Raw genomic sequence first — 55645 nt, 5'->3', positions numbered from 1 at the left:
AGCCACGGTATCGCCGTGGGTAACGGCAAAGCCATCGGTTGAGCTAACAGCCAGGCCGATCAGGACGTGCGTTGAGCGTGAGCGCATGGTGAGCAGATTGAGGGGAAAGTTACAGGCATCTGTGTAGTTGAGTCTGATGCGCGTCGCCGTCCCGCTGCCCTAGGCCGAGCGGGCGGTGCGACATACATCGGGTCCCCTGGGTTGTGCGATTGCAGCAGCAAGAACTAGCGGGCCGAGTACCTGCTTCAACGTTATTGCGTACAGTCGCAATGCACTTGGCACCAACCCAATGTGATGGCGCGGTTACACGGTCAGATCCACCCGCAGCGCCAGGTGCTCATCGAGTATCCGGCGCAGGGCGGCGTCCATCGGGTGTGCGGATGCGAGGTCGCGGCCCAACCGGCTGTCCACTGCGACTACCGCGCCCTCATGCAATTCGGCGGTGTCGACCTGATCGACGAACGGATCGAATAATGCGGGCGGGGTGGCCAGGTAATACAGCGCCCGGCGCGACTCGTTCAACCCCGCGGCATATATCAGCCCGTGTTGGGTGATCACGAAGAGTTCCGAGGTGATCAGGGCGTTCGGGATTTCGGCTTTGGCCCATGCCGTTGCGACGCACCGGGTCTGTGCCAATCTGTCGGGAACGTCGTCCGACAGAGTGAATAACCTTTCGACGAGTGCTCCACCCGTTCGCGGATATGCGTCGATGGCGAGTCTGAAGAACCGCTGGAAGATCTCGCCGAAGAAGTCGTGCAGTTGCTCGGTCATCGCAGCTCCCAGGTTTTAGACCGACACCTCAATTGTGCGCCCGTACCGTCAGGTGAGCACCGTGAATTATGCGGCCGCAGCGCCGCTTCGATCGCCCACCCGCCTCCGAATGTCGTCTCGATCATGTCGTTCTTCTCCTCCGAATCGGCCACTCTCAGCACGTGGTGGTATTCGCCCAGCATGGCCAGCATCGGGCGCACCCACGGCGTTTCGTCGACCACCACCCAGTCGCGCACGCCCCGCGGGAGCACGACCTCCTCGAAGAATCCGCGGCCGCCGCACGAGAACAGCGCGACCGCACCGGGAGGCCACCGTTGCTGGCCCGCGATGTCCATCATCCGATCGGTGTCCCCGCGAATCGACATCATCGCGTCGCGGCCGAGCTTGCGGTCCTCGGCCATCGGCCGGAACTCGTGCAGCTGACTATCCACCTCGCCATCGCGTATGCGTCAGCCACGCACCTGGCCAGAAAGTCCCGCTCCCGGTCCTCATCCGGTGTCGTCATGTCGAGCTCCTCGCACGTCCGTCATATCGGTGGGCACACGGACTACCTTGCCCCGCAGAACCGGCGCGAACCTCCGCACAGCAGAACGAGGTTGTGGCGTTCGAATAGACTTCGGAGACCCAACGTCACCCGGCCGCCCGGCGCTCCAGCTGAACGAGTCGCCCGGTCCGGACGCCGAACGTGGTGTTGACGCGGTGAATATGACAGATTCGGCGGACTCGCGCTTGAGCGCTGCCGGAGCGTCGTCAGGTGCAGGTGACATTGACGCGGCGGGATTGCTTGCCGATTTCGCGTCGTGGAATGTGGAATGCAGCGTTCCTCAGCTCACCTGCATATTTGCGGTTCTATTACCGGCAGCTCCACTCGACACCGGGGGCGTGCGACCCGACGTGTCACAGGCCCCTGATGACAAAATGGCGCGGCGCATCTCGCGCCGCGGGGCCGAAGTCTATTAACACGTGCGCGACGCAGCATCTTCTACATGACCAATGTGAATCCTCAAACCGCGCCACAGACACCGGTGCCGAGTGGTGTAACGCCCGACCTCGACGGCATCGTCGTGGGCGACGGACCGGCGAATGTCGAGGCGTACATCGACTTTCAATGTCCGTTCTGCAGGCAGTTCGAGTTGTCGGCCAAGTCCACTTTGGACACGCTGTTGGCGCAGGGGCTGATCAGCCTGGTCCGCCATCCGATGAACTTCCTCGACGAGATATCGCCCACCCGCTACTCGTCGCGTGCTGCAGCGGCTTCCGCGGCGGCGTCCGACGCCGGGATGTTTCATCAGTACGCCCACGTACTGTTCGAAAATCAGCCGCCCGAGGGCGGCCCGGGTCTTAGCGACGGACAGCTGATCGAACTCGGCGAGGGAGTCGGCATCAGCGACCCCCAGTTCGCGGCGACCATCCGCCAGGGCACCTACCTGCCGTGGCCGTCGTTTGTCACACAGCGCGCGATTGCGCGGGGTGTCGCAGGGACACCTAGCGTGTTCGTCGACGGTATTCCCGTCCCGGCCAGGCCCGGCCCCATCGTTGCGGCCGTCGAGCGCGTTCTCCCCTAACCTGGCAGCTTTGCGGCCAGCGCGTCGGCCGTTTCGAGCAGTGGCGTTGTCTCGAACAGGTAATCAGCACCCCGAAACGGGTTCGATTCCCGGCAGCTCCACAGAGAAAGGACTAGTCAGGGCTGGCCGTTTCCCTGGCATCGATTCGTGCCAGTCAGCATCACAACGCGGGACCTCACGAATGCTTGGCGGCGAAGTGGTAGTCGGCGGCCGCACCGCCGGCTTCGATCCTCACGGAGTATCGGCCTGGTGCGAGGCTGAGCGGCCCCATCGGGCTGCACCCGTCGTAGATGCCGCGGTCGTTGAGTGCCCCGTCGGCATCGACCACGGACCATTGGAACCCGTTGACTTGACGACAGGTTCCCTCGGGGGTGAACGTCCACGTTTGCCCGGGCGTGACGGTGAAGGCGAGGTAATGCCGCGTGGCCGCGTTCACGTGTCCGGCGTTCGACGCCGCCTGGTTCAGATTTTGGTGGACGTCGCCCGGCGTGGTCCGCCAAGTGATGCCGTACTGTCCGTCGCCGGTGATCACCAGCTGGTAGCTGCCGGCGCCGGCGAATGCGACACGGCCGAGGTCTGTGCATCCGTCGACGCCGCCGATCGGGTCGGCGAACGAACCGGTGGACGACGAGATCGTGTACCTCACGTTCTTTCCCGTCGGTGTGCACAGACTTCGGATGTCGGCCACCTGCCCGGGTTTCGCGGTGAACTCGTAGGTCACCGGCTGGTCATTGCGGACGGCGCCGCTGACCGAAAGACCAGGGCCAAAGCCCTTGGCGTTCAACGGTTCACCGGCTACCGCGGTGACCGTCTGCTCGCGGGACACCTGCGCCGCCGTATCGGCCAGCGCCGGGTTGCCGGTGACGGACACGTCGAACACGCACGCCGCCAGGATCGCGTCGCCTATCACACCGGCGGAGGTGCACACGTGCCGCGCTTGATCTGTCACCGCGGGAGAGAACGGCGGCCGCGGGACCGGGAAGGCGCGGTTGGTGAAGGTGTCGGTCGATTGGTCTGGTCCGTACGGAAACAGACTGTCGCTCTGGCTGATTCGCCATGCGTCGCCGAACTGCGACCGGATGACGTCATCGGGCGAATTGACCGGAACCACCCTGCCGTCCGGTCGCGTCAGGTCATCGGCGGGGTCGCCGTTGAACGTGCCGAACAGGCCGCGCGGTTTGTCCCCGTTGGCTTTGTCGGACGGAGAGAACGACACCCGCAGACCCCAGTAGCCTGACTCGTCGACGTACAGTTCCGATCCGTCGGGCCAGTGCACGGTGTAAGAGCTGCCGACGAAGATCGCTTCGGCTGCCGTGGCCGAAACCGTGACGCCGCCGAGAAGAGTCGAGGTGGAGCCCCGGCCCACGGCGACGGCTTCGTGCTTGGCGCCGTGGCTGATGGTCAGTCGCCCGTTGTCGAGGACGAACGCCACCCTCTCGGCGTTGTTTCCCGCCGCCGCGGCGGTCACCATCGATGCGGATTGCGAGTCCGGCACCGGTGCGGTGCGCAGCTGCACCTTCGGCGCGTCGGCGTTGTCCGAGGTGTACGCCGTGAACTCGCCGACCTGCTGCACGTCATAGATCAAGCCGTCGGTGGTGGTGATGTGCGGGTCGCCGAACGCGTTGTTGCCTGCCTTTTTCTTGTTGTTCTGCTGTTCCTGTTTCTTGCAGTCCTGAAATGATCCCGGCCCGACGTTGCCGCCGTTGTACGTCTTGCGATCGCCCAATCCCGTTGCGCGCCGGAACATGTTCTCGGCTGCTACCGCGCGCCACTCCGCATACTTGACGCCGTTGCATGTGTTGTCCAGCTCGCTGCGTGGAAGTCCGTTGGGCCCATCGTCGGCCGCATGTTGCAGCTCGTGGTAGAGCACCTCACACGGGCTCGCCGTGATGCCGTCCTTGGTGATGACCTGGTCGGGGTCCCAGTAGATGATGACCTGCCCCTCGATCACGCTGGTTCCCGTGCCGGCGCCGTCCGGGCCGACGTCGGTCGTCTCTACCTGCACCGGCGGGGTACCGGGGCCATTGGACTGGCGCCACAGGCCCGTCGGGTCGGTGGTAGCGAACACTTTTTCGCATGCGGCCAGCCCCGGCTCGGCGCCCGAGTCGGCCGTGACATCGGCCAGCGCTGTGGGTTTCGCGTTTCCGGCGATGACGGTCAACGCGCAGACGGCCACGACGGCGCACGAACGGCGCTTCACGGCGCGACCTCGAATTCGACAGCGGCCAACGCGGACGGGGTTACGCACGTCTCGGCGGAGCCGACAACCGGCGCTAGACGCGCGGTCACCTTGTACTTGCCGGGCGGATCCAGTTTCCAACTGGTCAGGATCGCGTCGCCGGCGCCTGTTGGTCGCGAAACAACAAGTACCGCTGGGCTATTCGCCAACGCCTTGATGTCCAGTGGCACGGTCGTCTCCGCGTCGGGCGGGACGTCTTTCAGGCTGCGATTGACCACATCGCCGATTCCGCCGTAATAGGTTGCATTACCCGCGTTACCGACCACGACCTCGGCGTCGCGCGTGACCGACACGACATCGACCGAGCCCACGGGCGAGGTGGGCAGCTTGCACGTCGTGGTGCCGTTGTTGTGCAGCACCATGTTGAGTTTCGGTGCGGTCCCTCGCGGATACTGCGGCTGAGCGGTTCGTAGCACGACGCCGACGACAGCCTGCTGCTGAGCATTCGGTGAAGAAGTCTTTTCGCGGTCCACGCCGTGGCACGCGGTTACCAGCAGTCCTGCAACGAGGAACGCGAACATCGGTCTCCGCATATCGCACCTCCTGCCAGTGACGGTACGAGAGCGGTGCGTGCAATTCGCGCGTATTGGGCTACGTGTTTTTCGGATGATGGAAGTCCTGGCGGGCGCTCGTCGCGCTGCAAGCCCAGATGGAACGTCACCCGCACGCGGTATGGCGAAGCTACTCAAGGGGTTTGAGGGCCATATCAACGCCGGACGGGACCGATTGTCGCGACCTATGGCTGCGTAGCAGTGATGGTGGCGGCCGATCCGCCGTCACACGGATGGTCGGGGTCAGGCCTTTCAGCTCGGATTGCTTGTTCGGTCTGCCACGGGGTCGTTCCATTCGATTAGAGTTAATTCATGGGTGGCGAACTTATCGAGATCCGGATAACCCACCCGCGGGAATTCATTCAGCGGACGCCCGAGGCCGTCCACCCGCGGCTGCTGGACTGGCAGGTTGACGCCCAGGGCAGGCACGTCGCCTGGCGGTACCGGATAACCCGCTACGAGCAGGACGGCCAACCGAGGTGGTGGTTGGACGGGACCGGCCAGCACCCGTGGACCAGCGACGACGTTGAGTACCTGAAGGACGTGGCCGAGCACCACGCCGGTCGGCTTTTGCGCAGGCAGCGGTGGCGGCCCAACAGCATGTACAACGGCCAGGAGCCGCCGCTGTGGCTAGGTGGTCGAGGGTGGTCTTCGTAGGTGACCCTCTTGACGCCGTGAAGACGCTAGGACGTAACCGCAGGTAACGAACGGGTAGTCAGACGACATGCTGGCCGCTAGAGCGTCGGGCTCGATTCCCGGCAGCTCCACAGAAGATATGCGAATTACAACAGGCCGAGTTCTCGCGCGCGGCTGACCGCCGCGCTGAGGTGCTCAACGCGGGCTTGAAAGCCTCACGCCACCAAGCAGTCTCGAGATGACCACCGTTACCCCGATCTATACCGGAGTTGCCGCACAGATCGGACACTACGCCGACGAGTTGACCGTATAGGTTTGGGGCACAAAAATTTTCGTCTCCGGAACGCCCGGGGTTCAAGAAGACGACACCCTGCCCGAGCACTTCACCGAAGAAGCCCGCCAGTGCTGGGCCAACGTCGAAAACGCACTCCGCAAGGCCGGCGCGAGCTCATCGACATCGTCTACATGCGCCAATGGGTCACCAGCCGTGACCATGCGTCCGCCTACCTGGCGGTGAGCAAAGAGTTCATCCGGCACCAACCCGCCGCCACGTTCAGCATCATTGACGGGCTGGCGTGGCCCAACATCCGCGTGGAAGTCGAAGTCACCGCCATCCTGCCGGCATGAGCTCATGAGCGACTTCCCAATCGTCAACTTGTCCACGACAAACTGCTGACCACGACCCGCTCGGTGCGCAAACGTCTCGATCCGACCAAACCTGTTCCCATCGGCCTGATCCGGAGGCGATGGTTTGGCGTGAATTTGGTTGGAAGCCAAGGCTGCTCCGCCGCATCGCCGACACCGCTACGCCGCACCACCACCATCGCAGCGAAGATGAGTTTGTGTCGCCGCTGCCGCTGCAGCGTCGGTCTGGCGGCCACCCCGGGAATCAAGTCGACCGCTATGGCGTTCGGCTAGCCGTGGCGCATGCGATGAGATGCCTTAGTATCAGCCCATCGAGCATTCCTAATCGGGGGGCACGGTGTTGAGGCTTCTCAAGCGGACATGGGTTCCGCTGGTCGTGGTTGTGGCACTGCTCATCGGCGGAGTTGCGGTTCTCCGACTCAACGGCGTCTTTCCGGGACCTGGCCTGCCCAAGCCCGATCCCCGGGATGCGACTCCGCCGTACGCGGCCAAGACCGCCGTCTATGAAATCCTGGGACCGCCCGGGACGACCGGCGTCGTCAACTGGATGGATGCGGATTCATTACCGCAGAAGGCCAGCTTCACCACTTTGCCGTGGTCCAAGACGATCGTCGCCCAGATGCCCGGCATCTTCGCCTACGTCGTCGCCCAAGGCGACAGTCCCTTCATCGGCTGCCGCATCACCGTTGACGGCAAATTGGTCGATCAACAACAGGCCAACAACCGGAACGCGCAGGTTTCCTGCTTGGACAAGTCCGCGTGACCGACGACACGAGCGACACGGAAGAAATCCCCGTCGCGCAGCGCACCGAAGTGGAGCGCAAATCGCGTCTAGCCCGCACCATCCGCGTTTTGGCGCTGCCGATCGTCGTGGTCTGGCTGCTGATCGCGGTCGGCGTCAACGTCTTCGTCCCACAGTTGGAGAAGATTGCCGAGGACGTCTCGGTGCCGCTCTCGCCGTCCGACGCGCCGTCGGTGACCGGGATGAAGCACATCGGGAAGAAGTTCAAGGAGTACGACTCCGACAACCTCGTCCTGGTGACGCTGGTCGGTGACAAACCTCTCGGCGAGGACGCTCACCGGTATTACGACGACCTGGTCCAGAAGCTGCAGCGGGACCATGAACACGTCGAACACGCGCTGAATTTCTGGGGCCAGCGATTTACGTCCTCCGGTGTCGAGAGCTACGACCACAAGGCCGCATATGTCCAGGTCAACCTACGCGGTGACCAGGGCGGAGCCGTCGGCGACAAATCGGTTGCCGCGGTTCGCAAAATAGTCGCGGACTCGAAGCCGCCGGCGGGGGTGAAGGCCTACGTCGCCGGCCAGGGAGCCCTGACCGCCGACACGATCGTTGTCGGCGACGCGAGCCTGGCCAAGATGACGATCATCACCATCATCATCATCGCGATCATGCTGATGTTCGTCTATCGATCCATCGGCACGGTGCTGCTGACGATGGTCATCTTGTTCGTCGGGCTGGCTACCGGCCGCGGCGTGGTAGCGCTGCTGGGCGAAACCGGCATCATGGGGCTGTCGACCTTTGCCGTCAACTTGCTGACGGCACTGGCCATCGCGGCGGGTACCGACTACGCGATATTCATGGTCGGCCGCTACCAGGAGGGCCGCGAACGGGGGTTGGACCGCGAAGCCGCCTACTACGACACCTTCGCCGGTGTCACCAAGGTGGTGCTGGGCTCGGGTTTGACCATCGTCGGGGCGCTGGCCTGTCTGAAATTCACGCGGCTGCCGTACTTCAGTTCGCTGGCGTTTCCGTGCGCAGTGGGTCTGCTGGTGGTAGTGGCCGCCGGCGTCACGCTGACGCCGGCGCTGATCGCCTTCGCAAGCGGCTTCGGCCTGTTCGACCCGAAGCGCGAGTTCAACTACACCCGGTGGCGCCGCTTGGCGACGGCCATCGTGCGGTGGCCGGCGCCCATCCTCGCCACCTCCGTCATCCTGGCGATCGTCGGCGCAATCGGCTTGATGGGCTTCACCCCGCGCTACAACGATCTGTACTACCTGCCGCAGAGCGCGTCGTCGGTGCAGGCGTACACCGCGGCCGATCAACACTTCACCCAGGCCCGTTTGAACCCGGACCTGCTGATGATCGAATCGGACCACGATCTGCGCAATCCCAGAGACATGCTGGTCCTGGACAAGATTGCCGGCGCCATCTTCCGGGTGCCCGGCATCGAACGGGTGCAGAGCATCACCAGGCCTCTCGGTCCGCCAATTCAAGACGGATCCATTCCGTTCCAGCTCAGTGTGCAAAGCGCGCCGATCCGCAGCAACTTGAACTACCTGAAGGACCGTGTCGGCGACATCAAGAAGATCACTGGTTTCCTCGACACTCAGATCGCCCTGTTAGAGCGCCAGTACGCGGTGACCCAGAGGCTTGCGAACGCGGCGGACGACAGCTCGAAAACCACCGGGGAGACGGCGGCGATCACGGACGAAATCCGGGACCACATCGCGGATTTCGATGACTTCTGGAGACCGATTCGCAGCTACTTCTACTGGGAGAAGCACTGCTACAACATCCCGATCTGCTGGTCGCTACGAAGCCTGTTCGACGCCTTGGACGGCTTCGATCAGCTGGCCGAAAAGTTCCACGCCCTCACCAGCGACCTCACCGACACAGCCAAGGCCACGCGCGAATTGCTGGCGATCATTCCCGAGAATATCGCTGTCTCGAAGTCCATCCGGGATACGACGCTGACCATCTACAGCTCATTCGACAGCCTGATCGATCAGTTCGACAGGCTGACAGACACGAACGCCGTGATGGGCAAGTCTTTCAACGACTCTCAGGTGGAAAGCCTGTTCTACCTGCCGCCCGAGATCTTCCAGAACCCAGACTTCTTGCTGGGGTTGAGCTTGATGGTGTCGCCGGACGGCAAGGCCGCTCGCTTCATCATCACTCACGCTGTGGATCCGGCGACGGCGAAGGGAATCGCGTCCGTCGATCAGGAGCGCCAAGCCGCCAAGGAGGCGCTGAAACTCACCTCGCTGGAGAACGCCGACATCTACCTCGGCGGTACGGCCGCAACGTTTTACGACATCGCCAACGGCGCCAAGTACGACCTGATGATCGCCGGGGTGGCCTCGATCGTGCTCATCTTCATCATCATGGTGATCGTCACCCGCGCTTTGGTCGCGGCGGGTGTCATCGTCGGCACCATCGTGATGTCGTTGGGGGCCGCCTTCGGGTTCTCGACACTGATCTGGCAGCACCTTGGTAATTTCCAGTTGCACTGGGTGGCAACCGAATTCGCGTTGATTGTGCTCTTGGCGGTGGGATCCGACTACAACCTGATGCTGGTGTCCCGAATCGAGGAGGAGATCGGAGCCGGCCTGAAAACGGGACTCATCCGCGGCATGGGTGTGACCGGCCCGGTGGTGACTGCCGCCGGTGTGGTGTTCGCCGTGACCATGGCCACGATGATCACCAGCGATCTCCGGGCGATCGGCCAATTCGGCACGACGATCGGCATCGGCCTGCTGTTCGACACCTTCGTCGTCCGATCGCTCATCACGCCATCGATCATGACGGTGATGGGACGCTGGTTCTGGTGGCCGAAGCGGGTACGCGTCCGGCCGGCCAGCCAGATGCTTCGGTCCGTGGGGCCGCGCCCCCTGGTTCGTGCGCTGTTGTACCACCCGCGGCACGGGGCTGCGTCGGGTCCGCAGACGTAGTGTCAGCTATGCCCGCCTAGCCATTGGAGGAGAGCGCCGCCTTGGCGGCTTCGCGCCGAGCCTTCTCCTTCGCGTGGGCCGAGCAGCAATGCCCCATATCGCAATGGAACCGGTCACTGCAATCATGCGAACAATAGACTGATGCGGCCGGGAGCCACTCCGGATCGGACAGGTCACGCGGTCGGTCGTTCGCATCGAACGTATGGCCGCAATGTATGCAGACCTTGGTCTTGGTCTTGACCATATCGCTCAGCGTACGCGCCATGGCCCTAAATCGAAGCTGGTTTCAGATCGATGGCGAAGAATTTAGGTTGCGCAAAGCAGATGGCGTGCAATTCATTTATGCCAACGAACTAACTATCGCGCGACCTTAGCCATTCACGCTTCACGGCGGCGCATTACTCACCCGGGTGAATAGCTCGTTGGGGTGATGACAGCTCACCCCGCCCGGCGGCAATCTCAGTACGACGAGGGCGGGGCGGGAGTGAGCGTTAGGAGAACCAGGAAGGGAACCGCATATGCATTTTGAAGGCAAGAAGGTCATTGTTGTCGGCGGCAGTGCCGGCATGGGCCGCCGCTTCATCCCCTGGGACGGGTCGGCGCCCCCGCCGACGTCGCCAACACCGTCACGTATCTGCTCTTCGAGGCGGCCAGTTGGGTAACCGGGGCAATTCTCGACGTGGACGGTGGCATCATGGCTGGCCACAACTAACCCGACGAAGGTCCTGTCCCGGTAGCGAGCCGGAACGAAACATTCTGGCGCGCAGGGCAATTAACCGCAATAGGCGAAGGGGCATCCGTGTCACGCTAATACAACAAGAACCCGGCCGTGGTCCCCGAACTATGCAAACGCTTCGGCGTGAACTTGCCCGGTGAACATTTGGCAGTTAACCCCTAGGGCTCGAAATCCCCTTAGCCCCAACCGATGCCGACAGGCTAGTAGCCAGTCAAACGCAACCCTGAAAGGTCCCCGCCTCACGCCGATCAGGTGTCGATTCACTCACCGGTGACGGCCTCGCAAACGCCCTTGCCGGCGCCGATGTCGTGGTTGACGTCGCCGACTCACCATTGTTCGACGATGAACCCGTGATGCACTTCTTCACGACGACGACCACGAATCTCCTCTCAGCCGAACGGGAAGCCGGAGTCAAACATCATGTGGCGTTGTCGGTAGTGGGCGCGCAGGTCATGCCGGATAGCGGCTACAACACCGCTAAAGCAGCTCAGGAAATCCCCTGCAGCTTCGCCCTCACGTTGGCGTGCGTGCCCGGGCAACCGATGCTTGAAGGGGTTACCGAACAGGAGCTCGATCGAGGGCTGGGCTATGACGGCTCGTGACGCCGTCAAGGCCCGAAAGCACAGGTAACGAGCGGTATGGAACGGGAACGAAATCGAAGGCACCGGCTGGTCGGACAGCATATTGTCATATGACGGCGCCGCCAAATCGTGCACGCCCGAAACCGCATCACGCCAACGTGTATCAAATGAGCGCTTTTGTCGCGGAGGCACAATTTGGTTTGCTTGGGATGACCACCAGTGAACCCGGTGAAGAACTTCGCAGCTAGAACGAGGAGCCCTCATGACCTATCGCCGTCTTGCTTGGGCGCTCGGCGCGGTGGTGGCGACGGCCATCATTCCCGTCCAGGCACATGGCGAGCCGCCGACGAAGTGTCTGACCAACACCCCCAAGGGCAAGCAGGTCTACGTGCCCTGCGATCTGCTCAACGCCGGCGCCAATTTCCCGCCGGGGCAGCGTTGTCCTCCACCGCTCGAGCAGTACCCGAAAGATGTGGCGGACTGGTGTGGCGAAGGCCCAGGCCTTGCGAGTACCACGCCTACGAGCCCTACGAGCCCTACGAGCCCTACGAGCCCTACGAGCCCTACGAGCCCTACGAGCCCTACGAGCCCTACGAGCCCTACGAGCCCTACGAGCCCTACGAGCCCTACGAGCCCGGTACGGCCTACGAGCCCAACGAGTCCTGCGACTCCAACCAGTCCTGCGACCCCAACGACGAGTCCCGCCACCCCAACGAGTCCCACGAGCCCGGCGGCTCCGGGCAATGCGCAGTGACGATGTCCTGCATGAGTTGTTTCACCGGGGCTAGACGCCTCGCGCTGGGAATGATCCGATCAGCAGCCGATGAAGCTGCCACCTGCGGGGCAGTTGGGGATGTTGACAATTGGAATGCAGCTCGACGTCGTCGTCGAGACGGCGAAAGCGAGCACCAGCCCTAACAAAATCTTCTTCCCCCTGGCCATAGCTGGGGACTCTACGGCAGGAGCGGAAATCGCCTTGGCGATTTTCGCAGATCAGCCCGTTCATCGCCGGGTGCGATTCCGGACCGCCCCACAACGGGAAGCGCTGGTCAAGCGGCTAAATGCACCGAGCGCCGAACGTCCGTCGACATTGGCCATCAAGATAGGGATGCGGTAAGCGTCCGCCGATTCTTGACGAAGCCGCGGCGCCGAAACCTATGCTGCCCGCATGACCGAGTTCCGTGCGTCGCCGCCGCCGGATTTGCCCGGGATTCCCTCGGCCGAGGGGCCCCTGCCCGACCCGGATCAATTGGTCGGTCGCCCCCGCGCGTTGATCGTAGACTTACTCGGCGAATTGCACGGCCCGCTGTTCTACGCCGACTTCAACGGCGGTTTCAGAAAGCTCTACGCGTGCTCACTGGAACTCGTGACCGAGCTTTGCGACGAAAGTCGCTTCGCCAAGAACCTGACGCCGACCCTCGCCCGAGTCAGGCCGTTGGCCGGTGACGGTCTGTTCACGGCCTACCACGGCGAACCGAATTGGCAGCGCGCCCACGACGTGCTGTTACCGGGTTTCAGTTACGCGGGTCTGCGCACCTACCACGCCGCGATCGTGGACATCAACTGCAAACTGATCGAGCGGTGGGACGCCAGCGCGGGGGTCGGGCCGGTGGACGTGTCGAATGACTTGCAGAAGCTGGCCATGGACACCGTGGCGCTCGCGGGATTCGGTTCGCGCTTCGACTCTTTCGACTGTCCCGGCCTGGCTCCGATCCCACAGAGCTTCACTACCGCCCTCGGTGAGCTCGTATCAGACGAGCCGACGCCGGTGTTCATCGAAGAATTGGCCACGTTGCACACGTTCATCGACGGACTCATAGCCGAGCACCGATCCGGCGACCGTGAGTTTGACGACCTGTTGGCGCTTATGCTGCAACAGGATCCGAGCGGCAAACCGGTACTGGACACCGAGAATATTCGTAATCAGATCATGACCTTCCTGATCGCCGGGCAGCTCACCACGTCGGAGTTGATGCCCAACACGCTCTACAACATCGTCAGCGATCCGACGGTGCTGCACCGGGTGCAGGCCGAGGTGGACAGCGTTTTCGGAACCGTAGACGACTACTTGCCCGGCTACGACGACATCGGCAAGCTGACCTATCTGCGGCAGGTGATCGAGGAAACCCTGCGGCTGTCTCCGCCGGTGCTGAATTTCGATCGAATGGCCTTGGAAGACACTGTGATCGGCGGCAAGTATCCGATCAAGCGCGGCGAGGCGGTCACGGTACTCACCGGCGCATTGCATCGCCAGCCGCAGTGGGGCGACAATGTCGAACTCTTCGATCCCGAGCGGTTCGCTCCCGAACGTTCGGCGGGCCGGCCGACCGCGCTGTTCAAACCCTTCGGAACCGGGGCACGATCCTGCATCGGCCGGCAGTTCGCGCTGCATGAGGCGGCCATGGCGGTGGCCCGGGTAGTACATCGCTACCGGCTCATCGACACCTACCACTATGTGCCGCAATGGGAAACCCCCACCAGTCGTCGGCCGGTCGGATTCCGTCTCGATGTCGTCCGGCGCACCCCACAGGAGCGCCAGGCCGATACACCAGGCGTTGAGGGCGTCGCCACCCAGAACGAAGCGCAGCACCCGACGGCGATCATGGCCGGCACCCGGCTGACCGTGTTTCACGGCTCCAACCTTGGTACGTGTCGTGCCCTGGCCCGCCAATTCGCCGACGATGCAACAGCACTGGGCTGCACGGCCACGGTGGCCCCCCTCGACGATGCCGTCGGCGGTTTCCCCGAAGCCGAGGCGGTCCTGATCATCGCGTCCTCCTATAACGGACAGCCGACCGACGACGCGCGCGCCTTCCTCAACTGGCTGCTCGACGCGAATACCACGCTGAATCCAGCACCCAACGTCGCGGTTCTCGGTGTGGGTGACCACAACTGGGCGGACACCTATCAAGTGATCCCGCGGCGCATCGACGAGCGCCTCGGCGAGCTGGGAGCCAACCGACTGGTCTCGCGGGCAGCGGCCGACACCTCGGGAGATATGGTTGGCACGATCGAAGAGTTCGCAGCCGCGCTGTGGTCATCGTTGGCCGAACGCTTCGGAGACCCCGACGCCGCGCCGCTCACGGATGCGGCCGAGCCGCTCTACGAGCTGCGCCGGATCGTTGGCCCGGTCACGGCGGCGATGGACGCACGGTCGTCGGTGATCCCGATGACCATCGTCGAGAACACCCAACTGGTCAGCCCCGGGGTGGGTCAAGCCAAAACCAATGTCCGCGTGGAGCTTCCGGACGGAATCGACTACCGAACGGGCGATCACCTCACGGTGATGGCCGACAACCCACCCGAGGTAGTCGACGCGGTGTTGGCGCAACTCGGCATCGACCCTGGACTGCGGCTGGCGATCAATCCCCGGCGCAGCTCGCGGCGGCTGATCGCGCTGGACCGAGAGGTCAGCGCGCGAGAACTTCTCACGCACTTCGTCGAATTGCGGAAACCGGTGACCAGCAGTCAATTACGCAGCCTTGCGGTGGCCAACAGCAGTCCTTCAGAGCGCCAGCGGCTCAACGAACTGGCCGAGGCTCCAGACGGCTGTCCGCTCAGCGTGTTGGAGTGCCTCGACGAATACCCGGCTTGCGTTCTCACCGGTGCCGAACTTCTCGAACTACTGGATCCGATGGTGCCTAGGCACTATTCGATCGCATCATCGTCAATGCTGTCGCCCCGCACCGTAGGACTGGTCGTCAGTGTGCTCGACGCGCCGGCCCGTTCCGGTCACGGCCTGTTCAAAGGTGTCGCGTCCAACTACCTCGCGACAGTCCAACCCGGACAGGTGATCCGGGCCCGCGTGGACCCGGCTCGGCAGGCGTTCCGCGCCGGTGCCGATCCGGCCAAGAACGTGATCCTGGTCAGCGCCGGTACCGGCGTCGCACCGTTCCTCGGTTTCCTCGGTGACCGACTCGCCGCACAACAGGCCGGCGCACCGGTGGAGCCCGCGTTGTGCTTCTTCGGGGTGCGTGACCCGCAGGTCGATTACATCTTCCGAGACCGGTTCGAGCAGGCCGAAGCGATCGGTATCGTGCAGATGCGCCCAGCCTTCTCCCGTGCGCCCCAGGATGGGGCTCGCTACGTGCAGGACCGGATCGCCGCGGACGCCGACGAAGTGTGGAACCTGTTGGGCGACCCGGGCAAGGATACCCACGTCTACGTGTGCGGCGACGGCGCGCGGATGGCGCCGGCGGTGCGCGGGTCCTTCCTCGACATCTATCGGGCACGGACGGGTGCTGACAACGATCAGGCCCGCGATTGGCTGAACGGTCTCATCGAATCCGACCACTACGTCGAGGACGTGTGGGCCGGGTGAACTCGTTCGTTCTGAGGAGCCGTGGCCCGCATTGTTGCGGCCGTCTGCCGCGGGGAACGGCCCGCGGCTAGGAAGCGTCGCGCAGGCGGGTCTCCACATCCTTGATTCCCTGGCGTAGGTGCTCGGCCAAGTGCCATTCCTCACCGCTGTGGGCATCGCGCAGCGCCATGTCTACTGCCGATTTGGCGTCCGAGAGATGTCCTCGGCGTTCCTCCCCCTGAGCGGTGATGGCATGGAGGACGGCCTTCACGGCCTCCTGACAGGAGTTGGCGAAACCGTCGAGATGCGTGACCGACATGCTGACCCCTTTTTCCGCCTGTTTCAGCGAAATGCCCGCTGTTACGGGACTACAAACATTCCGGCGATTCGAGTCCCGGCGGCTCCGCCGACGAGCGCCTCAGGGGATCGCAGGTCAGTCGCCGGTCTCGATTGACGCGACTCGTGCGGCCGCGTCGGGACCGCAGAAGCGCTGCAGGTCCACTCCGCCCGCGCCGAGCAGGTCGTCAATGCGGCGCTTGAGGTCGCCCGAGGAAATGTGGGCATACAGGTTTCCACCCGGGCAAGAGGTTTGGGCCAGGTCCCGGTGGCCCGCCAGTGTGTCGGCCGAAATGTGAAAATTCTGAGCCGCCCAGGCGAACGCGCGAGCTGCTCCCTGGAGCTGGGCTTCCGGCACAGCCTCTTGATCGAAGTCTCCTTCGCAGAGGACCAGGAAATGTCCCGTCGTGTCGTAGTCAGTCGCGGTGTCGCCCGCGAGCTCGGTGCTCCGCAGTTCATAGATGTTGCCATTGCGGTCGATGCCGACGTGATAGGCGATGTCGATCCACCCGTGCTGGTCCTGGTGGTATCGCTGATCCTGCCGGAGATGGCTTGGGGCATTGCGGTTTTCGCCAAGGACGACAGCCTCGTGGTGGAGAGTCATCCGGGTGATGGTGTGGCGCTTCCCTCCGGAGCGGGCCGGTCGCGCGCCCCAGGCGTCCCGGCATAGCAACAGTGCCGAAGTCGCAGCGGTCAGGCTTGCACTGATTGTCGGCGTCGGGGGAGAAGTCGAAGCCGAAGGTGGCTTCGGGCGGGACTCAGAAGCCGACTCAGAAGTCGCCCTCGAGCAGCCGCCGACCAGGGATGCCACGCCAGCGCTGCCGGCCATCATCAGCAGCTGACGGCGGCTGATGTGGGCTGGCCGGCCACACGCTGGCTCACACACGGTCCTCACGATACGGGCGTAGCGCCTGCCCGCGGGACGCCTTCATTCATGTCCACCCAGGGCGTCCCGCACGCGTCCGCGCGCCCGGTCGAGCCGGGCGGCGGCCTCGGCCGCGTCGACGCCCGCGAGCAGTGCCACGATCGCGGTCTTGGCGTGACCGCCCGCGGCGGCGAGCGCGGCGGTCGCGGCCTCCTCGTCGACGCCGGCTGCGTCGCGGACGATCCGTACCGCTCGGCGGCGCACCTTCGCATTGGTCGCGCGCACGTCGACCATCCGCGGTCCATACGCCTTGCCGAGCGCGATCATCACGCTCGTCGATAACGCGTTGAGCACCACCTTTTGCGCCGTTCCCGCGGTTAGCCGCGTGGAGCCGGCGAGCACTTCGGGCCCGGTCAGCAGCTCGATCACCACGTCGGCGGACGCCTCGCTGCCCGGGTTGTTGACGATCGCGACGGTCAGGGCGCCCGCCGCGCGGGCGTGCTCAAGCGCCCCGAGCACATACGGCGTGCGGCCCGACGCCGTGATCCCGACGAGCGCGTCGGCGGCGGTCAGGTCGGCGAGATCGGCGGGATCGAACGCGTCTTCGGCGCCCTCGATCGCCTCGGTCAGCGCCGCCGGTCCGCCGGCGATCACGCCGCGCACCAGGTCGGTGCCGAACGTCGGCGCGCACTCGGCCGCGTCGAGCACTCCGAGCCGCCCGGGCGTTCCGGCACCGGCGTAGACGAGGCGGCCGCCGCGCTCGAGCCGCGCCGCGATCGCGTCGGCCGCCGCGGCGATCCGCGGGACCGCCGCCGCCACCGCGCCGTGCGCTTCGGCTTCGGCGGCAACGAGCAGCGCGACGACCTCGGCGATGGGGCGCGCGTCGAGATCGTCGAGGTCTGGCCGCACCGCCTCGGTGGCGAGCGCATCGAGTCCTTGCGGGACAACGGCTTTCGGATCCGCCTGCACGCGAATCACATACGGCTCGTGGATCGTCCGTAGTTGCAGCGCGCCGTCGAGCGCGTCGCCGGCGGCCGGGATGAGGTCCAGCTGCGCGCGCAGCGCCTGGACTCCCGCCAGTCCGCCGACCATCGCCACCGGGCCATCCCCGGCCGCGCGGGCGGTCGCGGCGAGCGCCTCGGAGGCGGCGCTGATGATCGCCAGCGCCGCGGCGTCACCATGTGCGGCTAGGACGTCCGGCGCGAACGACGCGAGCGCGGCGGCACCGGTGAGCTGCGCGGGCCAGGTCTTCGGTGCGCCGAAGCGGGCGCGGGCGGCGTCGAGCAGCGTGGTGGACGGTCCGCGGCCGTCATGAGCGCGCAACGCCGCGCGCAGTCCGGCGGCGCCGATCCACGCGCCGCCGCCCTCGTCGCCCAGCCAGGGACCCCAACCGTCGGTGGTGCGCAGCACGCCGTTCGCGTCGATGGAGAGCGCCACGACACCGGTGCCCACGATCAGCACGATGCCCGGCTCCCCGTTCAGCGCGCCCGCGTGCGCGATCACCGCGTCACTCGTCACGGCGACGCGTTGCGCCCCAAGCGATTTCAGCAATGCATCGCCCAGAGCACGCGCCGCGCCCGGCGCCGCCAGCGCCCCGGCCGCGCCCACCATCACCTCGTCGACCGGGCCGAAATCCCGCGCTAGCTTGCTGGCCAAGGCCAGGATCGCCGCCTCCGCGGCCCGTACGCCGCCAGGGGTCGCGAGCCCCGGCGCGCCCGCGCCCTCGGCCCTGCGGCCGCCTGCCGCGGCCCGGCAGGAGGTCTTACCGAGGTCGACGGCGAGGATCACCGCAGCTTCTGCGCGAATTCGATGATGTTGCCGTCGGGGTCGGCGATGTGCAGCGTCCTTTCGTGCCATGGTCGATCCACCGGTCCGGTCAGGATGTCGACACCGAGCCCTCGCAACCGTGCCGCTTCCGCATCGACGTCGTCGATCAGGAAGCCGATCTCACCGCAGGGCGGGTTGCCGCCTTCGCGACCGATGAGCTCGGGCAGCTTCGAGCGTTCGAAAAGCGAGAACTTCGTGTTCTCCATTTCGAACTCGACATAGCCATCGCCTTCGATTCGCACCCGGAGCCCGATCACGTCGCGGTAAAACGCCATAGACCGGCGCAGCGACTCGACATAGTGAATGACGTAGTCCACACGACGCATGCAATGCACGGTATCGGTTTCCGCAGCCCGATTTCTGCATCGCTGCGTCGACCGTCAAGTGGGCCTTGGCATCGCCCCCGCGGCGTAAGGTTCGACCATGAACGTCCCCCCGGACATTCACTATGCGAAGAGTGGCGGCCTGAACATCGCGTACTCGGTGACGGGAGAGGGGCCCGACCTCGTCGTCGCGCCCGGCTTCATCTCGCACCTCGACATCATGTCTGAGGAGCCGTCGGTCGTTCACTTCTACTCGCGGCTCGCGTCCTTTCGTCGCGTCGTCACCTTCGACAAGCGGGGCACCGGCCTTTCGGATCCGGTGATGCACGCGCCGACATTGGAAGAGTCCGTCGACGACCTGCGCGCCGTCATGGACGCGGCCGGATGTGAACGCGCCGATCTCGTGGGCGTTTCGGAAGGCGGCACGATGGCGATCCTGACGGCGGCCGGCCATCCCGATCGCGTGAATGCGCTTGTCCTGTATGGCTCGTTCTCTCGCCTGCTCCGGACGACGGACTATCCGCTCGGCGTCACCGAGGAGCAGCTGTCGGCGTTGGTTGAGGTGAGTGCCAAAGGCTGGGGTGAGGGCGTCGGATTGGGCGCATGGGCTCCGGGCCGGCGGGGCGACGCCGACTTCCGCCGCTGGTGGGCGCGGCTGCAGCGGGTGGCCGCCAGTCCGGGCATGGTCCGCAACATCTTCGCCCTCTACCCGCAATTGGACATCCGCGACGTGCTGCCCACGATCCAGGCGCCGACGCTCGTGGTGCACCGGCGCGACGACCGGATGGTGAGGCTTGAGATGGGTCGTTACCTCGCCGACCGCATCCCCGGGGCCAAGTTCGTCGAGATCGACGGCGCCGACCATCTGTTCTTTACGGGCGACGCCGATGCCCTGCTCGATGAGGTCGAGGAGTTCCTTACCGGCGTCCGCCCGCAGCCGGCGGTCGAGCGCGTCCTGGCCACGGTGTTGTTCACCGACATCGTCGACTCCACGAAGCGGGCGGTCGAGCTTGGCGACCAGCGATGGAAGGAGCTGCTCGGCAGGCACGACGCCCAGGTACGGCGCCAGCTCGCACGGTTCCAGGGTTGTGAGGTCAACACGACGGGCGACGGCTTCCTCGCCCGGTTCGACGGGCCCGCCCGCGCCATCCGGTGCGCCATGGCGATCCGCGACGTAATGCGGAGCCTGGGCCTCGAGGTGCGGGCCGGCGTACACACGCGTGAGGTCGAGTTGCGCGACGGCGGCGACATCAGCGGCATCGCCGTCCACATCGCAGCGCGTGTGGCGGCGGCGGCCGGGGCCGGCGAGGTGTTCGTTTCGCGCATCGTCGTCGACCTGGTCGCCGGGTCGGGCCTCGGCTTCGCCGCTCGCGGCGAGCACGTCCTCAAGGGTGTGACGGGTGAGTGGGGGCTGTTCGCCGTCGAGGGTTGACGCCCGGCTGCAGCATCGATTGCGGCGGGGCGCAGAACTGATACCGTTCAAACCGCAGGCGCTCGCCATATTGACCGCGCGAAAATCGGCAGCCCACACCGCACTGGAGGACTCCATGCGCAGGAGCGCGTAATGAGCGATGCCGCCTGGGCCCTCTACACCGAGCAGATGAACAACGTCGACGGCTGGTTCTTCGAGGCCGACGTCGAGCTCTTCAGCCAGCTGCTCGCGTGCCAGACGGCCGAGGGCATCAAGGGTGACATGTTGGAGATCGGCGCGTACCACGGCAAGTCCGCCATCTTGATGGGTTATGGCCTGCGTGACGATGAAGACCTGGTGATCTGCGATCTGTTCGGCGCCGTGATGGATCACGCCGACATCGCGCAGGCCCCGCGCCGGGAGTACTCGGGGCTGGATCAGCACCAGTTTCTGGCCAACTGGGATCGGTTCCACACCCGCCGGCCAACGCTGGCGGTCTGCGAATCATCGGCGCTCGATCTGGGCGAACGGGCACTGCGCTTCGTCCACATCGACGGTTGTCATGCCTACCAGTGCGTCGCCAATGACATCAGGCTCGCCGTGACTCACACGGCCGAGCGGGGCGTGATCGCGATGGACGATTATCGAGGGGTCGAAACCCCCGGCGTGGCGGCGGCCGTCTGGCAGGCGGTCGGCAATGGTTTCGTGTTCCCCTTCGCGGCGACGTATATGAAGCTCTACGCCTGCACGACGGCCGCCGATCAGACTTACTGGTTAGAGCGGGTCCGGAATCGCGGCGACATCTGCGCCTTCCCCGACTTCGGCTTCCCGTCATATCGTGGCGTTTCGGACATGCACATTCACCACTCGGACGACGAGCACTGACAGGGGTTCAGTCCGAGTCTTGGCCGACCATAGCTTCCAGGAGATCGGCTGCCGTGGCAGCGCTTTCGGCGGGTGTGGCCATCTGAGCGGCGACCTCAAGGGTTCGAGCGATGCAGTGCGGAGTGAGGATGGCCCGCAGATCGGCGAGCAGCGAATCCGGGGTGGTTGCGGAGAAGTGCCGTCCGATGCCGACGCCCAGCTGGCCGACCGCGGCGGCCCACATCGGCTGATCGACCGAAACCGCAAGGGCCAACGTGGGTTTGCCGGCGCGTATGCCGGCGAACGTGGTGCCGGGACCCCCGTGGTGAACGACCGCGCGGCAAGCGGGAAAGACGGCCGAGTGGTTCACCGCGCTCACCACCTTTATGTGGTCGAATTGCGAGGTATCGGCCAGATCACTTACGCCGCTGCAGATCAGCGCACGCTCGCCCAATTGCGTGCAGGCTCCGCTGATCATCTCGAGCAAGCCGGCGTGAAACGCGACTCGCGCGCTGCTGCCAAAGCCGAAGTAAATCGGTGGCGTTCCCGCGGCAATCCATGACGACACCTCGTCGTCGACGTCCGTCGTCAGCTCCAGCGTCAGACCGCCGACAAAAGGCCGTCGGACATCCCATTTCGCCCACTCGGCTGCCAGCCCGGGGAAGAAGAGCTCGTCGTAGGCCTGAATCTCCAGCGGTTGTCGCACCGAGGGCCCCGTTTCCTCCGGTAGGCCCAACATTCGGCGCAGGGCGTCTTCGGCCCCTTTGGTAACTTGCGTACACGTATCACGCCCGAGCGGGTAGATGTGCAGCGCAGCCTGCGGAATGTCATAGTATTCCGCAACATTGGCGGCCAGCCCCTGCTGGCTCGCGTCTGTCAACACCAGGTCGGCCCCGTCCGCCAGCGACGTGAGCGCCGTGCCCAGCTGCGGCCACAGTCGCTTGAGGTCCTCTGCAATCACCCACGCCATGAAGACCGGGTTCGGCGTCTCCCCGTATTTCCGGGCGATGTCCGCGTTCTGCCGAACCTGGTCGGGACCGTGGGGCACCGCAGGAAGCCCCGCCGATTCGACGAAGCTAACGTAGTTGGGCGGCACCGCCATGGTGACATCGTGACCTCGGCGCTGCAGCTCCCGACCGATGGTGGCGCACGGCTCGACATCACCCCGAGTTCCCAAGCTTGCCAGCACAATTCTCATCGCTGGATGCCGCCATCGGGGCCTGCGCGGACGATGCCTCTGAAATAGTCGATCGTCCGTTCGGCACCTTCTTCGAACGAGATTCGTGGTGTCCAGCCGAGCGCGGACTCGGCGAGGGTGATGTCCGGCCTGCGCTGCTTCGGGTCGTCCGGCGGCAGTGGCTCATAGACCGTGGTCGAGGGCGATCCGGTCATCTCCTTGATAATGCTCGCGGTTTCGAGGACGGTGCGTTCGGCTGGGCTGCCGAGGTTGACGGGTCCAATGAACGAAGCGTCGCTCGCCGCCATACTCACGAGCCCTTCGACGAGATCGTCGACATAACAAAAGGAACGGGTCTGGCTGCCGTCCCCGAAGACGGTGATCGGTTCTCCGCGCAGCGCCTGGACTATGAACGACGAGATGATTCGGCCATCCTCTGGATCCATCCTCGGACCGTAGGTATTAAAGATGCGGACGACCTTGATCGGGACGCGGTAGCGACGCGCGTACTCGAGCGTCAGCGTCTCCGCAACCCGCTTGCCTTCCTCGTAGCAGGCCCGCACCCCGAAGCAGTTGGCGTTGCCCCAGTAATTCTCGGCCTGCGGATGGATCGTCGGATCCCCGTAGACCTCGCTGGTGGAGGCCTGCAGAATCGTCGCTCCCCGCTCGCGCGCCAGTTCCAGTAGGTTCCTGGTCCCGACGTAGTTGGTCTCCAGGGTGAACAGGGGATCCCGCTGGTAGGCGCGCGGCGAAGCGGGACAGGCCAGGTTGAAGATGACGTCCAACGGACCGGACCCGACCGCGTCGACCGGCCGGGTGATGTCATGCTCGACGAAACTGAAGCCCGGGTCCCCGTCGAGCTGCGCGATGTTCTCGCGCCTGCCGGTGCAGAAGTTGTCGAGTCCGATGACTTCGATGCCGTCGCGGCGGAGACGATCGCACAGGTGGGACCCGAGGAACCCGGCGGCGCCCGCAACGAGGGCTCTCACTGCTCGTTCTCCTTAGTTCCGGCCATCGAACACGTAGCTTCGCATGACCGACGTGACGTCCTGCAAGACGCCCGCGGGAACCGTTTTCACTGACACCGGCGGTTATTGGCTTGTTCAGCTGAAGTTCAGCATCGACCGCCCTCCGGATATCTACAGCGTCCAGACCCGAAGGCAATCAGGTAGGACCGGAGCCAACCGAAGCGGGAAGGAACCGCTCGGTCGACCCGCAACGGCCGCCGTCACGACTGACGCGCGACGATCACCGGAATCTTGGCGCTGTTGACCACCGCCGCCCCAACCGATCCCAGCAGCATGCCTCTGGACCGGCTGCACCCGTGGCTGCCTACCACCATCAGTTGTGCCCGTTCGGACGCCTCGAGCAGCCAGCGTGCCGGATCGCCGATTTCGATTCTGCGACGGATCCCCACGTCGGGATAACGTTCGTGCCAACCCGCCAGCCGTTCAGCGAGCGTTTCCTCCTCCTCGGATAGCGCAGCGTCCCATTTGGAATCTTGGAACGATCGCTTGGAGCCCGAAATCCAGGGATCCATCCAGGCGTGCAGGGCCATCAGGCCGACGCGTCGTCGAAAGGCTTCCTCAAATGCAATGGCAGTCGCCGCTTCCGATGCCGGTGAGCCGTCGATGCCCACCAGCACCGGCGCCCGTGCGACGTTGCCAATCATGGCTTTGTCGTCGTGGATCACGGCGACTGGGCAATGTGCGTGGTAGACCAGTGCCGAACTCACCGAGCCCAGGAACCCGCGGGCCAACCTGCCGCCACGTCCCCGGTAGCCCACCACGACCATCCTCACCCCTCGGGAGATGTCCACGAGCGTCGAAACGGTGGCCGAATGAAACAACTTGATATCGATCTTTACCGGACCGCATTCATCAGTGCTCTCCTCGGCAACCTCGATCGCCGACTCAATGAAACCGCGTGCCCGCTGTCCCTGCCGTTGCCTGGAGCCGGTCGGCGCTGCGACCTCGAACCACTCGGGTAGTCCGGCGTCGACGACATGGACCAGAGTCAGTGGCACATTCCGCAGCGCTGCGTCACAGGCAGCCCACCGGACGGCACCCAGTGCCGCTGCTGAGCCGTCAACGCCTACCAAGATCGCGTCACACGGTGGCTGCCACATTTAAGTTCTTTCCGATCGACTCTCTGCCCTCTGGCAGGATCACTCGGGTCGGCCGCGACTGTCAGGGCCGAAAAGATGCAAGCCTAAGGACCAAAGGCATCCAATTGAGCGGCTAACACGCTCTGGCCGACGCGGCGGCACTTGAGGTCACGCCTTCGGTGGTACGAGATGACTTCTGGGCAGGCACTTCCGGCTGGTAGGACGTCGGATCTTGAGATTCGCGTCGAGGCTGCGGAAGTCGGGTTTCGGTTTGTTCTAGCGTTTCGGGGCCAAGACAACGACGGGAATCCGTCGCGACGTCTTCTTCTGGTATTCGTTGTACCGGTTTTGATTGTTCTTGTTGACGATCTGCCACAGCCGCGGATAGTCGGGGTCGTCGGACAGCACCGGTCGCGCGGTGACCGCGAAACGCCTTGGGCCGACGTTGATCTCGACGTCGGGATTGGCCTTCAGATTGTGGTACCAGCCGGGGGCCTCGGGCGCACCGCCCTTGGAGGCGACGACCAGATAGTTGTCCCCGTCGCGGGCGTAGGTCAGCGACGTCGTGCGCTGTTTACCGGTCTTTGCGCCGACGGTATGCAGCAGCAGACTTGGTATCCACAGCGTGCGGTGACCGATCCAGCCGTTCGTCTTCTGATAAACCGCGTCGTGCACCCGCAGCACCTGCGGGAGCAGCTTCTCCACGAAACTCATAGCTCCAGTCTCACTCAGCGGCGGCTCGCTTTTCCAGTGCCTACCGTCGCCGTTTTCCGCTCATCGCGCGCCGCGGACCTTTAACCTCCGGGCATGGACCGTATCTGGCAGTGGGCGTGGGATCGGTACGGGGCGAGGTATTTGTGGCCGTGTGCCGTGATCGGATTTCTCATTAGTTACCCGATCTACGGCATCCTCTTGTCGTTTCCGATCGTCGCTTTCGAGAAGTCCGGTCAATACGTTCAGGCAGCAGCCGTCACTGTCGGTGCGGTGCTGGTGCTGGTTTGCATGCTGATCGTTCCGGGGCGCCGATGGGCACGGCCTGCGCAGCAGTGGGCGGCGGGCCACGACGTCGAGCGAGCGACCGCCCTCGAGGGCACCTATTCGTTCGCCCGTGGGGCGACTTTCCGAGCGGTGTGGGGGACCGGTGTCTGGGCCGCAGCGCTGTCGGTCTCGGTCGGCGCGATGGCCGGAGCGACCTGGTCGCGGCTGGCCCAGTACGCGATTCTCGGCGCCGTCGTCGGAACGACGGTCCAGCTGGTCGCTTACCACAACGTCGTGGAGGCAGCATGGCGTCCAGCCAGGGTCGCGCTCGCCGGTGACACCGGATTGGGTGATTCACTGCCACGCTCTCGTCCGACTTTCGCCGCGCGGTCGAATGTGTCCATGGTCGCGGTGGCTTTCGGGTACGCCGTTGGCGGCGCACTGTATGCGGCCGTGTTCAATTCCGTCGAGCGAAACCCGATCCTGGCCGTTGCGATTGGCGGCGCCTTGACGCTTCTCTTCGCGGTACCGGTCTCGGTAGGCCTCGGATTCTCGCCGTCACTGCAACCCCTTCGCGACCTTGCCCGAGGCGCCGAACGGGTTGGTACCGGCGACTACAGCCAGCGCCTACCGGTCGTTCACGACGACGACCTCGGTGCCCTGGCCGCGGCGTTCAACCGGATGCAGGCGGGTTTGGCTGAGCGACAACGCCTTCAGGGAGCGTTCGGGACCTACGTCGACCCGGTCCTTGCTGCCCGGCTGCTTCAGCAGGGCGATGACGTGTTCACGGGTGAGCGTCGTCAGGTGACCGTGATGTTCGTCGACATTCGTGACTTCACTACGTTCGCCGAGGCGAACAGCGCCGAAGAGGCGGTCGCCCGCCTCAATGCGCTGTTCGAAATCGTCGTGCCCGCCGTAGTCGACGCCGGCGGCCATGTCAACAAGTTCCTCGGCGATGGAGCGTTGGCCGTGTTCGGCGCACCGAACGATCTCGCAGATCACGCGGACGCGGCGGTATCCGCCGCCGTCCTGATTCAGCGTCTCGTTGCCGAGCGATTCGCCGGCTCGCTTCGGATCGGGATTGGGATCAACAGCGGTCTCGTGATCGCCGGCACCATCGGTGGCGGTGGCAAGCTTGAATTCACGCTGATCGGTGACACTGTCAACGTCGCAGCCCGCGTGGAGCAACTCACCAAGGCCACCGGCGACGCCATCCTGCTCACCGGTTCGTGCGTGGACGCGCTGACATCTCGACCTCCGGCACTCATCAACCGGGGATCACACGCTTTGAAGGGCAAGTCGGCCGAGGTGCTGGTCTTCACGCTCGGCCCACAGATTCCTGCCGCAAGCTGAGCGGCCTAGTGATGATGCGGCGGTTGCTCGTCGCGGAGCCGGCGCTCATCCCACGCCGCGCGCACCTGCTCCTCGTCGCCGAACCGCTCCACGTCCTCGGGCGTGACGTGCACCCGCTTCGGTTTCGGCGCGGGCCGCGGTGGGTGCGAGGGTTCATCGGACATGAGGCGATTATCTCTCAAATCGGACGCACTCTAGGTCTGCGCCCTGGCGATGTTCTCGATGATGATCTGGCAGGTGCACGGCCAGAGGCTCGACCGCCCAGTCGGGCAGGATCGGCACGATGGCGCCCTCGCGCAGTTCCTCGGTGCAGATGATCTGCGTGGGCATGGCACCGATGCCGAGTCCCTGCAGGATGTACTTCGCCGACTTCATCGACTGGCGCACAACCCATTCCGCCGACGACCTCACCACCGAGCTGCTCAACGCCGAGTTCGAGGACGAGAAAGGCGTCACCCGAAAGCTGCGTCGCGACGAGCTGCTGCATTCCGGCCCTGAAATCCGTCAGGGCGCGATCGACTAGTTATGCCTCAGGTGTTTTCGATGATCCACGTGGTGGTGAAGCGCAGCATCTCGGGGATGCCCTTGGTCAAATCGGATCCGATGGTTTTCTCGAGCTTGCCGCCTACCAACGGGATCTTGACCTCCACCCTCAGGGTCAAGTGCAGTTGTGAACCGCCGTCATCCGTCGGCGCCAGCCGGCTTTCCGCACGGCCCGACCCCAACCCGCCGGACGCCGAGACACTGACGTGCCCGCGCACCTGGCGGACGCCGTCCGGTCGCCACGTCTCGGTCTGCACGATCTTCACGTCACCGGTGACGAATTTGGCGACGAACCCGGGGAGGAGTTGACGGCCCAGGTGCTGGGTCGTGCGCACCGTCACCGTGCCATCGGCGTCGGTCACCAGCGAATCCAACGTGGCATCGGCGGAGCCGGCCGCGATGCGGGCCAGCCAGTAGTCCTCGCGACCGAACGCGGCATGTATTTGTTCGACGGTGGCGGATGACTCGGTCGAGACGTCGAATGAGCGCGACATATCCTCCCATTCTTGCAGAGGCCCGGCTCACGGTCGCTCAAAGTGCTGGTAGTCGACCGGCGACGTCCAGTCGCCGCCCCACCGCCACCCACGGTCTGTGAAGATGTGCACGCCGGGGTCCCCGCCGTGCAAGAGCCCCGGGTCGCTGCGGCTGCGGTCCAGATACTCCGACGCGTTGTGCGGTTGGAAGGTGCCGTCGGCGTAGACGCACGGGTTGAGACGCGGATTCAGATCGATGGCCCGACCGTAGGCGTGTTGCGACCAGTGCTCGCTCCCCGGGATGCCTCGGCAATTGAACGCCGACGTGTTGTCGTCCTCCATCGAGAGCTCGTCGTCGGCGGCCGGGTAGCGGTTCGCCGTGCGGATCTTCTCGATGGGAAATCCCACTCGGTAGAGCTGCGCGAAGACCGTGATGATCTCCGGCACCAGGTCCTGGTGCACGATCAGCTCGCCGCGATGGGTCCGGCCGTCGAAACCGACGTGGTCAACTTCGACACGTCGTAGCTGCGCGGGGTCCACCGGGCAGCCCGGCCGCCAGCTCGCACCGAGCTCCGCGGCGGTGACCGGGCGAACGTTGCTAGCGGCGGGCGCCGACGACGTGCCGGCCGCCGACGACGCGGTGGACGATGGCCTGGCCGCAGGGGGTGTCGGCGCGGCGCTGCATTGCGTCAACGTCGCCCCGGCCGCCATCGTGCCCGCCAGCACGGCAACCCACCGCCTGCCGGAGGTCACTGAGGATGTGTCCTCACCGCTTGCTCCATTGCGACAAGACCGTCGCGACCGGGTGTCGCGAGCCAGGTCCGGGGCCAACGCTACTGCAAGCGGCTCCTAATCTTGTGCGCAGCAGTCCCTTTGCGTCGAAGCGGAAGGCGTACTGGATGCCGCCAGGCCGCCGACTTACTCTTGCCATATGCCGGTAGTCAGGGGCGGGTGGAAGTTCTGGCCATCCTCGCTACGCAAGACGGTCGTGGTCGCAATTGTGTTGCTCGCCCTCATCGCGGTTTCTCCGTGGACCTTCACGGCACGCACGCCGGTAGCAGACCGCGCACCGCAGCCCGCACAGACGCCCGCACAGACGCCGGCGCCCGCTGCGGTGCCGACTGTGGCTCCCGCACCCGAGTTCGAGACGATCTCCAAGCTGATGAACGACGCGATAGCGGCGGGCGGGCTGCCGGGCGGCGTGGTGATGGTCGGGCACGACGGCAAGGTCGTCTTCCACCAGGCGTACGGGTCGCGCAAACTCGCGGGCGAACCGGGTCTGGACGGATCGCCGGCACCCGCGGAGCCAATGACCGAGGACACGATCTTCGACATGGCGTCATTGACGAAGTGCCTCGCAACGGCGGTCGCCATCATGCAGCTCTATGAACAGGGCAAGGTGGCGTTCGACGATCCGGTGCAGAAATATCTGCCCGACTTCAACACAACGAACGATCCACGGCGGGCGCAGGTTACGGTGCGCATGCTGCTGACCAACACGTCCGGCGAGGGGATCGACGTAAGCCTGGCAGACCCGTGGGGGCTGGGCGGACCCGACAAAGCCGAAGGCATCCATCGCGCGCTCACCACGCCGCTGCAGTCGGGTCCGGGGGAGCTCTTCCGGTACTCCGACATCAACTACATCCTGTTGGGCGCGCTGCTCGAGAAGACCACCGGCGAGGCCGAGGACACCTACGTCCAACGCAATGTGTTTGCGCCGCTTGGCCTGCAAGACACCCGCTACCTTCCCGTGGCCAAGGCCTGCGGGCCCCACACGATCAGAGGCGCAGCGGTTGCCTGGGCCCCCGCGGCGACGGGAGGTGAGCCGACGACATGTCCCCCGGGGACATGGAATACCAGCCTGCTGCCGCGCGTCGCGCCGACGGCGCGCGACGAGGAAAGCAGAGACGACCCCGGCAAGAATCCGGATTTCTTTGCCCTGCTTCGGGGTACGGTGCATGACCCGACGGCACGCCGGATGGGGGGAGTGGCCGGCAACGCCGGCATGTTCTCGACGGCGCGCGATGTCGGCATATTTGCGCAGGCGCTGCTCGACCGGCTGGCCGATCGCTCGAGTGAGTTTCCTTTGCGGCCAGAAACCCTCGAGCTGATGACGACTCCGCAGCAGCCCGGCCATACCGCCGAACAAGTGCAAGCGGCAAACCGGGCCGCTCAACAAGCTCGCACTCCGACCTATCCGGCGATCGAGGGGCAAAGCCTGTTCGGTTTTGGCTGGGACATCGACACGGCCTTCTCCAGGCCGCGCGGGAAGGTCTTTCCCGTCGGCAGCTTCGGCAACACCGGGTTCACCGGAACCACACTGTGGGTGGACCCAGGCTCGAATACCTACGTCATCCTGCTCTCGAACTCGATCCACCTACGGGGCAGCCCGCCGATCTCGAAGCTCAGGGGCGCGGTGGCCACCGCCGCCGCGCAGGCCTTGCACCTTTACGGCGCCGCGCCACCGGCCTCTACGCCTGCTCCCCGCAAAACGCCTTAGCACCTTGTCATTTGACGCAGGGAATGCCGTCGGCGGTCATCCGCGAGAGGTTGGTAACTGCGGGCTGCTGCGCGCCGGTTCCGGTGGCGGGCACGGTGGTAACGGGTGCCGTGGCGGTCGCGGTCGGCGATTCCGACGTGGAATTGTGGGTCTGGTCGAACCGGGAGAAATCGGTCCCGACGGTCAGCAGCACCGTGTTGCGGGCGACGCTGTCGGATGCGGTCGCCGTAATGTCGTACTGGTCGGCGAGCTCGGTGGCCGCCACCTTCGCGCCGGCTCCGTAGGCGATGGTGCTCGTCTCGGTGGTGGAGTCGGCCGTGCTGACCTTGCCTTCACTGAATTTCCCAGTTGCCAACAGCATTTGGACAGTTGCCGCCTCACCCTGGCGGCCCGAGGCATTGACGACGTCGAGCGCGACGCCGCCTGAGGTGCTCTGCGCACCGTCCGGGCGCGCCGCCGTGGTGGGGCTGCTGGCTGAGGGTGTGGTAGCCGAATCGCCGCCCACCAAGTTGTGCACGATCGAGCGGATGGTGGCTATGTCGATAAAGTTCACATAGGCGCCATCTGAGAGTTGACCGAAGCTGGCGACCGGCAGCGTGTACAGCACCACCGGTCTGTTGGGGAATGCCAACGCATTACGAATGAATTCGTCAAAGTCGAAACCGGCGTCGACGGCGACGTTCTCTTTGGCGACGTTCAACAGGGCATGCAGTTTGGTTGGGTCCGACAATGTTCCGCCGCGGCGCATCGCACTGACCACCGAGACGATGAAGGCCTGCTGGCGCCGGCTGCGATCAAGGTCGGTGAATGCCGCGTCGTTGGGGTCGCGGCGTTGCCGGACGAAGGCCAACGCCTGAGTTGCGCTGATCTGTTGGATGCCTTTCTGAAAGTCCGCTCCGGAGTAGTACCGGTCCGAGGTGTCCGCGCTGAGGCACACCGTGATCGGTTCGACCACCCGGGCGAGTTGGAAGAACCCGGCCAGGGTGACTTCGATGAAGTGATCGATCGGAATCTGCAGAAGACTTTTGACGGTGCTGATTTCGGCTTTGCGGCCCGCCTCCCGTGCCGCCTGTTCCTTGGCCGTCGGGTCTTGCCCTTGCGGCGTCGGAGTCGGCTGGGGGCCGGCGGAACCGTGGCCGGTCATCACCCGCTGGTAAGCGTAGCTGTAGGCCTCCTTGATCTTGCCCCGGCAATCCGAGGTCGGGCATCCGGCCAGATCGACGTAATCGTCGCGGGGGATCGAGATCGCCGTGGCCGGACCGCCGCCGGCAGGCAGGTGCACCACGATGAGCGCGTCGGAATCGCCGTCAGCGGAATCCTCGTTGCCCGCGTGCAGCGCGTCATAGATGTCGGGCGGTAGCGGCTGCCCGTGCTGGTCACGGCGGCTATCCAGGCCCATGATCAGGATGTTCTGGTCGCTTCCGGTCGACGCGGGCTCACCGGCCAATGCCTCGGATTTGGTGATGCCCGCCGACGCGCTCCGATAGGCGTGCCAGGCGATGCCGATGACGACGACCACCATCAGCGATATCAACGCGGCCAGCACCTTGGCACCGGCCACCATCCTGTGGTTGCGGTGGAAGCGATTCCGGGGCCCGGCCTGCGGTGAATCCGCTTCTTCGCCGGGCTTGCCCGCTCGACGCGTCATGACAGATCTGAGAATAGCCAGGTCGCACCGCTTCAAGCCGGGGATTGACCAAGCGCGTTGTCTTTTGCTACGGCGGGTCGCTACGGCTGCGGCACAACTTCCAACAGCCGCAACGGATGCAGGCCGTCGACGTTGCCGACGAACGGCGGATGGATGCTGTAGCCGAGCATCCGGCGAATGTCATCGGAGACCACCCGCGCGATGTCGCGCGATATCGACAGGGTGTAGGCCTCCATGGGCCGCAGCCACGGTTGGCAGTACTGGGCGGTGACGGCGAGGCGCTCGCGGTCGGTGGTGTTGGCGCCCCCGCCGTGCCAGAGGGTGCCGACGAAGAAGACGCACGAGCCGGCGGGCATCACGACGGGCAGGGCCTGATCGTCGGGGCCCGGCCGCCGCTTGCCCCAGCGGTGGCTGCCCGGGTAGACGACGGTGGCGCCGTTGTCGGCGGTGAAGTCGTCGATCGCCCAGATCGTCGCGGCCGCCAGCGGTTCCCGGGGCCGCGGAATCGGGTAGAAGCCGTCGTCGTGGTGCGCCAATTGCGCGGCCTCGCCGGGCTGAATGTTGATGGCCTGCAACGCCGAAAGCAGGTAGTTGGGCATCAGCAGCCGATCGAGCACCGCGAGCACCCGCGGGTCATCGACCAGCCGATCGCACACCCGGGTCCTACTCAGCACGCTGTAGATGCGCTGGGTGCGCAGGCCCTCGAACGAGTTGCGGCCGGTGTGCCCGAGCCAGGGGCGCACGGCCTCACGGATCTGCGAGCACTGTTCGGCGGTGAGCAGGTTCTTCCAGATGACGTAGCCGTCGCGATCGAGTGCGTCCGTGTCGGCCTCGACGATCGCGCTGTCCACCGCACTTCCACCGGTCGGTGTCCGCTTGTACCGCTGCGCCAGGTCGCCCCGCAGATCCTCCAGCGTGGTGGCGGAGTCGTCGTCGATGCTCATTGGTGCTCGTCCTTAGTCCACTGGCACTTCTGCCCACACTAGGCCGAGTTCGGCTCAAAGCCACGCCCAAATCGCCGACCGGTCAACCCCGAAGGCCGGCGATGAACCGTTGCACGCTGCGGGACAGTGACCGTGGGACGTGGTCGGGATCCATCAGGTCGTTCTCCGCCAGCGGGCCCGCCTCGTTGGCGACGGTCCGCTCGGTGAAGGGCCGCAACGTCTTGCCTTCTCCACGGAGTGCCTCGATCGCCTTCAGCACCGACCGGTGTTCGCCGATCACGTCTTCGAACTCGCCCACCGAAACGCCGAGGTGCTCTGCCATCAATTGGCTTCGCACCGAGGTGATTTCGCGGCGCAGGTCGTCATGTTCGGAGTTGGCCGGGTGCGTCTCGATCGCCACGTCGCACTCGCTGTCGAACCCCATCGAGCGGTTGTTGAAGTTCGAGGAGCCGATGCGCAGCAGCCGATCGTCGACCACGAGCACCTTGGAATGGATGTAGATCGGGGTGCCGCCGTCGGTCGCCGGCCAATAGACGCCCAGCCGGCCGTGATCGTCGGCTTCCCACAGCAACCGGATGAGGCGGTGGCGGGCGCTGTCCATGGTTCCGCGCTCGAGCGGGTTGTTGCCTCTGCGGGCCAGCACCATGACGATCTCTGGACCGTCGTCCTCGCGCAGCCGCGCGGCCAGCGCCTCGGCGATGGTTCGGGATGCCAGGTATTGGTTCTCCACGTAGACGGTGTGGCGCGCCGCCGCGATGGCGGCCAGGTTGAGCGCCTCCACCTCCCGGACCTCGGGGCGGTCTTCGAGCTCGGGCATGGTGCGTGCGATTCCGACGTCGACGTCGCGCAGGTTCGGTTTCAGCTTGCTGGGCCAGGTGCTGTGCTTGGGCTCGACCGGCGCCAACGAGTGTTTGGTCGCGGTCTGCCACCTGGCCAGGGCCTGCTCACCCAGGGCCCGTGCGGCCGCACCGTCGACGGCCAGGCCGACGTCGTGCCGCGGCCCGTAGCTGCGCCCCGCCGCGCGGCGGTGAGGGTTGTCATGCGCGTGCGCCCGGGTGTCCCATCGTTCGAGCGTCAGGTCGATGCCGCCGCAGAACGCCACCGCATCGTCGACGACCACGATCTTCTGATGATGCACAGAGCCAATCGGGTGGGCGCCGTCGATGGCGAAATGCATTCGCCTGCTGCTGATCTGGTTCAGCAAAGACACCGGGGTGAGGCCGAACCAGATCCCGTCGAAGGCCGGCAGCAGGCGCAGATTGGACTTCAGCAGGTAGATGTCCAGGCCCGGCCGTTTCCAGAGCATCCAGTAAAGGAACGCGCCCAGCTGGTTCGGCCCGGGAAGTGTTTTCTCGCCCCGCTCGAACGCCACCCTGGAATCGAAGTCCCAGCCGATCAGCATGATCCGATGGCGGGCGCGCAGCATCGCGGCCTTGACGTGCCTGAAGTAGTCGGCCGCGTCGATGATGGCGGCGAACTGCTCGGCCCGTGCCGTGCGCCAGCAGGTCTGGCCGGGAGTCAGAAGTCGATCGTCGGCCACGCCCGGGGCTCTCAACGATGTTGCTGGGACAGCGCGGACATAGCCACTGTGTACCACATAGGGCCCGAATTTAAGGATCCGTGCGGAATCGGCGCCCGGCGGCCCAACGTGGGCGTTTGCCGTCGTTATGCACAGCCGGAGGGGCTCGGCAGGACAAGGGCGACGATCTATATGAGGATGAAGCGATGCGAATGCTGGTGGTGCTTGCGGGCTGCGCCGCCCTCGCCGGTGTGGCCGCGCCCGCGTACGCCGACCCGGTCGGCGCGTCGGGAGCTGACGCGAGTTTCATCGCCGCGCTCAACGAGGCGGGCATCACCTACCAGGACCCGGCTGCGGCCGTCGGGGTGGGTAAGCGGGCGTGCCAACTGATGGACGAGGGCATTCCCCAGGTCGCCGTAATCAAGAGCGTGTCGTCGAGTAATCCGGGATTCACCGTCGACGGCGCCGCCCAGTTCACCATGATCGCGGCGAGCGCCTACTGTCCCCAGCACCTGGGGCAGCACGTCAACCAGGCACCGCAGCCCGCGCCGACGCAGCAGTCGTCGCCAGCCATCAACCTTCCACCCCTCGCGCCGGGCGCCGCCTAGTGGCGGGTACGGGCCGCGGTCAGCTTGTATCGCAACGGGATTCGCCCGTTAGGCCGCGGCCTCCAGGGTGAGCAGGATGCGTTTGGCTTCCACGCCCCCGAGATAGCCACCCATCGCGCCGTCACTGCGCACCACGCGGTGGCAGGGCACCACGACGGGTAGCGGATTGGTGGCACACGCACTGCCGACGGCGCGAACCGCGTTCGGATTGCCGGCCAGCTTGGCCACCGCGGCATAGCTCGCGGTGCGGCCGTAGCCGATCTCGGGCAGATGACGAAGCACCGTGTTGCGGAATCCGACCGAGAGCCGCCAGTCCAGCGGCACGCCGAAATCCCGGCGCTTACCGGCGAAGTACTCGTCGAGTTGCCTTGCGGCCGTGTCGAGGCGGCCGGGTGCGAGCAGGATGCGCGGGCTGATCCTGTCGGCGAGGCTTTGCAGGACGGTGTCGTGCCCCTCGCTGGTGTAGGCGACGCGGACGAGGCCGAGCTCGGTGGCCGCGATGAGCAAGGCGCCGACCGGGCTGTCGACGATGCGGTAGGCGACGTCCAGGAGGCCCTCGGCTTGCGCGGCGGTGGCGAGCCGGGCTTGCAGCACGCCCAGGTCAGCGGCGGTGGCATCGGTGATCTGCGCCAGCTCGCGGGTCAATTCGTGTTCGTTGCTCATCGGTGTTCTCCCGTCCGGGTCGTGCCGGCGGCGACGCCGGGGTATGTGCGTCTGAGGGTGGCGATGCCGTCGGCGGCGGCGCGCCGGGCGGCATCGGGACTGCCGCCGAGGATGGCGGCGATCTCGGAATAGGGCAGGCCGGCCAGGTAGTGGTAGGCCACCGCCTGCTTCTGTTTTGCGGGCAGCCGGGCCAGTGCGTCGGCCAGGTCGTCGTCCCTGCCGGGATCCGCCGGGCCGGCGGTCTCGGGGACGTTGTCGGTCGGCACCGCGCGTCGCACCCGGGCCCGGGTGAGGTCGATGGCCTTGCGGTGCGCGATGGTGACCAGCCAGGCCTCGACGTTGGCGTCGGCGGGCACGTCCGGGTAACCGCGCAACGCGGACAGAAAGGTCTCCGACCAGGCATCGTCGGCGTCAACGGGCCCGACGATAGCGCGGCATACCCGCAGTACGGCGGGACCGTGGTCGACGACCACCGCCTCGAACGGTCGTTTGGCTGTCACGCTGTGTAGACGTTTCGCCGGGGAAGTTTGTGAGATGCCCCCAGTGTCGAACACCGGAGGCGGCGAGGGAGCGACTACACGGACTGGAAGCTGTGCTCGACCTCGGAGCGGCTGCGAAGCTCATCGCTGCCGAGCACGTAGGTCGGCAGGGTGTGGGGCACCGTGGTGCCGCCCTTGACCCTGGCCTGCGCCTGCCGGAATTCCGGCGCGGGGCCCGATGCGGCGTTGATCCCGTTGATGATCGACCACACCGCGGTGCGACGGGCGGTGCGTTCGACGATGTTGCAGTCGCGGTGCTGCAGCATCTGTTTGGCCCACTTCGGCATGGTGTCGCGGATGGCCCAGTCCACGGCGGCCTGCGGCATGTGGACGTTGGGGCCGGTGCCCATCGCTTTGCCATGGGTGACAGCCAGTTTCGGCAAGTAGGACTCCAGGCACTCGAGCGTCTCGGCCTTGGTGGTCGGCAGGTCGGTGCCTCCCAGCGCATGCCCGATGCGGACGAACTCGCCGTAGTAGCGGTCGAGTTTCTTGCCGCGCAACGGCATTGGATGATAGAGCTCGTGCGCGGTGGCCAGGCCCCAGACGACCGTCGCGTAGTTCCAGCGCAGCCACTCGGGGTCGTCGGCATCGTAGCGGGCGCCGTCGGGACGAGTCCCCTTGACGGTGTGGTGCATCGCGCGTACGGATTTCGCCAGGCGCTCAGCGGTTTCCGTTGACCCATATGCCGTGCCGATGAAGAACGCCACCGAGTGGCCGAGGCGCGTCGCGGCGCCTTCAGGATCGATCCGGGGCACTTGCGATATCGGGTTTCCGTTGCTGTCCCGCTTGATCAGTCGCGAGTGGTGCATGCCCATCCAGTAGATCGACGGGTCCAGCGTCTCCATGAAGGCGGCGCACTGCAGACCGAAAATCAGTGCGGGCAGGTGCGAATGCACGCGCCACACGGCGCTGTCGGGGCCGAACCAGCCCGGATCGCCGACGGGCGCGGCGAACTCCATGCCGCGGAAAAAGTACCGCCGCATGTTGTCGTCCAACCGTTTGTTGATCAGTTGCCCGACGATCTGGTGTGGCAGAAACACAGCGCACTCCCTCGAATTTCTGGTCACGACTGTAACCAGAATATGTTTTGGTTACAGGTGTGACAAGACCACCGCCATCCCGACTTACGCTGTAGGGATGTCGAGTCCCACCCGGTGGGCCGGTATACCGCTCAAGGACCGCCGCGCCGAGCGTCGTGCGCTGCTGGTCGAGGCCGCCTATCGACTGTTCGGCAATGGCGGTGAGGCGGCCGTCTCGGTGCGTTCGGTATGCCGCGAATGCGGCCTGAACACGCGGTACTTCTACGAGAGTTTCGGCGACACCGACGATCTGCTCGGCGCGGTCTACGACCGGGTGAGTGATCAGCTCGGCGAAGTGATCGAGGCCGCCATCGAGCAGGCGGGGGATTCGCTCGGCGCCCGGACCCGGGCCGGCATCGCGGCGGTGCTGGGCTTCTCGTCCGCCGATCCGCGCCGCGGCCGGGTGCTGTTCACCGACGCGCGCACCAACCCGGTGCTGGCCGCCCGGCGCCGCGCGACGCAGGACATGCTGCGCGCGGGCGTGTTGACCGAGGGCTGGCGGCTCAACCCCGATTCCGATCCGGTGGCCGCGGAGGTCGCCGCCGCCCTCTACACGGGCGCCATGGCTGAGCTCGCGCAGCAGTGGCTCGCCGGGCATTTGGGCACTGATCTCGATGTCGTCGTCGACTACGCGCTGAAACTGGTGCTGCGGTAGGGAGTGCGGTCATGGGCGGAATCGAACACGCGACGGACCCGGTCCGGCGCATCCTCGGGCACAAGGTCAGCGTCGGCGGACTGATCGAGCTGGGGTTGTGGTTGTTGATCCCATACCTGTGTATCGGGTTCGCGTGGACAGCTTTTCACCCCGAGCAGACCCAGCGAATTCAGGCGCGGATAGAAGCCGTGGCGCCCACCGCGGCCGACGCCATGGCCTTCGGGGTGGCGACTGTGCTGTGGCCGGCATCGCTGCAGATCGCCGATTACTGCCCGGTGCCGTGAGCGACTCTCGGGTGGAATGCGTGCACGATCGGACGGTTTGCTCCTAGGCTCTCAGACCATGTCCATCGACCGGTTCGGCCTTCTTGCGGGCACCATCCGACTTGCCTCTGGCGTTTCCTTCCTCGTCGACCCGCTGCGGGCGAACAAGTTGTGGGGTGACCCGGACGAGCCGACACCGACCGCGCAACTGTTGTTGCGGTCAATGGGCTATCGCGACGCGCTGATCGGTGCCCTGCTCGCGTCGGCGGCGCTGCGCGGTAAGAACACGCGCGGCTGGTTCCTGGCCTCCGCGGGTGCCGACGTGGCCGACCTGGTCGGCGGGATGAGCGTGCACAGCGAGATGAAGCCTTCGCAGCAGATCATCGGCCTGGGCGGCGCCGCGGTCGGTGTCGCGGCGGGCCTCTGGGGTGCGGTACGTCCGGCCAACCGCCGGGCATCCCGGGCGGTGACCGAAGAAACCGGCGTGTAGCCGAGATACGCGGCCAGGTGGCCGCCGGGTCGGCAGAGGAGTTGTCTTCTCCGCTGAAGCAACTGCGTGACGTGGCCGGCAAGGACGTGCCGGTGATCCACTTCCACGGCGGCAAGCCGACGGCGACAGAACTCGAGGCTTATCGCGACCTGGGTGTGGAGCACCTTCTGGTGGACCTGCCGACCGAGCCTCGCGATCAGACGCTACAACGCCTCGATGGGTTGCAGGCCGAGCTCGCCAAACTGTCGTAAGGTCAAGTGCCGCAGAAGGTTTGATACTTGCCGAAGTCCTCGGGGGCGGGCGCGGCGTAGCGCTCGAGGCCGGGCCGTTCCGTATAGGGGTCCGTCACCGCGGCGAGCAGTTGGTCCAGTGGGCCGAGCTCGCCGGCCGTCGCGGCGCTGAGCGCCTCCTCAACCAGATGGTTGCGCGGAATGTAGATCGGGTTGGTGCGATCCATCGTGTCGGCGTCGGGACCCAGTGCCCGCCAACGCGTCAGCCACGCGTCAAAGCCGGCGAGGTCCATGAACAATCCGCGCACGGGCTCGGCATCAGCTCTGGCTTCTCCACGCGCCGCCTCGCTGAGCCGGCGGAAGAACGAGGTGTAGTCGACGTGGTTCTGCTTGAGCAGCAGAAGCAGTTCCTCGACGAGCACCGTGGCGAATTCGGTGTCGAGGCCGTCGGGTAGGCCCAGTTTGGCGCGCATCCCGGAGCCCCACACGGCGTCGTAGCGGGTCTGGAAAACACCGAACGACTGTTCCGCGAGCGCGATGGCCTCCTCGGTGTTCTCCGAGAACAACGGCAGAAGCGTCTCGGCGAAGCGGGCGAGGTTCCATCCGGCGACGACCGGCTGGTTGCCGTAGGCATAGCGTCCCCAGAAATCGATCGAACTGAAGACGGTGTCGGGGTCGTAGGCCTCCATGAAGGCGCACGGCCCGTAGTCGATCGTTTCACCCGAGATGGTGGTGTTGTCCGTGTTCATCACGCCGTGGACGAATCCAATCAGCATCCATTGCGCGATCAGCGACGCCTGGACGGCAACCACCGCTTCGAACAGGGCGAGGTACGAGTTATCCGCCTCGGCGGCGCCGGGGTGGTGGCGGGCGATCGCGTGGTCGGCGAGGCGGCGCAGCAGGTTCTGGTTGCCGGTTGATGCGGCGAACTGGAAGCTGCCCACCCGCAGGTGACTGCTGGCCACGCGGGTGAGCACGGCGCCCGGCAGCGTTTCTTCGCGATGGACCGGGCGGCCGGTGCCCACCACGGCCAACGACCGCGTCGTCGGTATGCCCAGCGCGTGCATCGCCTCGCTGATGATGTATTCGCGCAGCATCGGCCCCACCGCGGCCAGGCCGTCGCCGCCGCGGGCGAACGGCGTTGCACCCGAACCCTTGAGGTGGATGTCCCGCAGCCGCCCGTCGTCGTCGACGAGTTCGCCGAGCAGCAGCGCACGCCCGTCGCCCAACCTCGGAACGAAGCCGCCGAATTGGTGACCTGCGTAGGCCTGGGCCACCGGGATGGCCCCGTTGGGCACCGAGTTGCCGACCAGGAAGCGCAGCCCGTCGGGGCCGCGCAGCCAGGCGGCGTCGAGGCCCAGCGACTCGGTCAGCGGCTCGTTGAGCGCCAGCAGCTGCAGCTCGGGGAACGTCTCCGCCTGCCAGCGGACCGCCATCTCCGGTAACTCGCGGAAGAACCGGTCTTGGAGAGCAACGGTGGTATCCGGGGCAATGCTCATCTCATCGAGCCTACGGAAACCCGAAGGCGCTATCCGAGGGCTTTGCCGATGAGGTCGCGGGCGCGGTCGAGCATCGACGCGAACGGCCCGAGCGCGAAGTTCAGCTTCGCCGATTCCACACCGGGGTGGGGTCGCGTCGGAGCGATGGCTTCGGCGGCGCGTACTGCCGCCCCCATTCGCTTGAGGTCGTCAGTGTCGACCTTGCGCTTCAGGACGGGGAACTCTTCGTCCTCCTCCTGCCGGGCGTGCTCGAGCACGGCTTCGCGCAGCTTGGTGAGCTCTGCGATGAACTTGTCCGAGGTGATGTCGAGCTTCTCGATCGCCGACAGCAACTCCTTGGCGTCATGCTCCTCTTGGAGGCGCGCGTCGACGATGGCGTCGCCGGCATCGCCGTCCTCCCGCCGCACGCGCGGGTGCACCACCATTTCCTCGGCCGTCTCGTGGACGGCCAGCAGCTGACGCAACGTTGCGAACGGCTCTTCACGCGCTTTCGGATCCGTCGCGTGCAACACTTGGTCGAACATGTCCTCGATGAGGTTGTGCTGCGCTTTCAGGAATGCGACAACTTCGTCGGGTGATTCGACAATGAGGTCTGCCATCGCCGATACCTCCAATGACTTCGGGAATTGGGACTGCGCACTGTGGGCTGAGTGCGGCTTGTCCGAGTCATACCCGCTGCACAAATGGCCAAACGGCGCCTCGCTGCGCACGACGCTCTGAGGCGCCCAGTCATGGGATCAGGACCCCTTGCGGCACAACGTATTCCTACATCCGGGTCGCGTGCTCTAGTCTCCGCAGAAAGCGACGCACTACCGATGGCCGCAACGCAGCGAGGGATGGCTTACCTCGGCCAGCAACGCCGAAACTCGATGCCGTGGGCTTTTTGCGTTTGCTGGCCGCCGAGGCAAGCCGAGGCTCCGGCCGGAACCCGGCGCAAAAGCGAGACATCGCGGGGCCATCCGGGACCGCCGGTTCCAGATACTCGCTACGGTTAGGGGCAACGCACCCGCCCGACACACAGAGACGACAGATCAGCAGACATGTACGAACAGGTCAACACCACCGCCGCCGAGGCCGAAGACATCGGGTCTCGCATCGACCCGGTCCTCGCCCGGAGTTGGCTTCTGGTCAACGGCACGCATGCCGATCGGTTCCAGTCCGCGGTGGACTCGCGGGCCGACATCGTCGTTTTCGACATCGAGGACGCGGTGGCGCCCAAAGACAAGAACGCCGCCCGCGACAACGTGGTGGGCTGGCTGGGTGCCGGCAACGTCGACTGGGTCCGCATCAACGGCTTCGGCACCCCCTGGTGGGCAGAGGACCTGGCCGCCCTGGCCACCACCCCGGTCGGCGGGGTGATGCTGGCGATGGTCGAATCGGTCGACCACGTGACTGAGACCGCGAAGCGGCTGCCCGATGTGCCGATCGTGGCCCTGGTGGAAACCGCCCGGGGCTTGGAACGCATCACCGAGATCGCCGCAACCAAGGGCACCTTCCGGCTCGCATTCGGCATCGGCGACTTCCGCCGCGACACCGGTTTCGGGGACGACCCGGCCACTCTGGCCTACACGCGATCACGCTTCACCATCGCCTCCAAGGCCGCCGACCTGCCCAGCGCTATCGACGGGCCGACCATTGGCTCCAATCCGCTGAAATTGATCGAGGCCACTGCGGTGTCCACCCAGTTCGGGATGACCGGCAAGATTTGCCTGACGCCCGATCAATGTGCCGTCGTCAACGAGGGACTCTCGCCGTCGCAGGACGAAATCTCCTGGGCGAAAGAGTTTTTCGCCGAGTTCGAGCGCGACGGGGGAGAGATCCGCAATGGCTCCGACCTGCCCCGCATCGCCCGGGCCACCAAGATCCTGGAGCTGGCCCGCGCCTACGGCATCGAGGCGTTGGACATCGACGAGGCAGAGCGCGATCACTCGCCCGCGCCGTCGGATACCTACCACTACTGAGTCACTCGACGTCTGCACCTCCGCGATTACCCTGGTGTTGTGAGCGCCAAGGGCCGGATCCGGGTGGCGCGGGTCGGCCAAGCTGCTCAAACCTCGCTGAGCCGGCTTCGAACCGGCAACGTCGTAGGCTCGTCCCGTTGATATGACCAACCCAGACCCGATCCTCCCGCGGGAACTGACCGAGCTTCCCGAGGCGATCCGCAGCGTCCCGCCACCGCCCATCCCGGAACTGCCCGAGCCGTACGGTCTGCGTGTCGCCGATCCGGACGCCGACGCCGAGATGGTCGCGGAGTGGATGAGCCGGCCGCATCTGGTCGAGGCGTGGGAGTCCAACTGGCCGGTGCCGCGGTGGCATCGCTACCTGAAGGCGCAACTGGAGGGCGGCTTCTCACGCCCGCTTATCGCCAGCCTAGACGGGGTAGATCGCGGATACATCGAATTATACAGAGCGGCAAAGGATTCCATTGCCCGGCGTTACGAGCATGACCCCTACGATTTGGGACTGCATGTCGCGGTTGCTGATGTGGACTACATCGAGCGCGGCCACGTCAGTTACCTGCTGCCGCATTTGGTCATCGGCGTCTTCACCCTCGATCCACGGTGTCGCCGCATCATGTTCGATCCCGATCACCGCAATGCCTTGGCGCGCAAGTTCTGTGAACGAGGCGGCTGCGTATTTCTCGGCGAGCATGACATGGCGAATCGGCGGATGGCGCTATACGTACTGCCCCGCACCCCCGAAGACGTCCCCCGTCAGTGCGACACCTGATGGCCCCGCGGGTCCGCATCAAAGCTGCTGTGCCAGCTGCTGTCCGATGAAGGCCGCCGTTTCACCGAGCAAGACGCTCACGACGATATTGGCCAGTGCCGCGCGGAGTTGGCGTTCCTCGCCGAGCCGCTGCGTTTCCAGCATCCAGGTGGAAAACGTGGTGTAGGCACCGGCGAAGGCGGTGCCGGCCAGTAGGGCCACGTCCTTATTCAGGGCCATCCCGCCGAGGAAACCCAAAAGCGCTGCGCCGCTGATGTTCACGGCGAGCGTGCCGAACGGAAACGGCCGCGATAGCCGGCGCGCCACCGTGCGGTCGACGACGAAACGCAGCACCGACCCGATGCCGCCGATGAGCGCGACGCCGACCCAGACCAGAGCCGTCGTCGCGGTGGCGGCGGTCATCGGGGCACCCGGACCCGGCGCACCAACTTGGTGGCAAGGTGCACCGTCAGCAGTCCGAGCACGATACTGGTCACGGTGTAGCCGACGGCCAGCCCCCGGTGGCCGTGTTCGATCATCCTCAGCGTCTCGACCTGCATCGTCGAGAAAGTGGTTAAACCGCCGCACAATCCGGTGCCGAGCAGGGGCCGCCGATAGCTCGACGTCGGCAACCGCTCCAGCAGCCGGGTGGTGAAGTAGCCCACCAGGAACGCGCCGACGATGTTGACGGTAAACGTGGGCCATGGCCAGCTCGTCGGGTCAGGGCCGGCAAGGGTGCTCAGCGCCGCACGGGCCAGGGAGCCCAGCGCCCCACCGGCGAACACCGCGGCCAATTCGCGATAGTCCAGTTGAGCCACCGGGTCGATTCCCTTCGTTTGCCGCTGCGCTACGCAGCGTATGGCCGAAGTCCAGACCGGCGCAGTCCGGGGGGACGCGGGCACGGGCAGAATTGGTAACCATGGTCGCCAATCCCCGCGCCGGTCAGCCGGCCCAGCCCGAAGATTTTGTCGATCTGCCCCACCTGGTGACGGCGTATTACTCGATTGCGCCCGACCCCGGTGACGTCTCTCAGCAGGTCGCCTTCGGCACGTCGGGGCACCGCGGGTCGGCGCTCAACGCGGCGTTCAACGAGGCGCACATCCTGGCGATCACCAAGGCCATCGTCGAGTACCGTGCCGCGCACGGGACCACGGGCCCGTTATTCATCGGCCGGGACACGCACGGCCTGTCCGAGCCGGCCTGGGTGTCGGCGCTGGAGGTGCTCGCCGCCAACGACGTCGTCGCCATGATCGACTCCCGCGACCGGTACACCCCGACACCCGCGGTCAGCCACGCCATCCTCACCTACAACCGCGGCCGCACCGAGGCGTTGGCCGACGGAATCGTCGTGACACCGTCGCACAACCCGCCCTCCGACGGCGGTTTCAAATACAACCCGCCCAACGGCGGCCCGGCCGACACCGATGCCACCAACGCGATTGCCAAGCGCGCCAACGAGATCCTGCGCGACGGGTCGGGCGTCAAGCGCATTCCGCTGGCCCGCGCGCTGCAAACCGTGCAACGCCACGATTATCTGGGGAACTACGTCGACGACCTGCCCAACGTGGTCGACATCGACGCCATCCGCACGGCCGGGGTGCGTATCGGCGCAGACCCGCTGGGCGGGGCCAGTGTGGACTATTGGGCCGAGATCGCCCAGCGGCATCGCCTGGACCTGACCGTGGTCAATCCGCTGGTCGACGCGACATGGCGATTCATGACGCTCGACCACGACGGCAAGATCCGGATGGATTGCAGCTCGCCGGATGCGATGGCGGGGCTTATCCGAACGATGTCCGGCGACCCCGGCCGCTACCAGATCGCCACCGGCAACGACGCCGACTCCGACCGGCACGGCATCGTCACGCCCGACGGGGGGCTGCTCAACCCGAACCACTACCTCGCGGTGGCCATCGAATACCTCTACACCCAGCGGCCGTCGTGGCCGGGCGGCATCGCCGTGGGCAAGACCGCCGTCAGTTCGTCGATGATCGACCGGGTGGTCGCCGGCATCGGCCGCAAACTGATCGAAGTGCCGGTCGGGTTCAAGTGGTTCGTCGACGGCCTGATCGGGGGCACCATCGGCTTCGGCGGCGAGGAGTCGGCCGGGGCGTCGTTCCTGCGGCGGGACGGCTCGGTGTGGACCACCGATAAGGACGGCATCATCTTGGCGCTGCTGGCCTCGGAGATTCTCGCGGTCACCGGGGCGAGCCCGTCGCAGCGTTATCAGCGGCTGACCGCCGAGTACGGCACGCCGTACTACGCGCGGGTCGACGCGCCCGCCGACCGCGACCAGAAGGCCCGGCTCTCGAAGCTCTCCGCCGACCAGGTGACCGCGACGGAATTGGCGGGGGAGCCGATCACCGCGAAGCTGACCGCGGCGCCGGGCAATGGCGCGCCACTGGGCGGGTTGAAGGTGACGACGGCAAATGCATGGTTTGCCGCGCGGCCGTCGGGAACCGAGGACGTGTACAAGATTTATGCGGAATCCTTCAACGGGCCTGAGCATTTGGCGGAGGTGCAAGAAACCGCGCGCGAGGTAGTTAATAAAGTCATCGGGTGACCTTTTCCCTCCGTCTTGCCCGCTCGGGGGGGCGTGCATCCCGTTCTGGCCGGCTGCCGCGCGAAGTCTGGATTCTGAGCTGGGCGAATATCATGATCGCCCTGGGCTACGGTGTGATCTCGCCGGCGCTGCCAACCTTTGCACGTACCTTCGGGGTCAGCATCAAGGCGGTGACATTCCTGGTCACCGTCTTTTCGTTGAGCCGGTTGTGTTTCGCCCCTATCAGTGGCCTGCTCACCGAGCGGTTGGGTGAGCGGCGCATCTATATCGGGGGTTTGCTGATCGTGGCGGTGTCGACCGCCGCGTGCGCGTTTTCCCAGGCTTACTGGCAGTTAATGCTTTTCCGCGTCTTCAGCGGCATCGGGTCCACGATGTTCTATGTGTCGGCGCTGGGGCTGATGATCCACATCAGCCCTCCCGACGCGCGCGGGCGGATCGCGGGGCTGTTCACCACCTCGTTCATGGTCGGCGCGGTCGGTGGTCCGGCGGTCGGCGGCCTGGCGGCAGGATGGGGGCTGACCGCACCCTTCGTTGTCTACGGCGTCGCCATGCTGGCCGTCGCGGTGGTGCTCTTCTACAGCCTGCGGAACTCGGCGCTGGCCGCACCGCCGCCGCCGGGCCGATCCACGGTGACGCTGCGCGAGGCGCTGCGGGTGCGCGCGTACCGGTCGGCGCTGCTGTCCAATTTCGCGACGGGATGGTCGGCGTTCGGGCTGCGCGTCGCGCTGGTCCCGCTATTCATCTCCGACGTCATGGGCCGGGGCATCGGCATCATCGGCGTGGTGCTCGCGGCGTTCGCGGGCGGCAACGCGTTGGCCGTCATCCCCAGCGGTTACCTGTCGGACCGGATGGGGCGGCGCACGCTGTTGATCATCGGGCTGCTGACGTCCGGGGTGGCCACCGTCTGGCTGGGCTTTGTGTTCTCGCTGCCGGTGTTCATGGTGGCGGCTGGCGTGGTCGGAGCGATGACGGGGATCTACATGTCACCGCTGCAGGCCGCCGTCGCCGACATCCTGGGCAATGAGGCGCGCGCGGGCCTTCCGGTGGCGATGGTGCAGATGGTGTCGGACCTGGGCGCCATCGTCGGGTCGATGGCGGTCGGCTGGACCGCCGAGCAGTTCAGCTACACGTGGGGCTTCGTCATCAGCGGGATTGTTCTGCTGATCGCCGCCGTCGGCTGGGTGGTGGCGCCGGAGACCCGGACGGCGGTGGATCTGGAGGCAGACCTGATGGCATCCGAGTCGGACGTCGAGCCGGTATGAGCAGCAACTTTGAAGGTCAGTTACCGGTGGTGTAACTTCGATGGGCACGACTTCTTGGGGCTATGGCGCAGCTGGTAGCGCACCACACTGGCAGTGTGGGGGTCAGGGGTTCGAGTCCCCTTAGCTCCACCAGGGAAAGACCCTATCTGTACATATGTCCAAACGGGCCACGTCATTTGCGATGGTCGCTAGCCGCGAAATTCCAGAACCGGGTGGCGCGCGTGGCAACAGGCTCAACCACGGGTGCGGGTGCCTGGCCGACCCTGATCAACAGCTGCGGCAGATTGCGCGGCGAACTGGCGGACGATCTCACGGCTCTGCGCGAGTTTGGTCATGTGGGTCAGGGTGCAGGTTGCGCTCGAGCAGCACTGCAGAGCTCATGTCACACGGTCAGCATGCTTCCCGAGTCGAGGTAGCGCTGATGCCACGACAGCGCCTCGCCTAGCAGGTGTGGGGTGTGGCGGGCGTTCGGCCGGGCCGCGAGCGCACGGTCGAAGTAATCGCGCAGCTGATCTCGGAACGACGGATGCGCACAGCGCTCGATGATCCGCGGGGCCCGGTCCCGGGGAGCCAGCCCGCGCAGGTCGGCGAGGCCCTGCTCGGTCACGACGACGTCTACGTCGTGCTCGGTGTGGTCGACGTGACTGACCATCGGGACGATCGCCGAGATGGCACCACCCTTGGCCGTCGAGGGCGACAGGAAGAAGCTGCAGAACCCGTTGCGCGCGAAGTCCCCACTCCCGCCGATGCCGTTCATGATCGCACTGCCCATGATGTGGGTGGAGTTCACGTTGCCGTAGATGTCGGCCTCGATCATGCCGTTCATGGCCAGCACCCCGAGCCGGCGCACCACCTCCGGGTGGTTGGAGATTTCCTGACTGCGCAGCAGGATGCGGCCCTTGTAGCCGTCAATGCCGGCCCTGAATCGGCGCATGCCGTCGCTGGACAGCCCAAACGACGTGGCCGACGCCGCCCGCAGCGTCCCGGAGTCGAGCAGGTCGAGCATGCCGTCCTGCAGCACTTCGGTAAACGCGACCAGGTCGGTGAACTCGCTGTCGTCGAGCCCGGCCAAGACGGCGTTGGCGACGTTGCCGACGCCGGACTGGATTGGCAGCAGCCCCTGCGGCATCCGGCCGGCGCGGACCTCGTGGCGTAGGAAATCCACCAGGTGCCCGGCGATCGCCCGCGAGGTGTCGTCGGGGGGGCTGAACGGCGCATTGCGGTCGGGGCGGCGCGTCTCGACCACGGCGACAACCTTGTCGGGGTCGACGTGCAGGTATGGCTCGCCGATGCGTTGCAATGCCTCGGTGAGCATGATCGGGCGGCGCGAAGGCGGCAGCGCGGTGCCGTAGTAGACGTCATGGAAGCCCTCCAGCTCACGCGGCTGCCAGTGGTTGACCTCGAGGATTACCCGCTCGGCCTGGTCGAGCCAGGTCTTGTTGTTGCCCACCGACGAGCTGGGCACCAGCACCCCGTCCCCCAGGGCCGCGGTCACCTCCACGACCGCCACGTTGAGCTTGCCGTAGAAGCCGAACCACATCTGCTGCGCGGAGTGGCTCAGGTGCGCGTCGATGTAGCGAACGTCGCCGGCGTTGATCATGCCGCGCAGCGTGGGGTCGGAGTTGTACGGCAGCCGGGTCGAGATCCCGTGGGCAGCGGCCAGTACGCCGTCGGCGTCGGGTGCCGTCGACGCGCCGGTCCACAGCCCGACCTGGAACTGCCGTCCCTCGTCGTGGGCCCGGATCATAGTTGCGGCCAGCGCGGCGGGGACCGCCTTGGGATAGCCGGCGCCGGTGAACCCGCTGAACCCCACGTTGTCGCCATCGTGGATGTGCGCCACGGCCTCCTCGGCCGCAACCACCTTCGCGGCTAGGACAGGGCAACTGATGCGTGACATCGGCCCACCCGCAGCTCAGCCGGCCTCGCGGTTGAGGTTCTTGCCGCTGCCCGCGGGCGCCGCGATAGTCCGCGCCATCCCGCGCTCGACGGATTCGGCGACCACCGCTGCCGCGGGTGCGCCGCCGATAACCGAGGAGAACGATCCCTCGACGGCGAGCACTTGCATGTTCTCGTTCAGCGCGTTGGAGAACACGACGAAGGCTCCGCCGTGGTAGCGCGAGATCACACAGAACACGATCGGTCCATCGAAGTTCACTATGGCTCAGCCGATTTCGGCGCCGGCACGATGACCTCGTCTTCATTCTTGGGTTCATCCGGTGGGTAGGGCGAGGCGACATGAAGCACAAAGTCGCTGCCGTCGACCGCCTCGGGCCATTCATCGTCGGACGTGAGGTCGGCGACGGTGAAAGTTAGTGTGTCCAAGGCGTTGACACCGGCACGCTCCAACATGTCGCGCACATCGGCCTCGCGTTCGGGCGATGTCACAGTCGCGCGGACCCCGTACCCGCTTTTTAGCAGCGCGACAACGCAATGCGAGCCGATGAAGCCAGAACCACCCGTCACCAGAACGTTTGTGTCAGCCATGATTTACGACACCGTCCAAATATGCTCATTATCCGGAGCGCTCGCCCCCAAGTATGTACCGGTGGATACCCTTCGGCACATCGGTACACCCGAAAACCTGTTCTAGAGGGTCAACTCGAACGCGACGTGCTCGTTCTGTGAGGCTCAGGCGCTACCGGCTGGGCCGCGGCAAGCTAGTCCGGACTGTAGGACATCACCGAGAAGCAGCGCGTCGTTTAACCAATTGATCAGGAGTTGATGGGTGAGCCATCCAACGACAATCCCGCTGTTCGAACGCTTCTTTCACTCGGCCGCGGGCGACAAGGGGCGAGGACACCAAACGGATGTTGCCGGAGCTCTTCGGCTGGTTGAGCATCGCCCTGGCGAGGTCATTGCGCTTGGTAGACCCGAATTCAAAAAATCCGTCGACACAGCACTGGCAGCGGGCGTGCGCTTTCTTCAGGCTGATCTTCTGAGGTTGCTCGGTCATGAGCCAGCCAACCGATGAAGCAGCCGATGCAGGCGGCGCTGCCAACGTTTGGAACGGAAGTGGCCTGCCAGAATTAAGATTTCGGTGCGGCGGATGGCTTATTTGCTGCTCGATTCCGACACCTCGATCTTGCTGTGCTTGGTTGTTTGCGCCTTCGGAACCTGAATAGTCAACACACCATGTGCAAGAGAAGCCTCGACGTCATCGGGCCTGAAGTCACCCGGCAGGGTCACGCGATACTCGAAATTCCCGACGCGGCGGGTGCGACGCCGCAGCAGACCCTCGCGTTTCTTCTCCTTGACTTCACCAGTGACCACAAGTTCATTGCCGTCCAGTTCCACATCGACGTCCTCACGGTGCACACCGGGCAACTCGATCTCGACGATGTAGGCAGCGTCAGTCTCTGACACATCAGCGGCGGGCAACCAGGCACCGTCACCGCCGGGAGCACTGACTAGCGACTGGACCAGCCGGTCGAACTCCGAATAGATGTCCTCGAACCCACGGTATGGGCGCCACGTTGTAGGGGTGGTGCTGGTACGTCGTACAGGCAGAGCCATAACTGAACCTTTCACTCGTATCGCTTGTGGTTCTAGAGTGCGCCACCGACACGGATGCCGCGTCGTACTGTCAAGCCGATTCCGGCTCCCCGATTTCGCACTTCAAGACCAGCGGTGGGCTGGGCGCACGCGATGAACACGCCATATCAGTGGACCAAGCAGGTGGCCTCCCACTGGGGTGGGACCCGTAACGGCAACTGCCGCCACGGCGATTCCGAGACCAGCGCAACACACATGGCGGATCTTGAATGGCTTCACGTCCTTTTTCGACTGGGCGGGTGATGCGCCACGCGGATGGCGTCTCATCCCGGCCGGTGTCGTCGGCGTTCATAGGGGAGAGGACCGGTGTCGGGCTCGGCGAAGTCGATTTGGCGCTTATCCATACCCGCGATTCGTCGGCTGAGTTCGAGGTGCGCGCTCTTGACGTCGTCAAGACCCGAAAACGAAACCACAGGTAACGTGCGGGACTGAAATGGACCGAAACGGATCGAACCTGCAGCTAAATAGGCATTTTGCCTGGTCAAGTCAGGGGCAGGGGTTCGAGTCCCCTTAGCTCCACCAAGAAACCGCAGGTCAGATCCCACATCAGGGTTTCCACCGTATTCCGGCGTGAGGGCCGCGCATGGTCTCGCGTTCAGAGCCCAGCAGCGAATTCTCAGCTTCCTGGTACCGCCGGCACGCATGACCGACCACTTGCGCGGGTACGCAGCCAGTGAACGGTTGTTCGCAACGAATCGGCGCCTTCAGTCCGGTTCGGTCGCGAGTCGACTTTGTTTCTTGCGATGGAAAAACGGATCGACCGACAAGCACGGTCGGTCGGCGGGAGGAGCTTCTGATGCCCGAAGTGCAACTTCACCACGACGGACACCCGCGCTATCGCCGGATGGTCCGATTCGACTGGTCCGAGACGCCACTGCACTGGGTGCCCGACGACCCGTTCGCAACGCACATGATGAACGTCTTGCATCTGCTGCTACCCGAAGGCGAGCGGCACTTCATCAAGGCGGTCCTGGAAGCATCATCGCTGGTCGATGACCCGGAGCTGGAGGCGGCGATCAAGCCGTTCATCCAGCAGGAGTCCTGGCATGCCTGGGCGCACCAGGTGGTGCTCGACCATTTGGCTGAACAAGGCATCGACACCAAGCCGTACACCTCGCGACTCCGGAAAATGCTGTCGGTGGCGCTGGGTGATCCGCCCAAGTGGTTTCCGCCGGCGATGAAGCGGTGGTGGCTGTATCGGCGTCTGGCCGACGTGGCAGCGCTGGAACATTACACCGCGATGTTGGGCCAATGGGTGCTGCAGAACCGCGGTCTGGATTACGCCGGCACCGACCCGATGATGCTGGATCTGTTGCGCTGGCACGGCGCCGAGGAGGTCGAACACCGCTCACTGGTGTTCGACGTCTACCAACATGTGTGCGGCAACTACTTCATCAGGGCCTTCTCCATGCTGATGACTACTCCGCTGTTTTACGGCTGGTGGATTGCCGGAGCGAAATACCTGATGGCCCACGATCCGACCATCGATCAGAAGTGGCGTTGGCGCGATTGGTGGCGTGCGGCCCGCGAATACAAGTTGCCCGGTCCCTGGCAGCTGATGGTGACGCAACCCGCTAGGTACATGCGGCCTTCCCATCACCCGGGCCCCGAAGCCGTCACGACGATGGCAGTCGAGTACATCAAGAATTCGCCGGCGGCCAAGGCCGCCCGCGAACGGGCACAGATAGAAGGAAAGGCCGCAGTCCGATGAGGGTTTCGGTGGACCTTGATACCTGCGACGGCAACGGTGTGTGTATGAGCCTGTGCCGCGAGGTTTTTGACGTACGAGAAGACGGACTACACCTGCTCGACGCGCATCCGCCGCGGGAGTTACGCGGGCCGCTGAAGGCCGCCGAAGTGTCCTGCCCGACCCGGGCGATTGTGGTGGAGGACTGACGCAATGCCGGCGAATCGTCAATTACAGCAGGTAGTCGTGGTTGGTGCCGGCGTGGCAGGAATGCGGGCGGCGGAGACGCTGCGACAGGACGGCTACGACGGTGCCCTCACCATCGTTGGCGCCGAACGGCAGGCTCCCTACCATCGGCCACCATTATCGAAGAAGCTACTCAGCGGTCAGGTGCACCGGGCAGGCGTAGACATGGCGCCGCAGTTCGACATGGATGCGCGGGTAATCAGAGGGGCTTCCGCGGTAAGCCTCGACATGTCCGCACGTACCGTCCAGGTCCGCGACGATGGCCAGAACCTGTCCTTAGGCTTCGACGGGCTTGTCATCGCCAGCGGCGCTGAACCGCGAAAATGGCCGGGCGGACCGACTTTGGACGGCGTGTTCCTGCTGCGTACGGTCAATGACTGCTTGGGAATTCGGGAGCGACTCGGTTCGCGTCCTCGCGTCGTGGTGGTAGGGGGCGGGTTCATCGGCAGTGAGGTGGCTGCGACCTGCCGATTGCTCGGGCTGGATGTGACGCTCGTGGAGAAGGCCGCCGGGCCGCTGGTCCAAGCGTTAGGTGCGGAGTTGGCGCCTTGCTGGGCGAAGTTGCATCGCGAACATGGTGTGGACCTGCGCGTCGGCGTGGGCGTCGACGAATTCGTCGGCAATGGGCGGGTGGAAGCAGTTCGACTCACCGACGGTTCGCAGGTTCCGGCTGATGTAGTGATCGTCGGGCTCGGTGTTACTCCCGCCACGGCCTGGCTTGAAGGCTCGGGTCTGCATCTGGATGACGGGGTGGTCTGTGATGCCACCGGCGCCGCCGAGGGCGACACGGGCGACGGCAATGTGGTCGCCGCGGGGGACGTGGCGCGCTGGTGGCATCCGCTGTACGAGCGCCATCTGCGTACTGAACACTGGGACGACGCGGCACGTCAGGGCGAGGCCGCGGCGCGCACCCTGCTGGCTGGGCCCGAGCACGCCGAGGCCTTCGGCGCGGCGCCGTATTTCTGGTCCGACCAATATGACGTCAAGCTGCAGATGCTAGGTATGCCAACGGATTACGACGCTGTCAAGATCATCGAAGGCGATCCGGGCACCTGGGAGTTCATCGGCGCTTACGGGCGTGGCGGTCGCACCATCGCGGTGCTCGGCACGATCCCGGGCCGGGTCCATGCCTATCGGGAGGCCCTCGAGAAGCGCGCCGAATTCCCGCCGAGTCGACCGGATTAGCACAGCCGGACTCGACTCGCGGCAAGCCTTTTTGGGTACAGCATCCATATGCATCGACCCGACACGATCATCGAAATTCATCGCGAACGCGTGCAGGATCAGACGGTCGGGATGTTCAGCGGCGACAAGTACACACAGTCCGTCGACGGCACCGGCTACTCCGCGACGGCCACCCTCGACCTCACCCTGGATCGCGTCTGGTTCGTCCTCGACTCTCGTCGGCGGCTGTGGCAGGAGGAAGTCGACGGTGAGACTCGCGACCCCGTGCGGCACTTCGCCATAGACCTGGTGATCTTCGATTCGAAGATCGTCATCGATTCGGTTACCTGCATCCCGCTGGTATCGCTGCCTCCGGCGACCATCACTATCCCGGATGGTCCGCGTGCCGGAGAGTCGCGCGAGATTGCGTACAACGAGATTCCGCTGTTCGGGCGGTTGACAATTCACGACCAGCTTGAGCCGCACCAAATAGAGCCGGGCAAGCAGACGATCGCCCTCAACTTCACATGCCAGGACGCTCCCGTACTGGTGGCCGCCCCGTCGCCGGACCAGCACGTAGGGTGGCTGTTCGGTCCGCACATCGAGCGGCGTGAGGGCGGGGCCACGGTCCTTGGCGGACAAGACCCGCGGATCAGCTGGGAACTCGACTACGCCGAGGCGTACTGGATCACCCACAGCATCGCCGGGGAGTTGATGGTGAATCTGGAGAAGATGCAGCACCCCAACCTCTCCGACGATGAAGCAAGAACCCGGGTGCTCGACTCGCTTGCCGCGCAAATCGCCGATGCGGTCCGCCCGCAACTGGAGGCGATGGGAGACAACGGGATTCAGGCATTACTGCCGTCCCCGCTGGACGTCGACCCCGAGGCCCGAGACGACAGCACCGTCAAGAAACTCGACGCCGTCGTGCAGCGCTTCGACGTCGGCGAGGCCACCGAGGAATCCATGGTGGTGCAGCTGCAGACACTGCGCGACTTGCCGCCCGGTGAGGAGCTGCCCCCGTCTGTCCTCGCCGAAAACCCTCGCGAGACGGCGGCTTTGGCCGTCACCGGCTGGAGCATTCTGCGGCAGGTCCGTGACACCGTGATGAACAGTTTCGATCTCGACGAGAGTGACTTCGACCCCGATGTGCCCTGCGCGCTGGCAGGGCCCAAGACCATCAGCATCGGCGGACAGGACCGCAGCCTCGACGCTCTGGACGCCGATATCGTCCCGCGAACAGAGGACGGCCGATTGGTCGTCGACGGCACCGTGAGCGCCGACACCAAGCTCTACGACTTCAAGGCCAACTTCAAGGTGACGTACGAAATGGGCCTGGGAGACATCCCGCGCGACCCGAAGGAGAAAGAGCTGCTACGCGAGGACGTGGACAGCATCGAGCTCCTCGAACAGACGCTGAGTCTGGCCGGTCAGAAGAAGCGCGCCGGGCACCTCAGCGCTGAGGAGTACGAGGCGGAAGTCAAGCGAGTCAGCGAGCGATTCGATCGGCTGCCGCGAACCGTGGGGGTGCGACCGACGCAGAACTGCGAGCCGGACGTGAACGCGGACTTCAGCCTGACAGCCGCCGGCAAAGTGGCCACGGCTGCAGGTGCGGCGGCTGTCGTCGGCCTGCTTGCGCTGCCGGTGACCTGGGTAGCGGGGGCCGCTGGTGTCGGAGCCGCCGGGGCGGGCGGATTGTTGACCCTGGCGATCGCGCAGTACGTCACCACTGTCCTGACCATCGACTGGTTCGGCACCGGCATCGGTTCTCGTCAGGTTAAGAAATCGCTGAACGATCAACCCGAGGGCACATCGCTCCCTCCGATCGGGATGCCGGTCGACCTGGAC

At 65.4% G+C, this 55645-nt stretch carries 53 protein-coding genes, 1 tRNA gene and 7 pseudogenes (1 of these 61 running past the window's edge); 28 read left to right on the top strand and 33 right to left on the bottom strand.

The window, feature by feature from the left end; genetic code table 11:
- Window positions 1–303: 303 nt before the first annotated feature.
- The gene (locus tag B8W69_RS12975) at window positions 304–771 is read right to left on the bottom strand and encodes a glucose-6-phosphate dehydrogenase (protein WP_085290200.1); all 468 of its coding nucleotides are present in this window, start codon (window positions 769–771) and stop codon (window positions 304–306) included.
- Complete coding sequence (locus tag B8W69_RS12970; RefSeq protein ID WP_085290199.1) at window positions 768–1202, bottom strand: hypothetical protein; 435 nt, start codon at window positions 1200–1202, stop codon at window positions 768–770. The genes B8W69_RS12975 and B8W69_RS12970 overlap by 4 nt, the downstream gene beginning before the upstream one ends.
- 555 nt (window positions 1203–1757) lie before the next feature.
- Between B8W69_RS12970 and B8W69_RS12965 the strand changes: the two genes are divergently transcribed.
- A complete protein-coding gene (locus B8W69_RS12965) occupies window positions 1758–2336 on the top strand; it encodes a DsbA family protein (RefSeq protein WP_085290198.1) in 579 nt (192 codons plus the stop codon).
- 175 nt (window positions 2337–2511) lie between these two features.
- Here the strand turns inward: B8W69_RS12965 and B8W69_RS12960 are convergent, their stop codons facing one another.
- On the bottom strand, window positions 2512–4536 hold the full coding sequence (locus tag B8W69_RS12960; protein ID WP_085290197.1) for a VWD domain-containing protein: 2025 nt from the start codon (window positions 4534–4536) through the stop codon (window positions 2512–2514).
- On the bottom strand, window positions 4533–5108 hold the full coding sequence (locus tag B8W69_RS12955) for a hypothetical protein (protein ID WP_133057996.1): 576 nt from the start codon (window positions 5106–5108) through the stop codon (window positions 4533–4535). Before B8W69_RS12955 ends, B8W69_RS12960 begins: the two co-directional genes overlap by 4 nt.
- Window positions 5109–5438: 330 nt before the next feature.
- On the opposite strand from B8W69_RS12955, the gene B8W69_RS12950 reads away from it, so the two are divergent.
- From B8W69_RS12950 to B8W69_RS12935, 4 genes are all read left to right on the top strand, one after another.
- The gene (locus B8W69_RS12950; RefSeq protein ID WP_085290195.1) at window positions 5439–5783 is read left to right on the top strand and encodes a hypothetical protein; all 345 of its coding nucleotides are present in this window, start codon (window positions 5439–5441) and stop codon (window positions 5781–5783) included.
- 381 nt (window positions 5784–6164) lie between these two features.
- Window positions 6165–6389, top strand: coding sequence for a RidA family protein (locus B8W69_RS31405; RefSeq protein WP_245843233.1), 225 nt, complete (start codon window positions 6165–6167; stop codon window positions 6387–6389).
- Window positions 6390–6747: 358 nt separating this feature from the next.
- Entirely contained in the window at window positions 6748–7170 is a 423-nt protein-coding gene (locus B8W69_RS12940; RefSeq protein WP_181447388.1) for an MmpS family transport accessory protein, read from the top strand.
- Window positions 7167–10103, top strand: a complete 2937-nt coding sequence (locus B8W69_RS12935) for an MMPL/RND family transporter (RefSeq protein ID WP_085290193.1) — start codon at window positions 7167–7169, stop codon at window positions 10101–10103. Before B8W69_RS12940 ends, B8W69_RS12935 begins: the two co-directional genes overlap by 4 nt.
- Window positions 10104–10119: 16 nt before the next feature.
- Here B8W69_RS12935 and B8W69_RS12930 read toward each other — a convergent pair whose 3' ends face one another.
- Window positions 10120–10347, bottom strand: a complete 228-nt coding sequence (locus tag B8W69_RS12930) for a ferric uptake regulation protein (RefSeq protein WP_085290222.1) — start codon at window positions 10345–10347, stop codon at window positions 10120–10122.
- Between the two features lie 330 nt (window positions 10348–10677).
- On the opposite strand from B8W69_RS12930, the pseudogene B8W69_RS12925 reads away from it, so the two are divergent.
- From B8W69_RS12925 to B8W69_RS12905, 4 genes and pseudogenes are all read left to right on the top strand, one after another.
- Window positions 10678–10815, top strand: a pseudogene (locus B8W69_RS12925) (SDR family oxidoreductase); the annotation flags it as partial.
- Between the two features lie 254 nt (window positions 10816–11069).
- A pseudogene (locus B8W69_RS12920) lies at window positions 11070–11333 on the top strand (SDR family oxidoreductase); the annotation flags it as partial.
- Window positions 11334–11903: 570 nt separating this feature from the next.
- Window positions 11904–12338: a hypothetical protein gene (locus tag B8W69_RS30925; protein WP_181447387.1), complete on the top strand. Its 435-nt coding sequence runs from the start codon at window positions 11904–11906 to the stop codon at window positions 12336–12338.
- A 250-nt stretch (window positions 12339–12588) separates the two neighbouring features.
- A complete protein-coding gene (locus B8W69_RS12905; RefSeq protein WP_085290191.1) occupies window positions 12589–15741 on the top strand; it encodes a bifunctional cytochrome P450/NADPH--P450 reductase in 3153 nt (1050 codons plus the stop codon).
- Between the two features lie 67 nt (window positions 15742–15808).
- On the opposite strand, the gene B8W69_RS12900 is transcribed toward B8W69_RS12905, so the two are convergent.
- From B8W69_RS12900 to B8W69_RS12885, 5 genes and pseudogenes are all read right to left on the bottom strand, one after another.
- A complete protein-coding gene (locus tag B8W69_RS12900; RefSeq protein WP_085290190.1) occupies window positions 15809–16039 on the bottom strand; it encodes a hypothetical protein in 231 nt (76 codons plus the stop codon).
- A 114-nt stretch (window positions 16040–16153) separates the two neighbouring features.
- Window positions 16154–16729 (bottom strand): N-acetylmuramoyl-L-alanine amidase, encoded by a 576-nt coding sequence (locus B8W69_RS12895; RefSeq protein WP_281255223.1) that lies wholly within the window; start codon window positions 16727–16729, stop codon window positions 16154–16156.
- A gap of 255 nt (window positions 16730–16984) precedes the next feature.
- Window positions 16985–17890, bottom strand: coding sequence for an N-acetylmuramic acid 6-phosphate etherase (gene murQ, locus B8W69_RS32240; protein ID WP_439330608.1), 906 nt, complete (start codon window positions 17888–17890; stop codon window positions 16985–16987).
- 87 nt (window positions 17891–17977) lie between these two features.
- Window positions 17978–18778: pseudogene (locus tag B8W69_RS32235) on the bottom strand (BadF/BadG/BcrA/BcrD ATPase family protein); the annotation flags it as partial.
- Window positions 18706–19074 carry a VOC family protein gene (locus B8W69_RS12885; protein WP_085290188.1) on the bottom strand — a complete coding sequence of 123 codons (369 nt, stop codon included), beginning with the start codon at window positions 19072–19074 and terminating at the stop codon, window positions 18706–18708. The gene B8W69_RS12885 and the pseudogene B8W69_RS32235, both read right to left, overlap by 73 nt.
- 97 nt (window positions 19075–19171) lie before the next feature.
- Between B8W69_RS12885 and B8W69_RS12880 the strand changes: the two genes are divergently transcribed.
- Window positions 19172–20503: an adenylate/guanylate cyclase domain-containing protein gene (locus B8W69_RS12880; protein ID WP_085290187.1), complete on the top strand. Its 1332-nt coding sequence runs from the start codon at window positions 19172–19174 to the stop codon at window positions 20501–20503.
- A gap of 132 nt (window positions 20504–20635) precedes the next feature.
- On the top strand, window positions 20636–21367 hold the full coding sequence (locus B8W69_RS12875; RefSeq protein WP_085290186.1) for a class I SAM-dependent methyltransferase: 732 nt from the start codon (window positions 20636–20638) through the stop codon (window positions 21365–21367).
- A gap of 7 nt (window positions 21368–21374) precedes the next feature.
- On the opposite strand, the gene B8W69_RS12870 is transcribed toward B8W69_RS12875, so the two are convergent.
- From B8W69_RS12870 to B8W69_RS12855, 4 genes are all read right to left on the bottom strand, one after another.
- Window positions 21375–22544: a glycosyltransferase gene (locus B8W69_RS12870; RefSeq protein WP_085290185.1), complete on the bottom strand. Its 1170-nt coding sequence runs from the start codon at window positions 22542–22544 to the stop codon at window positions 21375–21377.
- On the bottom strand, window positions 22541–23512 hold the full coding sequence (locus B8W69_RS12865) for a UDP-glucuronic acid decarboxylase family protein (protein WP_085290184.1): 972 nt from the start codon (window positions 23510–23512) through the stop codon (window positions 22541–22543). The genes B8W69_RS12870 and B8W69_RS12865 overlap by 4 nt, the downstream gene beginning before the upstream one ends.
- 239 nt (window positions 23513–23751) lie before the next feature.
- Entirely contained in the window at window positions 23752–24651 is a 900-nt protein-coding gene (locus B8W69_RS12860) for a universal stress protein (RefSeq protein WP_085290183.1), read from the bottom strand.
- 255 nt (window positions 24652–24906) lie between these two features.
- Window positions 24907–25344 (bottom strand): nitroreductase family deazaflavin-dependent oxidoreductase, encoded by a 438-nt coding sequence (locus B8W69_RS12855; RefSeq protein WP_085290182.1) that lies wholly within the window; start codon window positions 25342–25344, stop codon window positions 24907–24909.
- A gap of 93 nt (window positions 25345–25437) precedes the next feature.
- Between B8W69_RS12855 and B8W69_RS12850 the strand changes: the two genes are divergently transcribed.
- Entirely contained in the window at window positions 25438–26961 is a 1524-nt protein-coding gene (locus B8W69_RS12850; RefSeq protein WP_085290181.1) for an adenylate/guanylate cyclase domain-containing protein, read from the top strand.
- Between the two features lie 5 nt (window positions 26962–26966).
- Here B8W69_RS12850 and B8W69_RS30590 read toward each other — a convergent pair whose 3' ends face one another.
- Together B8W69_RS30590 and B8W69_RS31395 are read right to left on the bottom strand one after the other, a co-directional pair.
- Entirely contained in the window at window positions 26967–27125 is a 159-nt protein-coding gene (locus tag B8W69_RS30590; protein ID WP_165762601.1) for a hypothetical protein, read from the bottom strand.
- A gap of 70 nt (window positions 27126–27195) precedes the next feature.
- A pseudogene (locus B8W69_RS31395) lies at window positions 27196–27324 on the bottom strand (LysR family transcriptional regulator); the annotation flags it as partial.
- On the opposite strand from B8W69_RS31395, the pseudogene B8W69_RS29895 reads away from it, so the two are divergent.
- A pseudogene (locus B8W69_RS29895) lies at window positions 27323–27445 on the top strand (cytochrome P450); the annotation flags it as partial. The pseudogenes B8W69_RS31395 and B8W69_RS29895 overlap by 2 nt on opposite strands.
- A 46-nt stretch (window positions 27446–27491) precedes the next feature.
- Here the strand turns inward: B8W69_RS29895 and B8W69_RS12840 are convergent.
- Window positions 27492–27998 carry a DUF2505 domain-containing protein gene (locus B8W69_RS12840; protein ID WP_085290179.1) on the bottom strand — a complete coding sequence of 169 codons (507 nt, stop codon included), beginning with the start codon at window positions 27996–27998 and terminating at the stop codon, window positions 27492–27494.
- Window positions 27999–28025: 27 nt separating this feature from the next.
- Entirely contained in the window at window positions 28026–28688 is a 663-nt protein-coding gene (locus tag B8W69_RS12835) for a M15 family metallopeptidase (RefSeq protein ID WP_085290220.1), read from the bottom strand.
- Between the two features lie 220 nt (window positions 28689–28908).
- Between B8W69_RS12835 and B8W69_RS12830 the strand changes: the two genes are divergently transcribed.
- On the top strand, window positions 28909–30477 hold the full coding sequence (locus B8W69_RS12830) for a serine hydrolase domain-containing protein (RefSeq protein WP_085290178.1): 1569 nt from the start codon (window positions 28909–28911) through the stop codon (window positions 30475–30477).
- A gap of 7 nt (window positions 30478–30484) precedes the next feature.
- Here B8W69_RS12830 and B8W69_RS12825 read toward each other — a convergent pair whose 3' ends face one another.
- From B8W69_RS12825 to B8W69_RS12815, 3 genes are all read right to left on the bottom strand, one after another.
- A complete protein-coding gene (locus B8W69_RS12825; protein ID WP_245843230.1) occupies window positions 30485–32125 on the bottom strand; it encodes an LCP family protein in 1641 nt (546 codons plus the stop codon).
- Between the two features lie 80 nt (window positions 32126–32205).
- A complete protein-coding gene (locus tag B8W69_RS12820; protein ID WP_085290176.1) occupies window positions 32206–33069 on the bottom strand; it encodes a phytanoyl-CoA dioxygenase family protein in 864 nt (287 codons plus the stop codon).
- A gap of 82 nt (window positions 33070–33151) precedes the next feature.
- Window positions 33152–34609, bottom strand: a complete 1458-nt coding sequence (locus B8W69_RS12815) for a phospholipase D-like domain-containing protein (RefSeq protein WP_085290175.1) — start codon at window positions 34607–34609, stop codon at window positions 33152–33154.
- A 185-nt stretch (window positions 34610–34794) separates the two neighbouring features.
- Between B8W69_RS12815 and B8W69_RS12810 the strand changes: the two genes are divergently transcribed.
- Entirely contained in the window at window positions 34795–35196 is a 402-nt protein-coding gene (locus B8W69_RS12810) for a DUF732 domain-containing protein (protein WP_181447386.1), read from the top strand.
- 48 nt (window positions 35197–35244) lie between these two features.
- Here the strand turns inward: B8W69_RS12810 and B8W69_RS12805 are convergent, their stop codons facing one another.
- The 3 genes from B8W69_RS12805 to B8W69_RS12795 form a co-directional block, all read right to left on the bottom strand.
- On the bottom strand, window positions 35245–35859 hold the full coding sequence (locus tag B8W69_RS12805; protein ID WP_085290173.1) for a methylated-DNA--[protein]-cysteine S-methyltransferase: 615 nt from the start codon (window positions 35857–35859) through the stop codon (window positions 35245–35247).
- Complete coding sequence (locus B8W69_RS12800) at window positions 35856–36359, bottom strand: RNA polymerase sigma factor (protein WP_085290172.1); 504 nt, start codon at window positions 36357–36359, stop codon at window positions 35856–35858. The genes B8W69_RS12805 and B8W69_RS12800 overlap by 4 nt, the downstream gene beginning before the upstream one ends.
- A 74-nt stretch (window positions 36360–36433) precedes the next feature.
- On the bottom strand, window positions 36434–37438 hold the full coding sequence (locus B8W69_RS12795; protein ID WP_085290171.1) for an oxygenase MpaB family protein: 1005 nt from the start codon (window positions 37436–37438) through the stop codon (window positions 36434–36436).
- 97 nt (window positions 37439–37535) lie between these two features.
- Between B8W69_RS12795 and B8W69_RS12790 the strand changes: the two genes are divergently transcribed.
- The 4 genes from B8W69_RS12790 to B8W69_RS12775 are packed head-to-tail and all read left to right on the top strand — an operon-like array spanning window position 37536 to window position 39136.
- A complete protein-coding gene (locus B8W69_RS12790; protein WP_085290170.1) occupies window positions 37536–38132 on the top strand; it encodes a TetR/AcrR family transcriptional regulator in 597 nt (198 codons plus the stop codon).
- A gap of 11 nt (window positions 38133–38143) precedes the next feature.
- A complete protein-coding gene (locus tag B8W69_RS12785; protein ID WP_085290169.1) occupies window positions 38144–38416 on the top strand; it encodes a hypothetical protein in 273 nt (90 codons plus the stop codon).
- A gap of 58 nt (window positions 38417–38474) precedes the next feature.
- On the top strand, window positions 38475–38885 hold the full coding sequence (locus B8W69_RS12780) for a DUF4267 domain-containing protein (RefSeq protein WP_085290168.1): 411 nt from the start codon (window positions 38475–38477) through the stop codon (window positions 38883–38885).
- A gap of 17 nt (window positions 38886–38902) precedes the next feature.
- On the top strand, window positions 38903–39136 hold the full coding sequence (locus B8W69_RS12775; RefSeq protein WP_181447385.1) for a hypothetical protein: 234 nt from the start codon (window positions 38903–38905) through the stop codon (window positions 39134–39136).
- Between the two features lie 2 nt (window positions 39137–39138).
- On the opposite strand, the gene B8W69_RS12770 is transcribed toward B8W69_RS12775, so the two are convergent.
- Both B8W69_RS12770 and B8W69_RS12765 read right to left on the bottom strand, forming a co-directional pair.
- On the bottom strand, window positions 39139–40614 hold the full coding sequence (locus B8W69_RS12770) for a protein adenylyltransferase SelO (protein WP_085290167.1): 1476 nt from the start codon (window positions 40612–40614) through the stop codon (window positions 39139–39141).
- Between the two features lie 29 nt (window positions 40615–40643).
- Entirely contained in the window at window positions 40644–41213 is a 570-nt protein-coding gene (locus tag B8W69_RS12765) for a hemerythrin domain-containing protein (RefSeq protein ID WP_085290166.1), read from the bottom strand.
- A 441-nt stretch (window positions 41214–41654) separates the two neighbouring features.
- Between B8W69_RS12765 and B8W69_RS12760 the strand changes: the two genes are divergently transcribed.
- Together B8W69_RS12760 and B8W69_RS12755 are read left to right on the top strand one after the other, a co-directional pair.
- Window positions 41655–42575, top strand: a complete 921-nt coding sequence (locus B8W69_RS12760) for an HpcH/HpaI aldolase/citrate lyase family protein (RefSeq protein ID WP_085290165.1) — start codon at window positions 41655–41657, stop codon at window positions 42573–42575.
- A gap of 142 nt (window positions 42576–42717) precedes the next feature.
- Window positions 42718–43344, top strand: a complete 627-nt coding sequence (locus B8W69_RS12755; RefSeq protein ID WP_085290164.1) for a GNAT family N-acetyltransferase — start codon at window positions 42718–42720, stop codon at window positions 43342–43344.
- A gap of 18 nt (window positions 43345–43362) precedes the next feature.
- Here B8W69_RS12755 and crcB (B8W69_RS12750) read toward each other — a convergent pair whose 3' ends face one another.
- Both crcB (B8W69_RS12750) and crcB (B8W69_RS12745) read right to left on the bottom strand, forming a co-directional pair.
- Entirely contained in the window at window positions 43363–43746 is a 384-nt protein-coding gene (gene crcB, locus B8W69_RS12750; RefSeq protein ID WP_085290163.1) for a fluoride efflux transporter CrcB, read from the bottom strand.
- A complete protein-coding gene (gene crcB / locus B8W69_RS12745) occupies window positions 43743–44141 on the bottom strand; it encodes a fluoride efflux transporter CrcB (RefSeq protein ID WP_085290162.1) in 399 nt (132 codons plus the stop codon). The genes crcB (B8W69_RS12750) and crcB (B8W69_RS12745) overlap by 4 nt, the downstream gene beginning before the upstream one ends.
- 101 nt (window positions 44142–44242) lie before the next feature.
- On the opposite strand from crcB (B8W69_RS12745), the gene pgm reads away from it, so the two are divergent.
- The 3 genes from pgm (at window position 44243) to B8W69_RS12730 (ending at window position 47280) form a co-directional block, all read left to right on the top strand.
- Window positions 44243–45886, top strand: coding sequence for a phosphoglucomutase (alpha-D-glucose-1,6-bisphosphate-dependent) (gene pgm / locus B8W69_RS12740; protein ID WP_085290161.1), 1644 nt, complete (start codon window positions 44243–44245; stop codon window positions 45884–45886).
- A gap of 92 nt (window positions 45887–45978) precedes the next feature.
- A complete protein-coding gene (locus B8W69_RS12735; protein WP_085290160.1) occupies window positions 45979–47148 on the top strand; it encodes an MFS transporter in 1170 nt (389 codons plus the stop codon).
- 56 nt (window positions 47149–47204) lie between these two features.
- Window positions 47205–47280 (top strand) — tRNA-Ala (locus tag B8W69_RS12730).
- Between the two features lie 250 nt (window positions 47281–47530).
- Here B8W69_RS12730 and scpC read toward each other — a convergent pair.
- The 5 genes and pseudogenes from scpC to B8W69_RS12705 form a co-directional block, all read right to left on the bottom strand.
- Window positions 47531–49045 carry a succinyl-CoA:acetate CoA-transferase ScpC gene (gene scpC / locus B8W69_RS12725; protein WP_085290159.1) on the bottom strand — a complete coding sequence of 505 codons (1515 nt, stop codon included), beginning with the start codon at window positions 49043–49045 and terminating at the stop codon, window positions 47531–47533.
- Window positions 49046–49144: 99 nt separating this feature from the next.
- A pseudogene (locus tag B8W69_RS12720) lies at window positions 49145–49327 on the bottom strand (hypothetical protein); the annotation flags it as partial.
- Between the two features lie 38 nt (window positions 49328–49365).
- A pseudogene (locus B8W69_RS12715) lies at window positions 49366–49632 on the bottom strand (NAD-dependent epimerase/dehydratase family protein); the annotation flags it as partial.
- Between the two features lie 193 nt (window positions 49633–49825).
- A complete protein-coding gene (locus B8W69_RS32230; protein ID WP_439330607.1) occupies window positions 49826–50101 on the bottom strand; it encodes a hypothetical protein in 276 nt (91 codons plus the stop codon).
- A gap of 98 nt (window positions 50102–50199) precedes the next feature.
- Complete coding sequence (locus B8W69_RS12705; protein ID WP_245843229.1) at window positions 50200–50526, bottom strand: Hsp20/alpha crystallin family protein; 327 nt, start codon at window positions 50524–50526, stop codon at window positions 50200–50202.
- Window positions 50527–51496: 970 nt separating this feature from the next.
- On the opposite strand from B8W69_RS12705, the gene B8W69_RS12695 reads away from it, so the two are divergent.
- The 4 genes in view from B8W69_RS12695 to B8W69_RS12680 are tightly spaced (at most 48 nt apart) and all read left to right on the top strand, a layout consistent with a single transcriptional unit that may run on beyond the window.
- A complete protein-coding gene (locus B8W69_RS12695) occupies window positions 51497–52411 on the top strand; it encodes a metal-dependent hydrolase (RefSeq protein WP_085290153.1) in 915 nt (304 codons plus the stop codon).
- An 8-nt stretch (window positions 52412–52419) separates the two neighbouring features.
- Window positions 52420–52596 carry a ferredoxin gene (locus tag B8W69_RS12690; protein ID WP_245843228.1) on the top strand — a complete coding sequence of 59 codons (177 nt, stop codon included), beginning with the start codon at window positions 52420–52422 and terminating at the stop codon, window positions 52594–52596.
- A 4-nt stretch (window positions 52597–52600) separates the two neighbouring features.
- A complete protein-coding gene (locus tag B8W69_RS12685) occupies window positions 52601–53818 on the top strand; it encodes an NAD(P)/FAD-dependent oxidoreductase (protein ID WP_085290151.1) in 1218 nt (405 codons plus the stop codon).
- A gap of 48 nt (window positions 53819–53866) precedes the next feature.
- Window positions 53867–55645 carry the 5' portion of a hypothetical protein gene (locus B8W69_RS12680; RefSeq protein ID WP_085290150.1) on the top strand. Its footprint extends 357 nt past the window's final position, so the window shows 1779 of its 2136 coding nt (coding positions 1–1779); its start codon is at window positions 53867–53869; the stop codon falls past the right edge of the window.

This window comes from Mycolicibacterium vulneris, assembly GCF_002104765.1.
Lineage (GTDB): Bacteria > Actinomycetota > Actinomycetes > Mycobacteriales > Mycobacteriaceae > Mycobacterium > Mycobacterium vulneris.
This window is presented reverse-complemented; position numbering and strand designations above follow the sequence as displayed.

Excerpts from the sequence above, each read along its gene's own strand:
- B8W69_RS12975 (WP_085290200.1), bottom strand. The coding sequence starts at position 771 with ATGACCGAGCAACTGCACGACTTCTTCGGCGAGATCTTCCAGCGGTTC.
- B8W69_RS12965 (WP_085290198.1), top strand. The coding sequence starts at position 1,758 with ATGACCAATGTGAATCCTCAAACCGCGCCACAGACACCGGTGCCGAGT.
- B8W69_RS12955 (WP_133057996.1), bottom strand. The coding sequence starts at position 5,108 with ATGCGGAGACCGATGTTCGCGTTCCTCGTTGCAGGACTGCTGGTAACC.
- B8W69_RS12950 (WP_085290195.1), top strand. The coding sequence starts at position 5,439 with ATGGGTGGCGAACTTATCGAGATCCGGATAACCCACCCGCGGGAATTC.
- B8W69_RS12930 (WP_085290222.1), bottom strand. The coding sequence starts at position 10,347 with ATGGTCAAGACCAAGACCAAGGTCTGCATACATTGCGGCCATACGTTC.
- B8W69_RS12905 (WP_085290191.1), top strand. The coding sequence starts at position 12,589 with ATGACCGAGTTCCGTGCGTCGCCGCCGCCGGATTTGCCCGGGATTCCC.
- B8W69_RS12900 (WP_085290190.1), bottom strand. The coding sequence starts at position 16,039 with ATGTCGGTCACGCATCTCGACGGTTTCGCCAACTCCTGTCAGGAGGCC.
- B8W69_RS12885 (WP_085290188.1), bottom strand. The coding sequence starts at position 19,074 with ATGCGTCGTGTGGACTACGTCATTCACTATGTCGAGTCGCTGCGCCGG.
- B8W69_RS12880 (WP_085290187.1), top strand. The coding sequence starts at position 19,172 with ATGAACGTCCCCCCGGACATTCACTATGCGAAGAGTGGCGGCCTGAAC.
- B8W69_RS12875 (WP_085290186.1), top strand. The coding sequence starts at position 20,636 with ATGAGCGATGCCGCCTGGGCCCTCTACACCGAGCAGATGAACAACGTC.
- B8W69_RS12870 (WP_085290185.1), bottom strand. The coding sequence starts at position 22,544 with ATGAGAATTGTGCTGGCAAGCTTGGGAACTCGGGGTGATGTCGAGCCG.
- B8W69_RS12860 (WP_085290183.1), bottom strand. The coding sequence starts at position 24,651 with ATGTGGCAGCCACCGTGTGACGCGATCTTGGTAGGCGTTGACGGCTCA.
- B8W69_RS12855 (WP_085290182.1), bottom strand. The coding sequence starts at position 25,344 with ATGAGTTTCGTGGAGAAGCTGCTCCCGCAGGTGCTGCGGGTGCACGAC.
- B8W69_RS12850 (WP_085290181.1), top strand. The coding sequence starts at position 25,438 with ATGGACCGTATCTGGCAGTGGGCGTGGGATCGGTACGGGGCGAGGTAT.
- B8W69_RS30590 (WP_165762601.1), bottom strand. The coding sequence starts at position 27,125 with ATGTCCGATGAACCCTCGCACCCACCGCGGCCCGCGCCGAAACCGAAG.
- B8W69_RS12840 (WP_085290179.1), bottom strand. The coding sequence starts at position 27,998 with ATGTCGCGCTCATTCGACGTCTCGACCGAGTCATCCGCCACCGTCGAA.
- B8W69_RS12835 (WP_085290220.1), bottom strand. The coding sequence starts at position 28,688 with ATGGCGGCCGGGGCGACGTTGACGCAATGCAGCGCCGCGCCGACACCC.
- B8W69_RS12830 (WP_085290178.1), top strand. The coding sequence starts at position 28,909 with ATGCCGGTAGTCAGGGGCGGGTGGAAGTTCTGGCCATCCTCGCTACGC.
- B8W69_RS12825 (WP_245843230.1), bottom strand. The coding sequence starts at position 32,125 with ATGACGCGTCGAGCGGGCAAGCCCGGCGAAGAAGCGGATTCACCGCAG.
- B8W69_RS12820 (WP_085290176.1), bottom strand. The coding sequence starts at position 33,069 with ATGAGCATCGACGACGACTCCGCCACCACGCTGGAGGATCTGCGGGGC.
- B8W69_RS12810 (WP_181447386.1), top strand. The coding sequence starts at position 34,795 with ATGCGAATGCTGGTGGTGCTTGCGGGCTGCGCCGCCCTCGCCGGTGTG.
- B8W69_RS12805 (WP_085290173.1), bottom strand. The coding sequence starts at position 35,859 with ATGAGCAACGAACACGAATTGACCCGCGAGCTGGCGCAGATCACCGAT.
- B8W69_RS12790 (WP_085290170.1), top strand. The coding sequence starts at position 37,536 with ATGTCGAGTCCCACCCGGTGGGCCGGTATACCGCTCAAGGACCGCCGC.
- B8W69_RS12785 (WP_085290169.1), top strand. The coding sequence starts at position 38,144 with ATGGGCGGAATCGAACACGCGACGGACCCGGTCCGGCGCATCCTCGGG.
- B8W69_RS12780 (WP_085290168.1), top strand. The coding sequence starts at position 38,475 with ATGTCCATCGACCGGTTCGGCCTTCTTGCGGGCACCATCCGACTTGCC.
- B8W69_RS12770 (WP_085290167.1), bottom strand. The coding sequence starts at position 40,614 with ATGAGCATTGCCCCGGATACCACCGTTGCTCTCCAAGACCGGTTCTTC.
- B8W69_RS12765 (WP_085290166.1), bottom strand. The coding sequence starts at position 41,213 with ATGGCAGACCTCATTGTCGAATCACCCGACGAAGTTGTCGCATTCCTG.
- B8W69_RS12760 (WP_085290165.1), top strand. The coding sequence starts at position 41,655 with ATGTACGAACAGGTCAACACCACCGCCGCCGAGGCCGAAGACATCGGG.
- B8W69_RS12755 (WP_085290164.1), top strand. The coding sequence starts at position 42,718 with ATGACCAACCCAGACCCGATCCTCCCGCGGGAACTGACCGAGCTTCCC.
- crcB (WP_085290163.1), bottom strand. The coding sequence starts at position 43,746 with ATGACCGCCGCCACCGCGACGACGGCTCTGGTCTGGGTCGGCGTCGCG.
- pgm (WP_085290161.1), top strand. The coding sequence starts at position 44,243 with ATGGTCGCCAATCCCCGCGCCGGTCAGCCGGCCCAGCCCGAAGATTTT.
- B8W69_RS12735 (WP_085290160.1), top strand. The coding sequence starts at position 45,979 with ATGATCGCCCTGGGCTACGGTGTGATCTCGCCGGCGCTGCCAACCTTT.
- scpC (WP_085290159.1), bottom strand. The coding sequence starts at position 49,045 with ATGTCACGCATCAGTTGCCCTGTCCTAGCCGCGAAGGTGGTTGCGGCC.
- B8W69_RS32230 (WP_439330607.1), bottom strand. The coding sequence starts at position 50,101 with ATGACCGAGCAACCTCAGAAGATCAGCCTGAAGAAAGCGCACGCCCGC.
- B8W69_RS12695 (WP_085290153.1), top strand. The coding sequence starts at position 51,497 with ATGCCCGAAGTGCAACTTCACCACGACGGACACCCGCGCTATCGCCGG.
- B8W69_RS12685 (WP_085290151.1), top strand. The coding sequence starts at position 52,601 with ATGCCGGCGAATCGTCAATTACAGCAGGTAGTCGTGGTTGGTGCCGGC.